Here is a 55819-nt window from a genome sequence, read left to right as displayed (position 1 = left end):
CGGATGGCCTCCAGCCAATCGCGGATCAACATCTCCGCGGCGCGATCGGAATAGACATAGGCATTGGCAGCCTCGCTCCAGACGAGCATGCCGAGCTGGTCGCACCAGTATAGAAAACGGGGATCCTCGATCTTCTGGTGAATGCGAACGCCGTTGAAGCCGAGCGATTGGGCCAGCTCCACCTCCCGCTTGAGGGCATCCGCGTCGGGAGCAGTGAGGAGGGAATCCGGCCAGTAGTTCTGCGCCAGCACAAGTCGCAGGAAGATCGGAATACCGTTGATAATGAAGCGTCCATCGCGGGCTTCGATCCGGCGTAGACCGAAATAGCTTTCGACACGGTCGACGACGGCACCACTCTCGTTGATCAGTTCGATCGTGGCCTCGATGAGATTGGGATGCTCCGGGGCCCAGAGCAGGGTGCGGCGACGCCGGATCGCCGCATCGTTGATGTCGAGGAGGAGATCCCGGCGGATCTCGCGGCCTGAGAGCAGGCAGGTGTCATCCGCGAGACAGTGTGTCGGGCGGTCGCCTCTCAACTGTACGCGCATGCGCCAGCCGTTGGGAGGCCTCCGATCCAGCCTGACGATCAGCCCCACACCGAAGCGATCGACGTCGGGAGTCCAGCGCAGTTCTGCAATCGCAACATCCGGAACCGGCTCGAGCCATACTGGCTGCCAGATGCCCGTGGAGCGGTGATACCAGATATAACCGGGATGCTCCTCCCAATATTGTTTGCCGCGCGGCTGCTGCAAATCTCTCGGCTCGTCCTCGGCACGCACGACGATCACCTGTGTCTCACCGGGAATGAGCAGCGGAGTGATATCTGCGGAGAACGGCGTCTGGCCGCCGACATGCTCGACCGCCATGCGGCCATTGACCCAGACGGAGGCCTTATAGTCGACGGCACCGAAATGGAGCAGAAGACGATTCCGGCGGTCGGCGTCATCAACACGGATCTCTCGACGATACCACACCACGGGGTGAAAGCCGGTCTCGTGAACGCCGGACTGCGCGCTCTCGGGCGGGAAGGGCACCACGATCTCGCGGTCGAAGGGCTCCGCATTGTCAAACCAGCGCTCTCCAAAGCCACGATTGCCATCGTCGAAGGCGAAGCCCCAGCTTCCGCATAGGTCGATCCAGCGCTCCCGACGCGATTGGGGGCGCGGGTGGAGGTCTGCCGGGGAGATCGTCTCAGTCATTGTTTCATCCACTCAGTAACGCCCGCTCTTGAGCCGGTGATCGGCAGGTAGCGTGACGAGTTCTAAGCTCTCTTTGCAGGGCTGCTCCTGCTGAGGGAGCTGATGGCGATGATCAGTGGGCTGATGCGGGAACGGCGCTCCTCCATGACCGATCGGCCTATTGCTCATTCTCTCAACCGGTTTGAACTTGGGACTGGCCTGCCGCTGACAATGGGTCGGGTATCTCGGGACTGGCATGGCCTTACCTCCCCTTGCAGGAAGCCCGATCGTTCTTGGCCGGTTAACGCACGAGGCCAATCTCCGTTCTTGAGAGACAGATTTTGATGAAACTTTCCTGCATGTGAGCCGTTTCCTAGCCTGGATCTCGTGCGGCCGAGGTTCGTCCGCGGCCCAACCGCTGTGCTGCAGTGGAAGCACTGACGCTCAAGGGACGGCCCCGGCATGACCCCAGCACTTCCGACCCGGTCTCAGCTCCAACGTTTGTCTGCGCCTGATGCATTCTGGTGGTCCACCGGCATCGAGGACACCTTCATCACGGCTCCGCATCCGGTGACCGGACGGACCCTGGACGAGTACGAACTGACGGGCCATTACGACCGATGGCGTGAGGATCTCGGACTGATCGCCGAACTTGGTGTGCCTTGCGCGCGCTATGGCGTGCCGTGGCATCACATCCAGCCCGAGCCGAACATCTGGGACTGGACCTTTCCCGACGAGACACTAGAGCGCCTGCTGGATCTGGGTGTCGACCCGCAGGTCGATCTCGTCCATTACGGGTTGCCGGCATGGATTGAAGGGGCGTTCCTTCACCCGGATTATCCAAAGCTCGTCGCAGAGTATGCCGGGCGTCTCGCCGAGCGCTTCAAGGGACGCATCACATGGTATACGCCTCTCAACGAGCCGCGCATCACAGGGTGGTATTGCGGGCGCCTCGGCTGGTGGCCGCCGTTCCGGCGTAGTTGGCCTGGTTTCGTCGCGCTGATGCTGGCTATCGCCAAGGGCATGGTCGAGACCGTCAAGGCGCTGGAAAGCGTCGATCCCGAGATCGTGCCCTATTTCGTCGATGCCACCGATCTCTTCGACACGGACGATCCCGCCTTCGACGATGAGGCACGGCGCCGGCAGGAGATCGTCTTCCTCGCGCTTGATCTCGTCGCGGGACGGATCGACGAGCGCCATCTGCTGTTACCATGGCTGTTGAAGAACGGTGCACGAGAGGCCGATCTCGTTTACTTCCTCGACAATGCCGTCGGAGTGCCGGTCATCGGCATGAATCTCTACCCGATGTTCACGCAGAAGAAGCTCCTGCGGGACGCCGGGGGCCGCTTTCGCATCCGCATGCCATATGCGGGAGGCGACCTTATCACCCGCCTCGGGCGGCTTTATTACGCACGCTATGGCGCGCCGCTGATGATTTCGGAGACGGCGTCCATGGGGTCTCTGCGCCGCCGGCTGGACTGGCTCGGCCGGTCGGTCGCAGCCACACGGCAATTGCGCACCGAGGGCATTCCGCTCGTCGGCTACACGTGGTGGCCGATGTTTTCTCTCGTCACCTGGGCCTATCGCCAGGGTCGCCGCCCAGTGACTGAGCATCTGGCCACAATGGGATTGTGGGACATCCTCCCGGACGAGGTGGATCCGTTGCGCCGGGTACGGACATCTGCGGTGGACGCCTATCAACAGCTTGTAAGAGGCGGAGCAGAGGCTGTCGGCCTGCTGTTGGGAGCTGCGCCTCCTGTAGCCGCAATAAGGTGAGCTTGAGGGGAGAAGGCCGCATGTTCCGAAGCTTCTTTCTGGCTGGGTTTGAAGGATCGACCGGGTACAACCGGCATGGCCATTGGTTCGACCAGGTTGTCGCGACGGGCCATGACAAAACCGTCGATGAGGATTACCGGCAGCTTGCGGACCTCGGTCTTCACGCAGCCCGCGAAACCATCCGTTGGCCGCTCGTAGATCTGGGGGGCGGGCGCTATGACTTTTCGACTGTCGAACCTTTCATGGAGGCTGCGCGCCGCCATGACGTGGAGGTGATCTGGGATCTTTTCCACTACGGCTACCCGCAAGAGGTTGATCTTTGGAGCGAGGAGTTCCCGAAGCGGTTTGCCGATTATTGCTATGCCGTCGGCCGCTACATCGCTGCACGGACTGACGGCACCTGCGCCTTCACGCCGGTGAATGAGCCTTCCTTCATGTCCTATGCGGGCGGCGAGAAGGGCCTGTTCGCCCCCCACGTGACAGGGCGCGGCTGGGATCTCAAGGTGACGCTCACACGAGCGGCTATCGTAGGCATCAATGCTCTGTGGGCCGCCTGTCCTGGGGCGCGCATGATCAATGCCGATCCCTTGTGTCGGGTCGCTTCTCCCGCTGATCGCCGGGATCTGGGAGAGGAGGCGCGTGACTTCAACGACCGTCTCGTCTTTCAGAGCTGGGACATGCTGTGCGGGCGCCTTCTGCCCGAGCTCGGCGGCAGCCGTGAGCATCTCGATGTGGTGGGCATCAACTACTACTGGACGAACCAGTGGGAATGGGGCGGAACCGCGCGAGAAGACGGGGTGATCCCGCCGCTCACCGACGACGATCCGCGCCGATGGTCCTTGAGCAATCTCGTTCGCTCGGTCTGGGAACGCTATGGTGGCGAAGTGATGATCACAGAGACTAGCCATATCGGCGATCATCGCAGCCGTTGGTTGCATGAGGTCGCGCAGGAGTCGGAACTTCTCCTGCGCGAAGGTGTCCCCCTGAGAGGTGTGTGCCTCTATCCGATTCTCGGCATGCCGGAATGGCACGATCCCGACATTTGGACACCGATGGGACTTTGGGATCCCGTCTGCTATCGCGATCCTTGCGGAAAGCGGCTGATCTGCGGGCCCATGCTCAAGGCTTTACGGTCCGTGCGACACGTGGACGAACTCCACCATCGCCTGCTCGCCGCTTCGAGCAGAGCAAACCCGATCAGCCAGCAGATGGCAGCCGAGTAAGCTGCCTGAACCTCAGCGACTTCCCCGGTGAGGGTCCTTTCCCGCAGCCTGACTGCTCTTTCCGGATTGACTGGTTGAATCCCTCATGTGTTCGCCGGCGCGATTCCCGCCATGCTTGGCTTTCTGCGAGTCCTCAGGGCCACGGCCCTGTTTTGCCATGTCTGATCGTTTCATCGCTCGGCCTCCATTGGCTTCGCTCATAGAGCATTGATCGACGGCAAGCCAACGGAGCGCATGATAGGATGTTCCCGCCAGCACCTACTCGGCCGCTTGTCTCAATGGTAGGAAGCCGATCGCTTGTCGTTGCGGGCCTTCCTGCTTCAAGGTGCGGACCATGTCTTCGTATTCCCGCTCCATTTCCGGCGTGACCGAGGGCCGCGTTTCCCGAAGAGCCTGCTCGAAGTGGGCCATAGTCACATTCTGTGCTTCCAGGGACTCTCGCAGGGCAAGTAATCCGGCCCTGCGGGTAAGGTCCTCAAGATCCGCACCTGTGAAGCGGCTGGTTCGTTCAGCCACCATGTCGAGATCCACATCGGGGCCCAAAGGCATCGATTTCGTGTGGATCCCGAGGATGTGCCGTCGTCCCTGTGCATCGGGGACCGGCACGTAGATCAACTCATCGAAGCGGCCCGGACGGAGGAGGGCAGGGTCGATCAGGTTGGGCCGGTTCGTGGCAGCCATCACGACGACGCCTTGCAATTCCTCGAGCCCATCCATTTCGGCCAGGATCGTGTTGACCACGCGCTCCGTCACGGCGGGCTCACCCAGTCCTCCGCCGCGGACAGGCGCCAGCGAGTCGATTTCGTCGATGAAGACGACGGTGGGAGCAACCTGCCTGGCGCGGGCAAAGAGCCGGGACACCTGCTGCTCCGACTCTCCATACCATTTCGAGAGAAGGTCCGACGACTTCGTGGCGACGAAGTTCGCCTGCGCCTCGCGGGCGACCGCTTTCGCGAGAAGGGTCTTGCCGGTCCCGGGAGGGCCGAAGAGCAGGAAGCCTTTGGCGGGGCGTATTCCCAGACGGCGGAACGATTCCGGGCTCTTGAGCGGAAGCTCCACGCCTTCGCGCAGGCGAGTTCGTGCTTCCTCGACGCCACCGATGTCGTCCCAAGACACATTGGGCACCTGGATCATGATCTCGCGCAGCGCGGAGGGCTGAATGCGCTTTAGAGCATTCTGGAAATCCTGTCTGGTGACGCGCAGGTTCTCCAGCACGGCAGCGGGAATGCCGTCCTTAAGATTGATGTTCGGCAGGATGCGTCTAAGCGAGTCCATCGCCGCCTCGCGGGCAAGGGCGGAAAGATCCGCGCCGACGAAACCATAGGTAGTTCGCGCGAGCTCATCGAGGTTCACGTCTTCGCCAAGCGGCATACCGCGCGTGTGGATCGCCAGAACCTCGCGGCGACCGGATTCATTCGGAACGCCGATCACGATCTCGCGGTCGAAGCGCCCGGGTCTGCGCAGGGCTTCGTCGATGGCTTCACGACGGTTCGTCGCGCCGATGACGACGATGTTCTGACGCGGCTCCAGTCCATCCATGAGGGTCAGCAACTGTGCCACGATGCGCCGTTCCACCTCGCCCGTGACCTCTTCGCGCTTTGGCGCGATGCTGTCGATCTCGTCGATGAAGATGATGGCAGGAGCGTTCTGCTGCGCCTCCTGGAAAACCTGTCTCAAGTGTTGCTCGGACTCGCCATAGTGACGGCCCATGATCTCCGGGCCAGCAATATGGAAGAACTGCGCCTCGGTCTCGTTGGCGACGGCGCGGGCGAGCAAGGTCTTTCCGGTGCCCGGAGGGCCATAGAGCAGAACACCCTTCGGCGGGTCGATGCCGAGGCGCTGGAAGAGCTCGGGATGGCGGAGAGGAAGCTCCACCATTTCGCGCACTTGGTCGACGGTGTTTCCAAGGCCGCCGATGTCGTCATAGGTCACGTCCGCGCGGCGTGCTTCCTTCGGTTCCTCGAATTGAGGACGAAGATCGACCTCGGTTTCAGCCGTCACCTGAACGATGCCGCGGGGCTGCGTTGAGACGACGACGAGGCGGATCTCCTGTAACCCGTAAGCCGGGATGTTCAGCAGCCCGCGCAACTCCTCGGGAAACCTGGGGTCGGCCGCATTGGGTGAGTAGACGGAGGTCGAGATGACGTCTCCTGCTGTGAGCGGACGCTGATAGAAAGTCCGCCGCAAGGCGTCGCCGGAGCCCTGCAGGCGCAGCCCCTTTTGAGCCGGAGCCAGCACGATGCGGGTGGCAGGGTGAACTTCGGCTTTCTTGACCTCCACATAATCGCCACTGCCGACACCGGCATTGACGCGTTGCAAACCGTCAAGGCGAACGATGTTCAGGCCCTCATCCTCGGCGTAGGGCATAACGGCGATTGCGGTCGTGTGCCTCTTGCCGATGATCTCGATGGCTTGGCCTTCCTGAAGGCCGATCTCTGCAAGGCATTGGCGGCTCATGCGGGCAATGCCGCGGCCAGCATCGCCCGGGCGGGCATTCGCGACTTGGAGGCGGATCTGCCCATCGTCTGTCATAGCTTCAGTCCTGTCATCCGAGTGGCCGGTCAAGCGGGAGTTTGTGCAACCAAGTTGCGTGAACAACGGATCTTGGCCGCCGCGAGTTCAGAAGATTCCAGAGTGGCTTTGTCGATGAATCCGCAGGTCAAACGCCACATCGCTGGATTTGTTGCGGGCATCGCCGATAGGGAGGCGCAGGGAGGTCTCAGGCTATGAGCGCGCGGAGAAATAATCGTGCCGGGCAGCGCTTGATCCGGGCGCGCTTCATCATGAGCACATGGCGGGAACCAGGAATTGCGTCGCCCGTTTCCAGCCTATGAAGCCGCGCCGCGAGATCCTGAACCGGCCTGTCGTTCTCTTGGTGGAGGACGAGCTTCTCGTGCGCCTGACGCAGGTGGAAATCCTGCGCGATGCCGAGTTCTGGGTCGTTGAGGCGCAGGATGCGGACGAGGCCTTTGATCTCCTCAAAAAACGCCCGGACATCAATGTCGTGCTCACCGATGTGAACATGCCGGGTTCCATTGATGGATTTGAGTTCGCCCGCCTCGTTCGGCAGGGATGGCCGGACGTGGGTGTTCTTGTGATTTCCGGCAAAGTTGCGCCGAAGCCCGGCGATCTGCCGGACGGCACACACTTCCTGCAAAAACCGATCCGCCCCGAGGCCCTCGTTGAGGCCTTGAAGGAAGCCATGGTCCCGAGGACCCTGGAAGCGTGAAAGCTCGATTTGACTCAAGCAATTTTCATCTCTTGATCGCTTCATGAGAGAGGAGGGCTGTGCATGACCAAGCCGCGGGTTGCTTTCGGTGGGCGTCATGTTGCCCTGCCGCGATCGAAGGCCCTCAGGATCAGTCTCGGCGTTGCGTTGATATTGGGTGGAGTTGTCGGATTTTTACCCGTGCTTGGCTTCTGGATGGTCCCGCTAGGGATCATCGTGCTGTCCGTCGACCTTCCGGTTGCACGCAGGCTGCGCCGCCGCGCCGTTGTCTGGTGGGAGCGCCGCCAGCGTGCAAGACAGGGAAGGCTTTAGGTCGGGATGCGCCCTTCCGGCGTGTACTGATCGACTGCTTGGGGCAGATCGCGCGACAGGCGCGCCAGAATCTCTTCACGCGAAAGTCCGGTCTGCTGCGTCAGCGTCGCCAGAACATCAGGCCCGATGGCCTGCTCAAGCTGCTGCGGCGCGATTTCCTTGTTCGGGCCCGTGCTGACCCATGAATCGGCGACATCGCCTTGGCCGTTCTGACGGAATTGGTCGACGAGTTCGCCGAGGCCGCCATTCAGCAGGCCGCCTGCGCCGGCACCCCCGAGGCCGCCCAGCAACCCGCCGAGACCTCCAAGACCACCGAGGCCACCCGCTTGCTGACCAGGCAGTTGGCTCGGTTGCCCAGGCGTGCCGGGCTGCTGCCCACCACGTAACATCTCCGCAATTTTGTCCCGATTCTGGTAACCGGCGATGGCAAGAAGACCCAGAAGGGCGGTCATGGAAGGAAAGCCACGGCTGCTCATGTTATTGCTCCTGATGATCGAACATGAACAATGCAAACAGGAAAAGGGTTCCGGCCGAGATTGCTCAATGGATTCGTCGGAGCCAGTCTCGAACTTGCGTCACGACGCAAAAAATTCATCGATCGAATTGTCGCTCGGATATTTAAATACGCCGAGGCCGCCCCAGATAGTCGGGCATGCCCGATAAGACCGATACTTTTTCTCAGAACACCCCTTCGGCCGCCTCCGGTGCGGCCCTGAGCGCGGCTGTGCGACTCCATCTCGGCAAGCAGCTCCGTGCGCTTTATGGCGACCCGGCTGAGGATAAGCTGCCGCGCGATCTGGCCAAGCTTGCCGAGCGCGTCGCGCAGGTCATCCGCGCACATACGGAGCCCGTGGATCAGGCTTTCGTCGATGGTGTCATGGAGGCTTTGCCGAATCTCCGCGCCTTCGCGTTGTCGCTCACCGGCAAGCTCGATCAGGCTGAAGATCTGGTTCAGGATACCGTGCTCAAGGCGCTGACGAAGCAGGAGACATTCGAGGCCGGCACGAATCTTCAGGCTTGGCTTTTCACGATTCTGCGTAACGGCTTCTACTCGACCCATCGCAAGACCAGCCGCGAGGTCGAAGATGGAGATGGAGCGCATGCCGCGAGCATGATTGCGATCCCAGATCAAGAGGACAAGCTCGCGCTGCAGGATCTGTCTACCGCCCTTGAAAAGCTGCCGCAGGAACAGCGGGAGGCGATCATCCTGATCGGTGCGGAAGGCATGTCCTACGAGGATGCGGCGGAAGCTCTCGGCGTGAAGGTCGGCACCATCAAGAGCCGCGTGAACCGCGCTCGGAACCGCCTCGCTGAGTTGATGGGGGTCGCAGGCGATCGGCTTCATGGCCACACTGTCGACGCTTGATCTTAGCAGTTTCAAAGATGCTCCGCGCATCGGCATAGGGAGCACTCTCATGCCTGCGCGGGGCATCTGTCTTGGCTGCCCAAAATATCAGCGACTAGAGCGGTTGTGCTCCTGAACTTTTCCTAAGGTTTCATGGTTGAGCTGACAGCTGGTGGGTGCTCGCAAACGCTTCTCTGCCAAGGAGGGGAGCATGGAACACAGACCTCTGTCTGAACTCGGTCATGTTGCCGATCTGAAACCCTCGGAAGTTCCTGTTCTGTCGAAACGAGAACGCTTGGATCGCTGGGCGGAACTCCTCGAACGGGAGCCCGATCGCCTCCTCAGGACTCTTGACGAAATCGAGTGGAAGCCGAAGGCGGTCCGCCTTGCCATGCGCGCCGACAATTCCGCTCTGACGGTCGCTTTCAACGATCCGGTGCTGCGGACGGCAGGCCTGCTGAGCGACCGGTTCGGCGATGCGGTGAACTTCTTCCAGATCTCCGAACATGATGCGCATATCGTGCTCTGCTCGTGCCATGGGGGGCAGTTCATGCGAGCCGAAGAGGCAGCGCGTCGGGTGCGCGGGATCCGCTCTCCGAGCCTGTGGTCACTCTACTTCGGCTGGCTTAGATAAGGGCAAGGCCTCGGCGCGGTTTCAATCCTTGTAGGGATCGAACTCGCCGGGGCCCGCCATGGCTACAGCGAAGGGGCGCAAGGTGTGCTCGATCTCGATCGTGTTGCCGTGATAGGCGAGCACGTCTTCAAGACGACGGTAGACCATGGGGCTTTCGTCCACGTCGCCGCCGCGCAACAGTACGCCTTTTTCTCGCAGCCACGAATCCATCTCCTCGCGGGTGAAGCGGGGAGGGCGAACCCATTCGCCTTTCTTGTTCTTCTTGCCCTTCGCCTCCATGCGCCCGAAGAGACGGCCTGCACCGTGCACGGTGGAATAGAGGCTATCGGCACCCTGCTCGTTTTCCACGCCATGCAGGATTACCGCATTGTCACCCATGGAGCCGCCGACGAACCCGCGCTGTCCGGGAAAAGCCGGCGTCGCGCCTTTGCGCACGACCCAGTAATCGCGTCCGCCATGGTTCTCCCGCCAGACGAAGTTGTGGTGGTTGTGGACTGAATCCACGACCGTGCCGCCGATGATCTGGCGCACGCGCTCGACCACCCATTCACGTCCGGCATAGGCATAGAGACCGCCGAGTGTCACACCTGCGAGATAGCTACGCCCGATCTCGCTGTTCTGGTGAACGAGGGCAGGGGCGACCTCCATGCCGTCCTTCGCGCCGGCAAGCGCCAAGTGCTTGGTGGTGATCTTGTGCCCGAGGCCTCTGGAGCCGAAATGCACGCCGATCCAGACGAAGCCCTTCTCATCCTCGAACAGATCGACATAGTGGTTGCCCGAGCCGACCGTGCCCAATTGCTGGGACGCCATCTTCTTCAAGTCGCGGACACCCGCCTTGTCCCAGAGGGGTGAATCGAACAGTTCGTGATCGACCGCGACAGCATTCTTCTGCCCGATGCCGAAGCTGATGGTCTTTCCGATATCGCTCAGGATTCTCGCGGCTTCTCTGGCAATGTCATCATATCGGGTGTCGAGGCGCACGGCCATGTTGCCGCACGCGATGTCGAAACCCACGCCGCTGATGGAGATGTGTTCCTCATAGGCCACCACTCCGCCGATAGGATGCGCATAGCCCAGATGCCCATCTGCGCAGAGCACGCCCTTGGCCGCGCTCCCAACCCGCATGCAGCGGTTCAGTTGCTGGATCGTCCTTTCATCATGTTCGCCATAGATGCGGGTGTTCATGTGTGCTCTCAGGTGCGTCTCTGGTGTCAAACTGAATAGTGCAGGACACGTTCCTGCGAGAATTCTGCCTCTGATCCTGGCAGGCTGAGGTATTAGCTTGGCATTTTAGTGAGGCGTCGAGAGCAGTAAATTTCACAGCGTAAGCTATTAAGCTAAGGCGTCGCACAAATTTGCTTAAACACCTGAATTAAATTCTAGAGAAAATTCGCTTCTACCACTTATGAGGTATCAATCTGAACTCCAAGCCATGCTCTAAAAACAAAGGTTTCTTTGAGGATTTCTTTAAGGATAAGCATGGCAGCTACAATTTCAGTCGCGCCGACAGGCAATCAGGATATTGATGGCGTTCTTTGGAGTTCGCGCTGGAGTGATTTGAATCTCACCTACAGTTTCCCGACCAGGGCATCATATTACGGCGAGGATTACAGGTTCGGGGAGCCGCAGGACAATTTTGCCGCCTTGAGCGAGGACCAGCGTGATGCTGCACGCCAAGTCTTCGCGATGATCGCCGCGGTCACCAACCTGACCTTCACCGAGGTGACGGAAACATCCACAACTCACGCAACGTTACGGCTTGCCAGCTCGGATGCGCCGTCGACGGGTTGGTCATATCTTCCGGAACCAGCCGACGAAGGCGGAGATACCTGGTTCGGCCGCTCCAACGGCTTGTTCGATGATCCGGTTCTGGGAAGCTACGCTTATTTTGGCTTCATCCATGAAATCCTTCATTCCGTGGGACTGAAGCACGGACACGAAACTGAGGTCTTTGGGGCCATGACGTCTGCCCATGACTCCATGGAGTTCTCAGCGACCACCTACAGATCGTACGTTGACGCAGGCGTCGAGTATGTGGAGAACGAGCCCTGGGGCTATGCCCAATCTCTCATGATGTACGACATCGCCGCCCTTCAATACTTGTATGGGGCGGACTTCACCAGCAATGCCGGCAACACGGTCTATCGCTGGAGCCCGACAACCGGGCAGGAATTCATCAATGGCATCGGACAGGAGACCCCAGGCGAAAACCGCATCTTCATGACTGTTTGGGATGGCGGTGGAAACGACACCTACGATTTCTCGAAGTATGTCACGAACCTCAAAGTGGATCTGCGTCCCGGTGAGTGGTCCCGTCTCTCGACCGGACAAATCGCTCAGCTAGGCGAGGGGCATGATGCGCGCGGCAACATCGCGAACGCCCTGACTTATCGAGGCGACCCCCGATCGTTGATCGAAAACGCTTACGGTGGCGTGGGTAATGACGTGATCACGGGAAACGCCGCAGCCAACAGCCTCAAAGGGGGGAATGGCGCCGACCTTCTTTATGGGCGTGAGGGCAACGATATGCTCTGGGGCGGTGCGGGGAAGGACATCTTCTTCTTCAATACCAAACCGAGCAGCAGCTCTAACCGCGATCAGCTTGTCGATTTCTCCGTCGCAGACGATACGATCCATCTGGAAAACGCGGTGTTCACGAATTTGGGGAGTGCCGGAAAGCTCTCGGCCGCAGCCTTCTGGAAAGGCGCTAAGGCCCATGACTCAACGGACCGCATCGTCTACGATGCTGCTCAAGGCGGGCTCTATTACGATGCAGACGGAACAGGGAAGGCCTCATCCGTCCAGTTCGCCCAAGTCTCAAAGGAACTGATGATGACCTCTGCCGATTTTGCGATCGTGTAGGGTCCTCCTGGGATGTGAGCTTTTATGCCTGTTGGAGGACCGGACCGGCGACACGGGTCCTGATCGGGTGGCTTCCCAAGGGGCTTAGGATCGAGGCCGGAGATTTCTGGATCGCCTGGGGAGGGGCCTCCCCAGGCACCTTCCGCGTGCCGCTACCATCCGTCAATTTGACTTCCCGCCAGGTTTGGGGGACATCAGCGCCCTTGTGGGATAATCCCGCCCGGTTTCCTGTCGGCAAAGGCTTGTCCGCCCCTGGAGTTATTGATGGACGGTTCCGTCGCCCAGCAGAATCTATCCTTGCGCCGTTTCTCGGCGGAGCAACTCACCAGGTTCGTGGAGCGCAGCCATGCCAGGCTTTGCGCCGTGCTCGTGCTGCTGGCGCTGGCCTGCTTCCTGCCAGGCTTCACCACCCTCCAGCCTATGGACCGGGATGAGCCGCGCTACGCCCAGGCCTCCAAGCAGATGCTGGAGACTCACGACTTCGTCGATGTCCGCTTCCAGGACGAGGCGCGTTACAAGAAGCCGGTGGGCATCTACTGGATGCAGAGTGCTACCGTTGCCATCGGTGAGGCCCTCGGCATCCCTGAAGCGCGCACTACGATTGCGCTCTATCGCCTGCCGTCTCTCTTCGGTGCCATCGCGACGGTTCTGCTGACCTACTGGGCCGCTTTGGCCTTCTTCGGGAGACGAGGGGCGTTCCTGACGGCCGCTCTGATGGCCACTTGCGTCATCCTCATGGTCGAGGCGCGCCTCGCCAAGACGGATGCCATGTTGGCAGCCTGCTCGGTCGCCGTCATGGGCGGCTTGGCGCGGGCTTATTTGAGCCGGGGTGCCGGGGTTCTGCCGAGGCGGGCCCTGCTGATCTTCTGGACCGGATTTGCCCTTGGAGTCCTGATCAAGGGGCCGCTGGTCCTGATGTTCGCCGGCCTCGCGGCGGCCGTTCTCTCCTATCAGGAGCGCTCGACCCGCTGGCTGCTCACCTTAAGACCCTGGCTCGGCCTCGCCTTCACCCTGGCTATTGTAATGCCTTGGTTCGTCGCCATCGCCATCAGGAGCGGCACCGCCTTCTACTCGCAGGCGGTGGGGCACGACATGCTGGGCAAGGTCGGCACGGCCCAGAAATACCATTGGGCTCCTCCCGGCTTCTATCTGCTCTCCTTCTTCGCCACCTTCTGGCCCGGCGCGATCCTTGCCGCCATCGCGGTGCCCTTCGCCTGGATCCACCGTAAGGAGGAGCCGGTCGCCTTCGCGCTCGCCTGGATCGTTCCCTCTTGGCTCGTCTTCGAGGCGGTTCCGACGAAGTTGCCGCATTATACCCTGCCGCTGCTTCCGGCGGTGGCGATCGTGACCGTCATGGCGATCTCCCGCCACTTCGTCGGGCCGCACCGGCCCGCCGCGAAATTGGCGACGGTCCTTATCCCTTTCATTCCGGTGGGTCTGACCATTGGCCTGTCGGCGGCGAACTGGTCCTTCGACGGAACGCTGCCTTATCGTGGCCTTCCGTTCATGACGGTCGCCTCGGTGATTGCGCTTTATGCGTGGTGGCTCTTCATCAGGAACCGCATGCTGAGCTGCCTCTGGGCAGGCTTCCTGGCGGCAATCTGCTTGTCGATCGGTGTGTTTGGCTTCGCTCAGCTCGACCTGCGCTCTCTCAAGATTTCGCCGACGCTCGCCGAGGCGGTGCAGGGGCTCCCCTCCGGCAAAGTCCGTGTTGCCACCCTGGGCTACCGCGAACCAAGTCTCGTATTCTTGGTCGGCACGAAGCTGGAGATGGTGGACAACGGGGCTGAAGCTTCCGCTTTCCTGAAGCAGAGCGACTGCTCCATCGTCTTCGTGGACAAGCGCTTCGAAGTCGATTTCCGAGCCGAGAATGAGCGGAACGGCATCATTCCTGCGCTCTCGACCCGCGTTTCCGGTTTCAATATCAACAGTGGGAAGCGTGTCGATATCGCCATCTATTCCGTCGATTCCGGCTGCCCATGATTTCTTCTCTCAAGAGGGGGCCCCGAGCGGCCCTTGATCGATGAACGACTTTAATACGGTTCCGCGACTGAGCGTCGTGGTGCCCGTCAAGAACGAAGCCTTGAACATCCTGCCCCTCGTGGAGGAGATCGAGCGCGCCTGCGCCCCCCTTTCCCCCTTCGAGGTGATCTACATCGATGACGGCTCGACCGATGACACCGCGAACCAGGTGCTGGCCGCTCGTGCCACAAGGCCATGGCTGCGCCTCGTTCGCCACGAGGTCAGCTGCGGGCAGAGCGCTGCGGTGCGCACCGGTGTCCACGCGGCGCGCGCGCCGATCATCGCGACCCTCGATGGCGACGGTCAGAACGATCCGGCCTTCATTCCCCGGATGGCCGCCGTTCTTGAAGACACGACTATCGGTCTGGTCGCCGGTCAGCGCGTCGGACGCAAAGGCGCCGCCAAGCGCTGGCAGTCGCGAATTGCCAACGGTGTGCGTGGTCGCATTCTGAGGGATGGAACCCGTGATACCGGCTGCGGACTCAAGGTCTTTCGCCGGGACGTCTATCTGCGCCTGCCTTATTTCGATGCTCTTCACCGCTTCATGCCCGCCCTGGTTAAGCGGGAGGGCTATCGGATCGCCCATGTGGATGTGGTCGACCGGCCCCGTCATGCGGGCCAGTCCAATTATGGCCTCTTCGACCGCCTGTGGGTCGGTATCCTCGATCTCGCCGGCGTGTGGTGGCTGATCCGGCGTCGTCGCCGTGTGCCCGTTGCCCAGGAAGTTCTCTGATGCTGATGCGTCTGTCCCACGATATCGGATTGTACTTCTACGACATCGTCATCGCCCGTTTCGACCTCTGGGCCGCCTTCGGCGTACTTGCGCAGTTCGTCTTCGGCGCCCGCTTCATCGTGCAGTGGATCGCGAGCGAGAAGGCGGAAAAGAGCGTCATCCCGATGGGCTTCTGGTTCCTGTCCATCGCGGGCGGGTTGATGACGCTCATATACGGATTCGTCCGCCGCGACATCGTCATCATCTCAGGCCAAGCCCTCTCGGTCTTCATCTATGTCCGCAATCTCATGCTGATTGCGAGGGAGGCACGGAAGAAGGCCGAAACCGAGGTGGAACTGCCGACTTAATCCGTTTCCCGCAGACGGGCGAAGCCCGCATCGAGATCGCGCTTGAGGTCCTCGAGATCCTCGAGGCCGATATGAAAACGCAGCGCGTGGCCGCTCGGCTCCCATTTCGTCGCGGTGCGGTAGCTGGCACAGTTGAACGGGATCACGAGGCTCTCGAATCCGCCCCAGGAGTAGCCCATACCGAAGAGGGCAAGCCCGTCGAGCATCGCCGCCAGCGCCTTGTCCGAACATGGCTTGAGGATGACGGAGAAGAGGCCGGACGAGCCTTTGAAATCTCGCTTCCAAATCTCGTGGCCCTGGTAGGTTTCGAGCGCCGGGTGCAGTACCTGCGCCACCTCGGGGCGGGCGGCGAGCCAACGCGCCATCTCGAGGGCCTGCTTCTCATGCTCGCGCAGACGAAGCGCCATGGTGCGAAGGCCGCGAAGCCCCAAGAATACATCCTCCGGCCCCGGGCACATGGCGAAGGCGTCGTAGGCCGCCCGCAGGTCCTTGAAGCAGCGCTCATTGGCCGAGACCATGCCGAGCAGAAGGTCCGAGCCGCCACTGAGATACTTCGTGCCCGCCTCGATGGCGAGGTCGACGCCTCGCTCATGGGGCGGGAAGAGCAGGGGGGTCGCCCAGGTATTGTCCATGAGAACGACTGCCCCGTGACGGTGCGCGACCTCGGCGATGGAGGGGATGTCCTGCATCTCGAAGGATTGGGAGCCGGGTGCTTCCGTAAAGACAGCTGCCGTGTTCGGGCGCATCAGAGCTTCGATTCCGGCGCCGATCGACGGATCGAAATAGGTGGTTTCCACACCAAATTTTTTGAGCATCCCGTTACAGAACTGCCGCGTCGGCAGGTAGACGGAATCGGTGATCAGCAAGTGGTCGCCGGCCTTGAGGCACGACATGAGGGCAACTGTGACGGCAGCAAGCCCCGATGGGGCTAGCACCGTGCCGGCCGCACCGGTAATTTCCGTCCAGGCCTTTTCGAGCGCCTCGGTGGTTGGAGTCCCCTTCGTTCCATAGGAATAACGGCCCCGCCGATGCAACAGATCGTCTGTCGTAGGGTAGAGAACCGTGGAACCGCGATAGATCGGCGTGTTCACGAAACCATGTTGCTCGAAGGGCTCTCGGCCCGCGTAAACGAGGCGGGTGCGTTCTGCGAGGTCGGCGGGCTTGGAAGGAAGTTTGGACATCGGCTCAAGGGCTTGCTGAAGGGGGCTTGATCTGAGGCCGAGCGCGGCTTGGCGTCAACCCTCTGAAGAAAAAGCGTTCCATCAAGACTTGACCGGTGATCAATCATGGAATGTGATGGATCCGATGCCGCCTCGATCGATGCGGCGTGGAACGGTCTGACCGTGGCTCGGCTGGGGGAATAAAAGAACAGGCGAGCCGAATGGAACTATTGGGAGAATATACCAGCATGAAAAAGGCTCTCATCTCGATTGCCTTCGGCCTGACGGCGAGCCTGCTCGCGACGGGTGCTTCCGCGCAGGCAACCCTGAACAGCGTAAAGCAGAAGGGCTTCCTGACCTGCGGCTCGAACACCGGTCTCGCCGGCTTCGGCCTGCCGGATGCCCAGGGCAACTGGACGGGTCTCGACGTGGACCTCTGCCGCGCTATCGCCGCAGCGATCTTCGACGATCCGAGCAAGGTGCGCTACATCCCGCTCGCCGCTAAGGACCGCTTCACCGCGCTCCAGTCGGGCGAAGTGGACGTGCTGTCCCGCAACTCGACCATGACGATGTCGCGCGATACGCAGCTCGGCCTCGACTTCCCGGCCATCAACTACTTCGACGGCCAAGGCTTCATGGTCCGCAAGAAGCTCGGCGTCTCCTCCGCCAAGGAGCTGAACGGCGCTTCGATCTGCACCCAGCAGGGCACCACCACCGAGCTCAACCTCGCCGACTACTTCCGTGCCAACAACATGAAGTACGAAGTCGTGGCCTTCGCCACCTCGGACGAGACCTTCAAGGCCTATGACGCCGGCCGCTGCGACGCGTTCACCACCGACGCTTCGGGCCTCTACGCCGAGCGTCTGCGCGCTTCGGCTCCGGACGATCATATCGTTCTGCCCGAGATCATCTCGAAGGAGCCTCTCGGCCCGGCAGTCCGTCACGGCGACAACCAGTGGGGCGATATCGTCCGCTGGGCGCATAATGCTATGCTGAACGCCGAAGAGCTCGGCGTGACCAAGGCGAACGTCGACCAGATGAAGGGCTCCGACAACCCGGAGATCAAGCGCCTCCTCGGCACCGAGGGCAAGTTCGGTGAGGCTGTCGGTCTGACCAACGACTGGGCCTACCGAATCATCAAGCACGTGGGCAACTACGCCGAAGTGTTCGAGAAGAACGTCGGCGAAGGCTCCAAGCTGAAGATCAAGCGCGGCCAGAACGCTCTCTGGACGAAGGGTGGCCTGCAGTACGGCATGCCGATCCGCTAACCGGATCTTCTTGAGAATGGGGGCGTCCGGATTCCCGGGCGCTCCCTAATAACAAAAACTGCCGCTCGTTCATGGCAGCGACAATTGCATGAACATGGGGGGACGGCCAATGAAGCCTGCCGTCAGAGGATAGAGTTCAGTGCAGACCGTTGTCAGCCAGACATCGCCACCTAAAAAATCAATTCTCTACGACCCGAAGGTCCGTGGAGTGTTTTATCAGGTCCTTCTCGTCGCCATCGTCGGCTATCTGTTCTGGATAGCGGCCACCAATGCCATCGAGAACCTGCAGCGGGCGAAGATCGCCTCCGGGTTCGGCTTCCTCAACAACACCGCCGGTTTCGACATTAGCCAGACGCTGATTCAGTTCAGCGCGGCGGGCTCCGATTATGGCGATGCCTTCGTCGTCGGCCTGCTCAACACGCTGATCGTGTCGGCCATTGGCATCTTCTTCACCACGATCCTCGGCTTCCTGATCGGCATTGCCCGCCTGTCCAGGAACTGGATGGTGGCGAAGGTCGCCATGGTCTACGTGGAGACGCTGCGCAACATCCCGCTGCTGGTGCAACTGCTGTTCTGGTACATCGCTGTGCTCGGACCGCTGCCGCAGCCGCGCAACTCCATCGAGATGGGAGCCGGCTTCTTCCTGAACTCGCGCGGCCTGTTCATGGCGCGCCCGGTCTATACGGCGGATGCGTGGGCAATTCCGGCGGCGCTGGTGATCGGCCTCGTTGGCAGCTTCATTTACCGCCGCTGGGCCAAGGCACAGCAGGAGAGAACCGGGCGTCAATCTCCTGTCGGTCTCGTGACCCTGGGGCTTGTCCTTGGCCTTCCGATCCTCACCTGGATCGTGCTCGCGATTATGGGCGCCAACCCAATCAGCTTCGAGCTACCGCGGAAGGGTACCTTCAACCTGACGGGCGGCATGCAGATCCTTCCCGAGTTCGTGGCGCTCCTGCTCGGCCTCACCACCTATACGGCGGCCTTTATCGCCGAGGTGGTGCGCGCCGGCATCCTGGCCGTCTCGAAGGGACAAACGGAGGCTGCGGGCTCGCTTGGCCTGAAGCCCGGACAGACGCTGCGCCTCGTGGTCATCCCGCAGGCAATGCGTGTCATCATTCCGCCGCTGACGAGCCAATACCTCAACCTGACGAAGAACTCGTCGCTGGCGGTTGCGATCGGTTATCCCGATCTCGTGCAGGTCTTCATGGGCACCGTGCTCAACCAGACGGGTCAGGCTATCGAAGTCGTCGTCATCACCATGGGCGTGTATCTCACGATCAGCCTCGTGACCTCGGCCCTGATGAACATCTACAACCGCCGTGTGGCGATCGTCGAACGGTAAGGACATCCGATGAGCACGACCGTCGATATTCCTCGTTTCGTCCGCGCCAAGCAGGTGGAGGCACTGCCTCCGCCCAACCTCGCGCGCGGTCCCATTGCCTGGGTTCGTGAGAACCTGTTCTCCGGCCCCTTCAATACCTTGCTGACTCTGGTGGTGTTTTACCTCCTCTATGTCAGCGTTCCGCCCCTGGTGAAGTTTCTCTTCATTGATGCGGTCTGGAGCGGCACCGACCGTGCCGCCTGCCGCGCCGATATGGGTGGTAGCGAGACGGGGGCCTGCTGGGCCTTCATCCGCGAGAAGCTGGGTTACTTCACATATGGCTCCTACACCGTGTCGGAGCGCTGGAGGGTCGATATCTTCTTCGCACTGCTGGCCATTGGCGTGGGCTGGCTTCTGTGGCTGAAGGCTCCGCGGCGTGATCTGGGCGCAGTCTATTTCTTCTGGCTGTTCCCGATCCTCTCCTACATCCTTCTGACGGGCGGCAATTCGGATTTCAGCGGCCGTTTCTGGATCGGCTTCCTGATCTTCGGAGTTCTGCTGATTGCGCTCTTTGCTTTCGTGGCAGCGATCCTCAAGACGTCGCTCCGGCCTGCGCTCATCATCGCAGGGGGCATCGTCGCCGTGATCGGCATCACGCTCGCGCTGATGGATATCGATTTCGGTCTGCGTCATGTGCCGACCTCCCTGTGGGGCGGCATTCTCGTGACGCTGCTGGTGGCTACCGTGGGCATCGTGTTCTCGCTGCCCTTCGGCATTCTCCTGGCCCTCGGTCGGCGCTCGAAGCTGCCGATCGTGCGCATGGCTTCGGTGATCTTCATCGAGTTCGTGCGTGGCGTGCCGCTGATCACCGTGCTCATCATGGCCAACACCATGCTGCCGCTCTTCCTGCCGGGCGACATGACGGTGGACCGCCTGCTGCGCCCCCTCATCGGTACGGCGCTCTTCGCCTCCGCCTACATGGCCGAGGTGGTGCGCGGCGGCCTTCAGGCCATGCCAAAGGGCCAGTACGAGGGCGCGATGTCTTTGGGCCTTAACTACCCGCAGATGATGATCCTCATCATCCTGCCGCAAGCCCTGCGCATCGTGATCCCAGGCATCGTGAATACCTTCATCGGCCTGTTCAAGGATACGTCCCTTGTAGCGATCGTCGGCATCTTCGATGTGGTCAAGACGATCGAGGCCTCGCGCATCGATCCGAACTGGGCCGCACCCACCATCGGTCTGACGGGCTACGCTTTCGCAGCCCTGTTCTATTTCATTTTCTGCTTCGGCATGTCGCGCTACTCGCTCGGTGTCGAGCGGCGCCTCGCAGCAGGTCAGAAACGGTAATTTCATGGCAACGACAATGACATCCCAAGCAGTTCAGACCTCCGCAATCGATCCGAAGGCCGAGGCCGCAGTGCAGATGATAGACGTGCATAAATGGTATGGTGAATTCCACGTGCTGCGTGACATCAATCTCAGTGTGCGTCGCGGCGAGCGCATCGTGATCTGCGGGCCTTCGGGCTCGGGCAAGTCCACCATGATCCGCTGCATCAACCGTCTGGAAGAGCACCAGAAGGGCCGCATCATCGTCGATGGCACCGAGCTGACGAACGACCTCAAGCGCATCGATGAGGTGCGCCGCGACGTCGGCATGGTGTTCCAGCACTTCAATCTCTTCCCGCACCTGACGATCCTCGAGAACTGCACGCTCGCGCCGATCTGGGTGAAGAAGATGCCCAAGAAGGACGCGGAAGAGATCGCCATGCACTACCTGAAGCGGGTGAAGATCCCCGAGCAGGCGAACAAGTATCCGGGCCAGCTCTCGGGCGGCCAACAGCAACGCGTGGCGATTGCCCGCTCGCTCTGCATGAGTCCCAAGATCATGCTGTTCGATGAGCCCACCTCCGCGCTCGACCCTGAGATGGTGAAGGAAGTGCTCGACACCATGGTGGGGCTGGCGGAAGAGGGCATGACCATGCTCTGCGTCACCCACGAAATGGGCTTCGCCCGCCAGGTGGCTGACCGCGTGATCTTCATGGATTACGGGCAGATCGTCGAAATGAACACGCCCGACGAGTTCTTCAAGAACCCGCAGCACGAGCGTACCAAGCTCTTCCTGTCCCAGATCCTGCACTAAGCGGATCGGTGAAATGCAAAAGGCCCCGGAGTTTCTCGGGGCCTTTTTCTTTTGTTGTGTTCGGATATCAGTTTTTCTTCGCGGGTCCCGTTCCTAGCGGCAAATCCTCCCGCGCCCCCCATTCGGCCCAGGCGCCATCATAGATCGCCTTCATTGGATGGCCTGCCGCCTCGAGGGCGACACCAACAATGGCCGCCGAGACGCCGGAACCGCAGGTGGTGATCACCGGCTTTTCGGGATCGATGCCGGCCTCTTTCAAGGCCTGCTCGATTCCCGCCTTGTCCTTCAGCTTGCCGTTTTCGACGATTCGGCCGAAGGGCAGGTTGAGGCTTCCCGGAATGTGACCTGAGCGAAGACCCGGGCGGGGCTCGGGCGCTTCGCCGCGGAAACGCTCGGCCGGGCGTGCATCGACCACTTGCGCAGCGTGTGTCCGAAGAGCCTCCTGAACGGCAGAGACATCCGCCACGGCCGCGGTGTTGAAGGACGGCTTGAAGATCTTCGGTTCGCGTTTCCTCTCGGGCCCGGTCTCGACAGGGCGGCCTTCCGCCTTCCAGGCCGGGAAGCCGCCTTCGAGAATCGAGACGCTGCGAGCGCCGAAGACCTGAAAGGTCCAGCGGACGCGCGGAGCGGAGAAAAGACCAGCGCCATCATAGACGACGATGATCGTGTTCTCATCGATGCCCATATCGCCGACCGTTTTCGCAAACACCTCCGGCGAGGGCAGCATGTGAGGCAGGGAGGACGAGGTGTCCTTGACCGTATCGATATCGAAGCGCAGTGCGCCTGGGATGTGGCCCGCCAGGAACTCGGCGTCAGGGTCGCGGTTCTGCGTCGGCAGGTACCAGGAACCGTCGATGATCACGACACTCGGATCGTCCAGATGCTCCTGCAACCGTGCGGGTGAAACGAAGAGCTGGGACATGGCGATGCTCCTGATGATCGGTTTCTTGGAGAGATAGGGTCTTCAATCGATGAGGGACAGGCGAACGCGGCGGTTCTGCTTGCCCTTCTTTTCGATGTCGGTAATCACAGCCTGGCCGATCTCGCCCGTGCGGCGCACATGGGTACCGCCGCAGGGCTGAAGGTCAATGCCCTCGATCTCCACCAGGCGAACCCGGCCCGATCCGCGCGGCGGTTTCACCGACATGGTTTTCACCAGCCCCGGATTGGCATCGAGCTCCTCATCGGTGATCCAGCGGTCGGTGACGGGCGCGTCCTGTGCGATCAGCGCATTCAGCTTGTCGGTCAGGTCTGCCTTGTCAAGCCCGGCGTCGGGAATGTCGAAATCGAGTCGTCCATCGCCATCGCCAATCGCGCCGCCGGTAACCGGGTAAGGCAGGACGACGCTCAGGAGATGAAGCGCGGTGTGGACGCGCATGCGCTTGAAGCGGCGCTCCCAATCGAGCTGCAGCTCGATATTTTCGCCCGGGGCAAAGCGGGAGGCTGCTTCCGAGCCGACGAGATGCATGATCTGCGAGCGATCGGAGCCGTAAACCGTGTTCATGACATCGACCGTCTCGGCGTTCGAACGCAGGATCACACCCACATCGCCTGGCTGGCCGCCGCCTTGGGCGTAGAACACGGTGCGGTCGAGAATGACGCCGCCTTCGGGCGTCACGCCGAGCACGGTCGCCGTGCAGGAGCGGGCATAGGCATCGTCGCGAAACAGAAGAGAAGTGGCTGTCATGGTCATTCCGAAAGGCGGAAGCAGGAGCGTTCCTGCATGAGGGCACCGATGCTGACGGCAAGCAGCCTGATGGGTCAAGACGCTTCCGTGGTCTCATGGTCGAGAGCATGCAGGCTGCACCCATCCCGGCATCCAGCATCGGATAGCCCGTCCGGCCGCTCCGCCGAGCTTTCAGGTTTCGCGGATCGTTCTCCCACGGAAATTTTTCGAAACGCGGCGTGTGCGATTTTCCGGCAGGTGTGGATAAGTATGCAGAAGCTGATGGTTGAAATCGCGCCAGACACCTCACTCGAAAATTTTTGCGCGTCCTGAGGCTGCTCAGGGCGTTCGGCAACGAGATTCTGTGGCGTTTCACATCTGGCGCGGACGGATCTCCTGGAATGTCGGGCGGGGCAGGGCGAGGGACTTCGACAGACCGCGCCAGGACGGCCCTGATATAAGGCGTGAAGACCTGGAAGGGCTTTCCTGACCGATTCACAGAAAAACAGCTTGGCTCTGGTGGTGGAGATCGCCGTCTCCGTAGCCTGCAGGGCAGGCTTCCGCATCATGGGAAGGCGTGAGCCTGCCAGCTGCAGCGAATCGTCGAGAGCCGTGGGTGAACCATCGAGCTACCAGCGGGCCGCACCTCCCAAGGGTCGCAGGCCATCAGCGGGTTCTCCCATGATCGCGAGGCGCAGAACCGGTGTGCCCGTCTCCAGAGCGACTGAGAGAGCTGAATTGCCGCCCAGGCGGTGATCGTCACGAAACCAGACAAGGACAGGAAGACGACGGCATTTCTCCAAGGCGCACATTGAAGGAGAACCTACTGCTGCGCTTTGAAAAGCTATGCGACACGAAAGCGCGCGAGCTCCAAGCGGGCGGCACTGCCGATGGTAGAAAATGCCTGATTACCGGGGAGGGGAAGAAGTTGGCTCCGGCGGTAGGATTCGAACCTACGACCAACGGATTAACAGTCCGCTGCGCTACCGCTGCGCCACGCCGGAATAAGCCATACCTTCAGGAGACTTTCGCCTCTTCTCGCCGAGCCTGCCGGAGCAGCTCTCGTCGGCGACGGTGCGTGGCATATAACACGAGTTTGGCGGGGTGCAAGCCCCTTTCGTGAGCTATCTCGCAAAACGGGCTGTTGCTCTTTGGAATGGCCCTTGCTATGAGGCTCCCGCCGCGTTCGCGGTACGCCCCGGATGGCCTCGTGGCGGAGTGGTTACGCAGAGGACTGCAAATCCTTGCACCCCGGTTCGATTCCGGGCGAGGCCTCCAAGTCGAATTTCTGAGGCAATCTCCATGGTCGATTTCTCGCAAGCGCGCCGGATGATGGTTGATAGCCAGCTGCGCACTTTCGACGTGAACGACATTCCGCTGCTCGATGCCATGGACAGCGTTCCGCGCGAGAAGTTCGTTCTCCCCGGCCGTGAGGAGCTTGCCTATATCGATCAGGACATTCTGGTCAGCGACAGTACGACCAGCCGCTACATGCTATCTCCCATGAACCTGGGCCGTATGATCCAGGCTCTTGGAGTCGAGGCCGGCGAGAGGGCACTCGATGTGGCCTGCGGTCGCGGCTATGCCGCTGCCGTGTTCGACAAACTCGGCGCTCAGGTGACGGCTCTGGAATCGGACGAGGCTCTCGCTCACGCCGCCAGGAAGAGCCTTGTGGCGGCGGGTGCAGGAGGGGTCGAGGTGGTGACCGGTCCACTCGACCATGGCTATGCCAAGAATGCTCCCTACGACGTCATTCTCATCAACGGCGCTGTTGATCTGCGTCCCGAAGCGCTTCTGCAGCAGCTGGCCGAAGGCGGCAGGCTGGTCTGCGTGAAGGGCCGCGGCCGCGCGGCCCGGGCGACCCTCTATGTGCGCTCTAGCGATGCTTTCGGTGAGCGCGCCCTCTTCGATGCTGCGGCTCCCGTTCTGGCGCCCTTCGTCCAAGAGCCCGGCTTCACGTTCTAGATCCTTACTAAATTCCTAATTCCACTCACAAATAGTGTCGCTTTTTTGCGCCACCCCCACACTAAAATTCATCACGGTGAAGGGGGGCTGTTGCCGACTCAAACGCCATAGTTATTGTTGCGCTTTGAATGATCCGAGTTTTGTGAATCGGTTTCGATCCCGATTGTGCGTATTGAAATCGTTAGGCAGGTGGGCGTGAACGGGAAGCAATCCAGCAACAAGTATCGTATGCTCCTTGGAGTCATGGCCTCCGCATTCGTGCTGGCGGGCGCGAACAATGTTTCGGCCGAGACGCTGGAAAGCGCTTTGGCCAAGGCCTATGGGAACAACCCGAACCTGAATGCCCAGCGCGCCGGCGTTCGTGCAGCCGATGAAGACGTCGCTCAGGCGAAGTCCGGGTATCGCCCGCGTATCAATGCCAATGCGGAGATCTCGCGCACCTACTCGAAATATGACCCGAGGACACCGCGCACGATCTTTGGCGGCGGCGAGCAAACTGAGTGGCTGACGCCCCGTGGATACGGCGTTGAACTCACCCAGCCTATCTTTGACGGCTTTCAGACCGACAACAGGGTTCGGCAGGCGGAATCCGGCGTTCTCCGCTCGCGAGAAGACCTGACCAACGTCGAGCAGGATATGCTGTTCAGCGCTGCCAGCGCCTACATGAACGTGCTGCGCGACACGGCCATTCTCGATCTCCAGCGCAACAACGTCGAGGTGATCGACGAGCAACTGCGCCAGACACGGGACCGCTTCAACGTCGGTGAGGTCACTCGTACGGACGTGGCTCAGGCCGAGTCGCGCTTGGCCGCGGCGCGCTCCCAGGCAAGCGCGGCCGAGGCCAATTTGCGGACCAGCATCGCGCAGTACCGTCAGTTTGTCGGTGTCGAGCCGCGGCAGCTGGCACCTGGCCGTCCGCTCGACAGGCTGACGCCCCGGACTGTGGATGCGGCTCTCAAAATTGCACTTGGAGAGCATCCGGCCATCAAGGCTGCCCAGCATGCCGTCGATGTCGCCGAGCTTGCCGTGAAGGTTGCTCAGGGGGCACTCGCTCCGCAGCTGGGGGTGAGCGCCTCCGTGACCCAGTCCTATGATGTGCAGACTTCCGGGGACGAGAGGTTGGCCGCCTCGGCTGTCGCAAGGCTGACTGTTCCGATCTATGAAGGCGGGCAGGTCTATGCCGAGGTCCGGCAGGCTAAGGAGCAGGCCGGCCAGGCTCAGCTCCAGGCAGACTGGGTTCGCGATCAGGTGCGCGCCGCAGTCCTGTCGTCCTGGGGTGATCTCGAGGCCGCTCGCGCGCAGATCCAGGCTGCCCAGGCCCAGATCGATGCGGCCGAGACGGCTCTCAGCGGTGTACGCGAGGAGGCCCGTGTCGGCCAGCGCACGACCCTCGACGTGCTGAACGCTCAGCAGGAACTGCTCACGGCCCGGGTGAATCTGATCCAGGCGCAGCGTGATCGGGTGGTGGCGTCCTACCAGCTCGTTCAGTCCATGGGACGCCTCAACTCCCGCGCTCTGGGGCTCGCTGTGAATCACTACAGCCCAAGGATTCACTACGATCAGGTCAAAGATCTCTGGATCGGAACGACCACGCCTGATGGTCGTTGATAAGTATCGGGGCCAGGGCAATTTAGTTCTGGCCCCGCTTGTTTTCTGTAAGCCTGCGTAAAATACTTAAAAACATTCTCAAGAATGAGATTCTAAAACTCTATTTTATTGGGTGGGGCTATGGGTTCGATGAACCTGAAGGTCAATGAACCATCGATGGAAGATATTTTAGCTTCCATCCGTCGCATTATTTCCGAGGATCATGAGCCGGCGCCTGAGCCGACAATCCGGGAGCCCGAACCGACGCCCCTGAAGACCGTCCTGGACATCACCGAGCAGCATGTGTCTTCTGGGCTTTATACCCAGCCTCCGCCTTCTGCCGTCGAGGAGAAGCCTTTCATCCAAGACGGTCCGTTCCAGGAGGAGCGCTCCGTCGCCCGTCTCGCGGAGACCTACGAGGCGGAACGGTCTGTTCCTCCGGCGGCTGTGGCAATGGTGCGGGCTCCTCAGGCCTTTGCTCAGCCCTGCGAACGGAACCCCGGCGAATCCCTCTTGTCCCGGATGACGGAAGCCTCCGTTTCCGAGGCCTTCGGGCGGCTGAGTGCGGTTCGCGCGCCGAGCCAGCCTCAGACCGTCGAGGACCTGATGAAGGAGATGCTGCGGCCCATGCTCAAGGTATGGCTCGACGAGAATCTTCCGGCCCTCGTGGAACGGCTGGTGAAGGCCGAAATCGAGCGCGTGACTCGCGGATAAATCCCAAGTTTTCCGTCCATCGGTTGACTTCGTCCCATCCGTCCGGTTTGTAGCCGTCTTGCCCGCGCGTTTGGCGCGCCAACTGGCCGGTATCGCATCATGATGGACAAGACGTTCGACCCTGCTTCCGTCGAAGCACGCATCGCCACCCGCTGGGAGGAGGCCGAGGCCTTCAAGGCCGGACGGCCGGATCGCAAGGGCGCGGACCCCTATACCATCGTCATCCCGCCGCCGAACGTGACGGGCTCGCTCCACATGGGGCATGCCCTCAACAACACGATCCAGGACATCCTCTGCCGCTTCGAGCGCATGCGCGGCAAGGACGTGCTCTGGCAGCCAGGCACCGATCATGCGGGCATCGCCACCCAGATGGTGGTCGAGCGCAAGCTCATGGAGAAACAGATCCATCGCCGCGAGCTCGGCCGTGAGGAATTCGTCAAGCGCGTGTGGGAGTGGAAGGAGGAGTCCGGCGGCACGATCGTGCGTCAGCTCAAGCGCCTTGGCGCCTCCTGCGACTGGTCGCGCGAGCGCTTCACCATGGACGAGGGCCTGTCCAAGGCTGTGCTGAAGGTTTTCGTGGATCTTTATAAGCAGGGCCTGATCTACAAGGACAAGCGCCTCGTGAACTGGGATCCCAAGTTCCAGACCGCGATCTCCGATCTCGAGGTAGTCCAGGTGGAGGTGAAGGGCAATCTTTGGCACATCCGCTACGCCATCGAGGGCATGCCCGAGCGCGCCATCACCGTTGCCACCACGCGTCCCGAGACGATGCTGGGCGACGTGGCGGTTGCCGTGCATCCCGAGGACGAGCGCTACAAGGATCTCATCGGCAAGTTCGCCATCCTGCCGCTGGTGGGCCGACGCATTCCGATCGTGGCGGACGAATATTCCGACCCTGAGAAGGGCACGGGCGCGGTGAAGATCACGCCAGCGCACGACTTCAACGATTTCGAGGTCGGCAAGCGCCACAAGCTGCCGCTCATCAACATCTTCGGTACGGAAGCGCAGCTCGCGCTCTCCGGCAACGAGGGCTTCCTCGAAAGCCTTCGGCAGACGGACGACCTCAAGGCCGTGATGGCTCTCGACGGGCTCGACCGCTTCGAGGCGCGCAAGCGCATCGTCGCGATGCTCGAGGAGCGCGAGGTTCTCGTTCAGATAGAACCGAACACGCATGTGGTCCCGCATGGCGACCGTTCGAACGTGGTGATCGAGCCTTATCTCACCGATCAGTGGTATGTGAACGTGAAGCCGCTGGCGGATCGTGCGCTCGATGCCGTGCGCAAGGGCCAGACCAAGTTCGTGCCGGAAAATTGGGAGAAGACCTACTTCCAGTGGCTCGAAAACATCGAGCCGTGGTGCATCTCGCGCCAGCTCTGGTGGGGCCATCAGATCCCGGCCTGGTATGACGATCAGGGCAACGTGTTCGTCGCACATTCTGAGGAGGATGCGAAGGCCGAAGCGCGCGCCAAGCACGGCAAGGACGTGGCGTTGAAACGCGACGAGGACGTGCTCGACACCTGGTTCTCCTCCGCGCTCTGGCCGTTCTCGACGCTGGGCTGGCCGGACGAGACGCCGGAACTCAAGCGCTATTACCCGACCAACACGCTGGTCACGGGTTTCGATATCATCTTCTTCTGGGTCGCCCGCATGATGATGATGGGCCTCCACTTCATGGACGAAGTGCCCTTCGATACAGTCTACATTCACGCACTCGTCCGTGACGAGAAGGGTGCGAAGATGTCGAAGTCGAAAGGCAACGTCATCGATCCGCTCGACGTGATCGAGCAGTATGGTGCGGATGCGCTGCGCATGACGCTCACCTCGATGGCCGCGCAGGGGCGCGACATCAAGCTGTCGGTTCAGCGCGTCGAGAATTACCGCAACTTCGCGACCAAGATCTGGAACGCGGCCCGCTTCGCCGAGATGAACGAGTGCAAGCGCATCGCGGGATTCGATCCGAAGTCGGTGAAGGAGACCCTCAACAAGTGGGCGCTCAGCGAGTGCGCGAAGGCAATCAACGAAGTCGCGGCCGGAATCCAGGCCTACAAGTTCAACGAGGCGGCGGGTGCTGCCTATCGCTTCGTGTGGAACGTGTTCTGCGACTGGACGCTGGAGCTCGCCAAGCCCGTGCTGCAGGGGGCGGATTCTCCTGCGAAGGATGAGACCCGCGCCACCATCGCGTTCATCCTTGATGAAATCTGCAAGCTCCTGCATCCCATCATGCCCTTCCTCACGGAAGAGCTGTGGGAAGCGAAGGGGCAGGAGGGGCCGAAGCGCGAGACGATCCTCGCGCTGGCTCCCTGGTCCAACCTCGATCACCTCATCGACCCGCAGGCCGAGGCCGAGATCGGCTGGGTGGTGGACCTCGTCACCGAGATCCGCTCCGCCCGTTCCGAGACGAACGTGCCCGCCGGTGCCCAGATACCGCTCGTACTCGTCGCGTCTTCCGCCGACGTGAAGGCTCGTGCGTATCGCTGGGGCGATATCGTGAGGCGCCTCGCGCGCCTCTCCGATATTTCCTTCGCGGATGCCGCGCCGAAGAGTTCGATCCAACTCCTCATCCGCGGCGAAGTGGCGGCCCTTCCGCTCGAAGGCGTGATCGATCTCGATGCCGAGCGCGCACGCCTCGCCAAGGAAATCCAGAAGCTCGATACGGAAATCGGCAAGATTGACGCAAAGCTCGGGAACGCGGATTTCATCAAGCGCGCACCGGAAGAGGTCGTCGAGGAACAGCGCGAGCGCCGTGAGGAGGCTCTCGCCCGCAAGACGAAGATGGAGGAGGCGCTGGGCCGTCTGAAGGACGCGTAGCTATCCTTCTAAGGCACTCCGTCATGCCCGGCACAAGGCCGGGCATCCACGTCTTTGAATCGCGGTGCCCAAAGACGTGGATGGCCGCAACAAGTGCGGCCATGACGCTGAGTTTAACCCGTCACGAAGTCCACAAGCAGCTTCACGTTCAGCACCACGATCACTGCCGCGATGACACCGGCGATGGCGGTGAGCCAGCGCGGTGTGACGAGTTCACCCATCTTCCGCTTGGAGGCTGTCATTGCCACGAGCGGGACGACCGCAAAGGGCAGTTGAAGGCTCAAGATCACTTGGCTGAGGATCAACAGTTTCGCGGTGCCGCTCTCGCCATAGGCGATGGTGACGGCAGCTGCCGGGATAATGGCGATGCCACGGGTGATCAGGCGGCGCATCCAGGGCGCTATCCTGAAATTGATGAAACCTTCCATGACGATTTGCCCTGCCATGGTGGCGGTCACCGTGGAGTTGAGACCGCAGCAGAGCAGCGACAGGCCGAACAGCATCGGCGCGATGGCGCTCCCTAAGATCGGCTGCAGCAGGGTATGCGCTTCTCCGAGTTCCGCGATCTCCGTGCGTCCCGTGCTGTAGAAGGCTGCCGCCGCGAGGATCAGCAGAGAGGCGTTGATGGTGAGCGCGAACATCAGCGCGATGGTGGAATCGAGCGTTGCGAAGCGCATCGCCTCGCGTTTTTCCGGCAAAGTCTCGCCATAGGCTCGTGTCTGCACGATGCCGGAATGCAGATAGAGGTTATGTGGCATCACCGTCGCGCCAAGAATGCCGAGCGCGAGATAGAGCATGTCCGGATTGGTGACGATCTCGGTGGTGGGCGCAAAGCCGGTGATCACTGCCCCCCAATCCGGATCAGCCATGGCGATCTGGGTGCCGAAGCAGATGGCGATCACGCCGAGCAGGGTAATGATGAAGGCCTCGACCCAGCGGAAGCCGAGATTCTGCAGATAGAGGATCAGGAACACGTCCAGCGCCGTGATGATGACGCCGATCTCCAGCGGAATGCCAAAGAGAAGATTGAGACCAATCGCCGTTCCGATCACCTCGGCAAGATCCGTGGCACAGATGGCGAGTTCTGCCAAAAGCCATAAGCCCCAGGCGACGGGCCTCGGGTAGGCATCCCGGCAGGCCTGTGCGAGGTCGCGGCCGGTGGCCACCGCAAGGCGGGCGCAGAGCGATTGCAGGATGATCGCCATGATGTTCGAGATCAGGGCCACCGAGAGCAGGGCATAGCCGTATTTCGAGCCGCCCGCGATGGAGGTCGCCCAGTTGCCTGGGTCCATGTAGCCCACGGCCACGAGATAGCCCGGCCCCATGAAGGCAGCCGCCCGCCGCCAAGCGGAGCCGGGACGCACCTTGATCGAGCGATTCACTTCCGGAAGGGAGGGCAGGCTCACGTCCTGACGCCAGGCCGCTTTGCGCACGAGGGAAACAGGGGCTGACTGATCCATGGGCTCTTTCTGCAGTTGCAAATCATTTGCAAGTAAAAGGTAGCGTGAGTTTCGCAAGTAGGCAAGGGGCTGCCTCCAAAGGGATCCTGCAAGGGATTTTGCAGAGGGCCTTTGTAGAGGACCTGGCCGACCTGCCGGACGAAAGTCGGAACCGGGATGCGGGCAGGCCGCGGCTCTCCGTCTCGCCTGTTAGGGACGGTTCGGAATAAGCTGTTCCCGCGTGACAAGCGGCCTAGGTTTTGCTGTAGATTCTGACAAAACCGAACCAGAATTCGGACTTATAAGGGATGGCTATGCTCGAGAGTGTCCTCATCGCCAATCGCGGCGAGATTGCCTGCCGGATCATTCGCACCGCCAAGCGGCTGGGGATGCGCACCATCGCGGTCTATTCGGAGGCGGATGCGAATGCGCTCTTTGTGCAGATGGCGGATGAGGCGCACCTGATCGGTCCCGCGCCCGCCCGCGAAAGTTATCTAAAGATCGACAAGATCATCGAGGTCGCCAAGCGCACGAAGGCTGCCTCCATCCATCCCGGCTATGGTTTCCTCTCCGAGCGCGCTGAATTCGCCGAGGCCTGTGCCGCTAATGGCGTCGTGTTCGTCGGCCCGCCGGCCTCCGCCATCAAGGCCATGGGCCTGAAGGATGCGGCAAAAGCGCTCGTGCAGCAGGCAAACGTGCCCGTGGTGCCTGGCTATCACGGCTCGAAGCAGGATCCGGATTTCCTGCGCCAGAAGGCTTACGAGATCGGCTATCCCGTGCTCATCAAGGCTGTCGCGGGCGGCGGCGGCAAGGGGATGAAGCGCGTCGAGAAGGCAGCTGATTTCGATGCTGCTCTCGAGAGTGCCCAACGCGAGGCCTCGAGCGCCTTCGGCGATCCGCGTGTGCTGGTGGAAAAATACATTCTCTCGCCGCGCCACATCGAGATCCAGGTGTTCGCGGATGCGCACGGCAATGTGGTGCATCTCTTCGAGCGCGATTGCTCGCTCCAGCGCCGCCATCAGAAGGTGATCGAAGAAGCGCCGGCTCCCGGCATGACGCCGGAGATGCGCCAAGCCATGGGACAGGCGGCCGTCGAAGCCGCACGCGCTGTGGGTTATGTAGGCGCAGGCACGGTTGAGTTCATCGCCGACGGACGCGAGGGCCTTCGCGCCGACCGCTTCTATTTCATGGAAATGAACACGCGCCTGCAGGTGGAGCATCCGGTGACGGAAGCGATCACCGGGCTCGATCTCGTGGAACTGCAGTTTCGCGCAGCCTCCGGCGAGAAGCTGCCGTTCACTCAAGGCGATCTGACGATCAACGGCCATGCGGTCGAGGCGCGCCTTTATGCCGAAGACCCGGAGAAGGAATTCCTGCCGTCGACAGGAAAGCTCTGGGCGCTCGATTTTCCGGAGGGTGAAGGCATTCGCATCGATACCGGTGTCGAGGCCGGAGCCGAGGTGACGCCTTACTACGATCCGATGATCGCGAAGGTGATTGCGCATGGCGGAACGCGCGAAGAGGCTTTGTCGATGCTTGCGGAAGCACTCGGCCAGACGATCGTCGCAGGTCCGAAGACCAATGTCGCGTTCCTGAAGAAGCTGTGCGAAGCGCGCAAGTTCAGGGCAGGGCAGTTCGATACCGGATTTATCGATCGCAATCTGGACAGCCTCGGCGTTGTGCCGCAGCCTCTGGACGAGATTGCCGTTTCCTTCGGTGCAGCAGCCTTGGTCTCGCGGGAGATCGACCGGCTACGGATGACAGAGCATCTGAGAAATGACGAGCCTTTATCTCCCTGGTCGGAGCCGGATGGTTTCCAACTGCTCGGAACGCGCAGCGTCGGCATGCCGTTGCGTGTTGATGGTGAACGTGTCGATGCGCGTGAGATATTCAGTCCCGAACATCCTGGTGTCAGCACCGTGGCGGTGGGCGAGAGCGATCCATGGGTTGATGAGCAAGTCGACCGAGAGGTCGATGCACCGCATGGAGTCTACATCTTCAGGAAGGGTCGTCAGACACTCGTGCAGCCTTATGATCCATTCGATATCGATCTCGAACACATGGATGAGGGTGGCTCGGTGAAGGCGCCGATGCATGGCAAGCTGGTTGCCGTGTTCGTGCAACCAGGAGAGAAAGTCGAGAAGGGGCAGCGCCTTGCCATCGTCGAGGCGATGAAGATGGAGCACGTGCTCGTCGCACCCTCGGATGGCGAGGTGGCGGAGATTGCCGCCGAGCCCGGTGCGCAGGTGGCGGAAGGCGCGCGCCTCATTGTGCTGAAGGCTGAAGAGGAATAGAAGTGCGGCGCATCGCCGGATTTGCGATGCGCCGCGCGCATGGTTCAACGCTGACATGGCCCTTCATCTGATCAAACTCTGCGTAGGCTGCGAATCCATTACCGATCTCGAGGAATGGATCGAGGAGAACCGCGCGCATCATCAGCGGCTCGGTCGTGACTACGAGCAGACGCACACCACCCGTATGGTGCCTAAGCGCGTGGAAGAGCTCTTGGATGGCGGCTCTCTCTATTGGGTGATCAAGGGCCAGGTCGCTGCGCGCCAGAAACTCCTGGATGTGCGCCCCTTCACGGATGCGGACGGTATCGGGCGCTGCCGACTTGTGCTGGAGCCGAAGGTGATCCCCGTGGAGCCGCGCCCCTACAGGCCTTTCCAGGGCTGGCGCTATCTCGTCGTGAAGGATGCGCCACGCGATATCGACGGGAAAGCAGGCGATCTTGCCAAGATGCCCGAGGACATGCGACGAGAGCTGGCCGAACTCGGCTTGCTTTAACTTATGTGAATCTGGAGCGGGTTATGACGCGCCTGACCATTCTGGCAACTTCCCTGTTCGTATTGGTGGGGCCAGCCCTTGCGAAAGAGTGCCGCATCCCTGATCCGAAGCCAGGCCAGGTGATCGAGGTGCCGGAGGCATGCAAGGACGTCGTTCGCGCAAAAGGCCAGCAGGCTGATGCTCTGAAGAACGATAAAGGTGCCATCGATCTGGGTCACGGCACGACGCTGCGCATCGGCGGGCGTATAAGAGCCGAAACGAGCTGGCGACATTAGACTTTTTTGCTGGGGAACATCTTGGAACCCCGCTGCCTGGATTCGCATTGGCCTTTCAGTTCAGTTGAGTGGAGGTTCCGATGCTCCTGTCTGCATCCGAAGGCCGGCACTGGCGTTATGAAGTCTGTGAGCACGAGGACGGATATCTCGTCCAGATGCGCGATCTGATGACGGGAGAGTTGGACGACGATTTCTCCACCATCTTTCGCACTCTGCCGGTTGCTTTCGCCTATGCCGAGATGTCGGCCGCTTACGAACGTTACGCAGCTTGCGAGCTCGAGCAGATCGAGGACGAGCAGATCGAGATCGACGTGGAGGCGACCGAACGGCACTTCATCGATTTGAGCGACCGCCTGCACGATTCCGGAATCAATGGTATCGTCATCCAGGCCTGGGAGCGGGAAAGCCAGCGCGGTGCCGCGCGCCTCCTCCACTAAGCCATCGACACGAGATTTTTCAGGCCTAGGAAGCCGGTCCCTCGCAAGAAGGGCCGGCTTTCGCGTGAAATGGACCCCCGGTAATTTACAAGCGCCTTATCCCGGCCCACATCTTGGGGTGGGGATGAACACATGATGCTGCTTTATGGAATTGCGGCTGCTGCTCTTATCTGGTGGCTGCTGAAAGTCTTTTCCCGATCCGACACGGCCGCCGTGGCCAAGGCCGTGAAGATTGTCGGCGGGATTGCCGCCCTCGGCGCGGCTGTGGTGCTGGGCGCCAAGGGGCAGATTGCCACAGCCCTTTTTGTGGGTGGTCTGGGCGCTTGGCTCTTGGGCTGGGGTGGGCTTCCGCTCCCCGGATCCTGGGGGCGTTTTCAGAAAGTGTCGGGTCGCTTTTCCCGGATTCGATCCGCCATGATCGAAATGGAAATCGACCATGCCACAGGGGGAGTGGAAGGCAGTGTCCTGGCGGGTACCTTTACAGGCCGTCGCCTGTCGAGCCTTAATCCAGAGAGCCTACGCGGCCTTTACGACGAGTGCAGCGCTCTCGATCCAGAGGGCGTGCCTCTTCTAGAGGCTTATCTTGATCGCCGGTTTTCCGGCTGGCGTGAAGACGCTCAGGGCGATCGAGACACGCGGACGCGCACTCATGCGCAGTCGGGCATAATGACGAAAGATGAAGCCTACCAGATCCTGGGGCTTAAGCCGGGAGCGAGCCTCGATGAGATCAGACATGCGCATCGCACGCTGATCAAGAAACTCCATCCCGATCAGGGAGGGACGGCGTACCTCGCTGCTCGCGTAAATCAGGCGAGAGAAGTCCTGCTGGGCCGACATCGCTGATACTCCACGCGCGATCCGGTTTTGAACTGCGACGGTACAAACACACTGTACCGTCGCTGACAGTAAAACTGCGAGAGATTAAAACTTCGTCAGCCGCGAGAGGCGAAGCAGCTCATGCCGCCCTTCTTCAGCTGCTTGCAGGCCTTCTCGGCATCGCCGGATTCCTGGAAGCCGGAGAAGCGGGCACGATAGAGGGTGCCACCGTTGGAAGTCACCTTCTCGGTGAAGGGAGAGGCCTTGCCCAACACCTTGCTGAAGCGGCTGCGGGCGGAGTCCAGAATATCCTTCGCTTTCTCTTCGTCATCCGTCGCGCCGAGCTGGATCACCCAGCCTGTGACGGTCTTCTTGGCCTCAGGAGCCAGAGCCCTGGGAGCCTCCATCTTGAGGGACGCAATCTTTGTCGGCTCGGCTTGGGCCGGAGTGGCGGTCTTGGTCTCGATCTTTGCCTGCAGGGCGGCCTTTTGCGTGTCGGTGATCTGAGACGGAGCTGCTTGAGGCTGAAGGGCGGCATAAGCCTGGGCATTCAGCGGCAGCGGTTCCTGCCCCTTCTGCCAGCGGATGGAGGAGGCCGAGGATGGGGTCGTGGTGGAGCTGGCGCCTGCCGCGGAAGCTACGACGGGGCGCAGAGCGTTCAGGTCAAGCGGCTTGCGCTCGGGAGCGGCGGTGGGCACGGGAGCTGTCGTAGCCGCCGCCTGAGCGACAGGAGCCTGCGGTGTGGCAGAAGCCACCTTCACAGGAGCTGGTTCCGGAGCTTCGGCGACCTGCGTCGTCTGCGCGCCGCGCTCGACGACCGGCGGAGCAATGCGAGCACCCGCATAGGCGCGCGGCAGGTGAGCATCGATCAGGCCGGCCATCTTCTGATCGCGGGATGCGCCGGAACGGCCGCCCAGAACCACGGCGACGATGCTGCGGGTATCCGTGTTGACCGATGTCAGCAGGTTGAAGCCGGAGAGGCGGGTATAGCCGGTCTTGATGCCGTCCACGCCGGGCACCTTGCCGAGAAGCCGGTTGTGGCCGCGAATGGTGCGCTTGCCATACTGGAAGGAGCGGGTGTCGAAATAGGCGAAATATTTCGGGAAGCGGTCCTGGATCGCACGGCCCAGGATCGAGAGGTCCCGCGCCGTGGTGATGTTCGGCGGGGAATGCGGCAGGCCATGGGGATTGTGGAACTCTGAGGAATTCATGCCGAGTTCCCGGGCCCTGCGCGTCATCATGCTCGCGAACGCGTCCTCGGAGCCGGCGATGTTCTCGGCCACCACGACGGAGACGTCGTTGGCGGAGAGGGTCACCATGGCCTTGATGGCGTCTTCGACCTCGATGGTCGAGCCAGGGCGCAGGCCCAGCTTCGTCGGGGGCTGGCTTGAGGCGTATTCCGACACAGTGAGCGGAGTGTTCAGGGTCATGCGCCCGCGCTCAAGCTGTTCGAACAGCAGGTAGAGGCTCATCACTTTGGTGATAGAGGCAGGAATGCGGGGCTCGTCGATGTTTTCGCCCTGCAGGATCTTGCCGGTCTTGGCGTCCACGACGATCGAGGCCGTGGGAGGGCTGTAGCCACCCCCTCTGGAGCTCACCTTGCGGCGCGCCGCTTCAGCGGGAGCAGAAAAGGCAATGGCGGCAGAAGTGACAATACCAATAAAAGTCCAAGCAGTTCGGCGTCCTACCCAAACCGAAGTCATGCTGAAAAATCCCTGTTGAGTTTGGTCTCAAGCCTCTGCGACCGGTTCTCCAAACGGAGATTGTTGCCGGCGCAACACATCCTTTGACCGTAAGAGGATGCGGTTACGGGGGCGTTAACAGGGGGTGACTTAACGGCATGTCTTATTGTGCGCTGCACAATATCGCTTGACAATTTTTGTGCAGTGCACATAATAGGTTCCGTCACTATTCTCCGGCACTTGGTGCCATTAAACGCCTTATTGTCGAGGTTCACAATGCTTCAGCCGTATACAAACCTGCAAAAGCTTGGCCAGGAAAATCTGGAAGCTGCAATCAAGGCCGCGGGCGCCTTCTCTACGAATGCCCAGGCTATCGCCAATGAAACCGCCGAGTTCGCTCGCAAGTCCTTCGAGCACAACTCTGCCACCTTTGAGAAGCTGATCGGCGCCCAGAGCCTTGAGAAGGCGATCGAGGTGCAGACCTCCTACGCCAAGGGCGCTTACGAGAGCCTTGTCGCTCAGTCCAGCAAGATGGGTGCCCTCTACACGGCGCTCGCCACCGACACGTTCAAGCCTTTCGAGGGCCTTCTGTCCAAGACCATGAAGGCTTGAGCCCAAGCCTGACTGTCTTTCCCGGTTTTGAATGGAACGCCCGGCCGCAATGCCGGGCGTTTCGCGTTTTAAGCCTCCGAGGCTTGGCCTTGGCCGACCTCACGAGAGAGTGACGAAGATGTCGCGCTTCTCATGGCTGATATGAGCACCCATCTGGTTGATCTAGCGAACCGAATGGAGCGACTATACATTTGACTCTGGTGCTGGGGCCTGAGCGGAAAGGCGGGCTGCAGGGCAGGGGCCAATAAGAAGGGGTCGGTCGAAATATCATGCTGCGGTTAGCTCAGGACACTTTGATCCGGACGAAGCGGTTTCCACTTTCCGCTGCCGGCGGGTCACAGCCCCCTGGTGGCGACGATGATGGCCGCTCGAACACCGCCATCGTCACGAAAGTCAAACCGCGCACGAAACGGCCGAACCTTTACCGCGTTCTTCTTTTGAACGACGATTATACCCCGATGGAGTTCGTGGTGCATGTGCTGGAGCGCTTCTTCAATAAGAATCGTGAGGATGCGACCCGGATCATGCTTCATGTGCACCAGAACGGCGTCGGGGAGTGTGGAGTTTTTACCTACGAGGTTGCGGAGACCAAGGTGACCCAGGTGATGGATTTTGCCCGTAAGCACCAGCACCCTCTGCAATGCGTGATGGAAAAGAATTAGCCGAGAGACCCGTCTCATAAAGGACAAGCCGTTGCCGAGCTTTTCTCGCAGTCTTGAACAAGCCCTTCACCGAGCCCTCGCTCTCGCGGGCGAGCGCCGCCACGAATATGCAACCCTCGAACACCTCCTCCTCGCACTGATCGACGACCAGGATGCGGCCGCCGTGATGCGGGCCTGCAATGTCGATCTCGATGTCCTTCGCCGGAACCTGGTCGATTACGTTGACAGCGAGCTCGCCAACCTTGTTGCCGATGGACGCCAGGATTCCAAGCCGACGGCCGGTTTCCAGCGCGTGATCCAGCGCGCTGTGATCCATGTCCAGTCCTCGGGCCGCGACGAGGTGACCGGTGCCAACGTGCTCGTCGCGATCTTCGCCGAGCGCGAGAGCCATGCCGCCTATTTCCTGCAAGAGCAGGACATGACCCGCTACGACGCCGTGAACTATATCAGCCACGGCATCGCCAAGCGCCCGGGCCTCACCGAGAGCCGCTCGCCGCGTGGCACGGAGGAGGAATCCTCCAATGAGCGTCCGACCCAGGACGAGTCCGATACGCGCGGCAAGAAGAAGGGCGATGCGCTCGAGGCTTACTGCGTCAATCTGAACAAGAAGGCCAAGGAAGGTAAGATCGATCCGTTGATCGGCCGCGAGGCCGAGGTGCAGCGCACGATCCAAGTTCTCTGCCGCCGTCAGAAGAACAACCCGCTCCTCGTCGGCGATCCCGGCGTCGGCAAGACCGCCATCGCGGAAGGCCTTGCCCGCAAGATTGTGCAGGGCGAGGTGCCGGAAGTTCTCCAGGGCGCCACGGTCTTCGCCCTCGACATGGGCACTCTGCTCGCCGGCACCCGCTATCGCGGTGACTTCGAGGAGCGCCTGAAGCAGGTGATGAAGGAGATCGAGTCACACCCAAACGCGATCATGTTCATCGACGAGATCCACACCGTCATCGGTGCCGGTGCGACCTCCGGCGGCGCGATGGATGCCTCGAACCTGCTCAAGCCCGCGCTCGCTCAGGGCACGCTGCGCTGCATCGGCTCCACGACCTACAAGGAATACCGCCAGTATTTCGAGAAGGACCGCGCTCTCGTTCGTCGCTTCCAGAAGATCGACGTGAACGAGCCGTCGCTGCCGGATGCCATCGAGATCGTGAAGGGCCTGAAGCCGTACTTCGAGAATTTCCACAAGCTTAAGTATACCAACGAGGCCGTCAAGGCGGCGGTGGAGCTCTCCGCCCGCTACATCAACGACCGCAAGCTGCCGGACAAGGCGATCGACGTGATCGACGAGACCGGCGCGTCGCAGATGCTCCTGCCCGAAGGCCGTCGCAAGAAGACCATCGGCATCAAGGAGATCGAGGCCACCATCGCCACCATGGCGCGCATCCCGCCCAAGACCGTGTCGAAGGACGATGCGGAGGTGCTCGAGCACCTGCAGGAGACCCTGAAGCGGGTGGTCTATGGTCAGGACAAGGCCATCGAGGCCCTGTCCTCCGCCATCAAGCTCGCCCGTGCGGGCCTGCGTGATGCGGAGAAGCCCATCGGTTCCTACCTCTTCGCGGGCCCTACGGGTGTCGGCAAGACGGAGGTAGCCAAGCAGCTCGCGGCCTCGCTCGGTGTTGAGCTCCTGCGCTTCGATATGTCGGAGTACATGGAGCGACACACGGTCAGCCGGCTGATCGGCGCGCCTCCCGGCTATGTGGGCTTCGATCAGGGCGGTCTCCTGACCGATGGCGTGGACCAGCATCCGCATTGCGTGCTTCTGCTCGACGAGATCGAGAAGGCGCATCCGGATCTGTTCAACATCCTGCTCCAGGTCATGGACCACGGAAAGCTGACGGATCATAACGGCAAGCAGGTCGATTTCCGCAACGTGATCATCATCATGACCACGAATGCGGGCGCCGCCGACATGGCCCGTCCGGCCTATGGCTTCACCCGCACCAAGCGTGAGGGCGAGGACACGGAGGCGATCAACAAGCTGTTCACACCGGAATTCCGCAACCGTCTCGACGCGGTCATTTCCTTCGGCCACCTGCCGAAGGAGGTGGTGCAGAAGGTGGTCGACAAGTTCGTCATGCAGCTTGATGCGCAGCTCGCGGACCGCAACGTGTCCATCGAGCTCACCGACGAGGCCCGCGACTGGCTGGTCGAGCACGGATACGACGAGGCCATGGGCGCTCGCCCAATGGGCCGCCTGATCCAGTCCACCATCAAGACGCCGCTGGCGGATGAGGTGCTGTTCGGACGCCTGAAGAACGGCGGCGCGGTCAAGGTCGTGGTCAACACGGACGAGATCGGCCTGCAGAGCCTCGGCTTCGAGTACCTCGAGGGCCCGGTCAAGCCGAAGCCTGAAAAGGTCGTGGTGGCCGCCAAGAAGAAGCCGCGGGCGAAGTCGGCTTCCTCCAAGACGAAAAAGTCCGTGAAACCGAAGGGATCAGGTGGTAATGGGGGCGGAGGTATCCGTACTGTTCCCAAGGTTCCATTGGTTAGAGCATGACGACTGAGTTGCATGAGGCCCCGATCGAGGCCACCCGGATCATCGAGCCTCCGCCGAAGCTGTCCTGGCGCGAAAAGCGCGAGCAGCGCCGGCGGCGGCGGGTGTGGTTCGAGGAAGTCCTCGGCTGGATCCTCGTGCCCGCCATCATTTTCGGCTGCTACTGGCTGCTGAATGTGGGGCTCGCCGCGCTCGGAACGTCTCCGGCGGCCCTGATGGACGGTCTCAAGACCATCACCGATGCTCTTTAACGAGAGCAGATCTCCGGGACCTGACTTTCGAAAAGCCGCATCGGCCAAGAAGCCGGTGCGGCTTTTGCCTTTTCAAGCGCCACATCCTGCTTAGGAAAGAGCATCCACTTTCCCGCAGGGTACGTTAACCTGTGATAAGCCCCTGATGGAACACGAGGTCAACGTGACGAAGCTGATCGGCCTTTCTGGAAGCCTGCGCCAAGCCTCATACAACTCGGCACTGCTGCGGAGCGCAGCGGGGCTGATGCCGGAGGATTCTGAACTCGTCATCGAGACCATCCGCGGCATTCCGCTGTACGACGGCGACGTGGAGGCGGCCGAGGGAGTTCCAGAGCAGGTTTCTGCCCTAAAGGGAGCAATCGCGGCTGCGGACGGGCTGCTTCTGGTGACGCCGGAATACAACAACTCGATCCCTGGCGTGTTCAAGAATGCCATCGATTGGCTCTCCCGCCCACCGGCCGATATCCCACGTGTTTTCGGCGGTAAGCCCGTTGCGCTGATCGGCGCTTCTCCTGGCGGTTTCGGAACCATCCTGTCCCAGAATGCCTGGCTTCCGGTCCTGCGCACCTTGGGGGCGGAGCTCTGGTCGGGGAAACGCTTGATGGTGTCCCGGGCCCAGACTGTGTTCAACCAGGATGGAACATTCGCAGATCAGAAGATCGAGGAGCAGCTTCGGGCATACCTGAAGGGCTTCGTCGCTTTTGCCCGTTCGGCGCAGCAAAAGACGCTGGATTCCTAGTCCTGGTTTTCATTCCGGTACTTGAAAGGCGTGGCCTCCGCCAGTTCCTTGGCGGCCTCGGACACGTAGGCACGCTCCTGCTGGAGATAGGCCTGCACCGCCCGGCGTAACGCCGGGTCGGCGATGTCATGGGCCGATGAGGTGATCACCGGTTGATAACCCCGCGCGAGTTTATGCTCGCCCTGGGCGCCCGCTTCCACCCGGTCGAGACCGCGTGCGATGGCGAACTCGATGGCCTGATAATAGCAGACCTCGAAATGCAGGAAGGGATGATCCTCGATGCAGCCCCAGTTGCGTCCATAAAGCCGCGTGTCGCCCATGAAATTGATGGCGCCCGCGATATGGCGCCCCTCGCGTTTGGCCATGACGAGCAGCACCCGGTCGGCCATGCGCTCGCCGATGAGCGAAAAGAAGCGGCGGTTGAGATAAGGCCGCCCCCATTTGCGCGAACCCGTATCCATGTAGAAGGCGAAGAACGCATCCCAATGGGCTTCCGTGATCTCAGGCCCTGTCACCCATTCGATCGAGATGTCGTTCGCGAGGGCATCCCGCCGCTCGCGCTTGATAGCCTTGCGCTTGCGGGAGGTGAGGGCGCTCATGAAATCATCGAAGCTGCTGTAGCCTTCATTGAGCCAGTGAAACTGCTGGTCGTCGCGCCGCAGGAAATCGTGGTCCGTGAACGCCTCAAGATCGTCCTGCTGGAGGAAGGTGGCATGAATCGAGGAGGCTCCGATCTGATCCCGTAACGCGCGCAGGCCCGCGATCAGATGAGCCCGCACATTCCCGGCCTGCGGCCCATTCGGCACGAGAAGGCGAGGGCCGGTGACGGGCGTGAAGGGGACGGAGACCTGAAGCTTGGGGTAATAGCGCCCGCCCGCTCGCTCATAGGCATCCGCCCACGAATGGTCGAACACGTACTCACCCTGAGAGTGAGATTTCACATAGCAGGGGGCCGCGCCGAGCAAGGCTCCGCCCTCGTCCTCGACCAGCACATGCACGGGGGCCCAACCGGTCTTCGCACCAACGCAGCCGGAATCCTCCAGCGCGGACAGAAAGGCATAGGAAACGAAGGGGTTGAACGGATCGTCATCGCCCGAGCCTGTTTTCAGGGCACAGGCATCCCAGGCGGCGGCAGAGACCGCTTTCAGGCCTTGGGCGATTTTGACTTGGAATGTCACTGAGTGGAAGGATCCCGCCGTTCAAGCCTAGAGCTAATCACTCGGCGGGATCCTTGCAACGGTTAGGGCAGGAAGCCCTCAAACACCATCTGGTCCGCATGCTTCTCGGCGCGGGCGCGGTCTTCCGGATTGCGCACGGTCCAGGTCATGACGGGCAGGTGGCCCAGAAGCCTGCTGAGGTAGGTCGACGCACAGGGCAGGTCCTTCACGCGCCAGGACAGGAAGTGCGGCTGCGTCTCTTCGAAATGCAGTAGGTTCGCGAACCGGTGCTTCTGCTCAGGGCTGAGGAAGCTGTCGGACTTCGAGGCATATTCCAGCTCGCCGATGAAGCCGCGCGTGATGTTTGGCGCATAGTGGCGCAAGTAGGCAACGATGTCCGGATCGAAGGACTTCACCACGAAGGGACCGCTATAGTCGTTCAGGATCTCGATCACGCGCTTGGTCAGACGCATATCGCCGTTGAACTTGCTCTTGATCTCGATGACCAGCGGGGTGCGCCCGGCGATCCTGGCAAGATAGTCCTTGAACGCGGGAATATTATCCCCGCCCATGGTTCCGGAAATTCCGATCCCCGTGAGAGCAGAGAGGTTGCGTTCGGCGACCAGGCCGGTCTCGCCGGTAAGGCGATCCAGCTCGAAATCGTGGAACACGATGGCCTCATTGTCGGCGGTCAGCTGAACATCGAGCTCGATGGGGAAGCCGCGCGCGATGGCGGCTTCCGCAGCCGAGAGGGTGTTCTCGATGACGCCGTTTGCCTTGTTATGGAGGCCGCGATGAGCGATCGGCTTCGCGACAAGCCAGCTGGGCGTGCTCATTTGACTTCGAACATTCCTTCGACTTCGACACAGGCATCGAGCGGCAGCTCGGCGACGCCGATGGTGGAGCGGGCGTGACGGCCCGCATCGCCGAGCACCTCGACCATGAGGTCCGACGCACCGTTCATGACAGGCGCAAGCGCGGCGAAGGTGGGCACGGCGTTGATGAATCCGCCGAGACGCACGCAGCGCGTGACGTTGTCGAGATCGCCGACAGCCGCTTTGAGCTGAGCGAGCAGATTGATCGCGCAAAGCCGCGCAGCCTGCTGGCCGACCTCCGGAGAGATCTCTGCACCGAGCTTGCCCTTGTGGGCATCGGCGAGCTTGCCGTCCAGGCCGAGGCAGAGCTGGCCTGAGATGATGACCAGGTTGCCGGTGCGCACGAACGGGACGTAATTGGCGACGGGGGCTGCCGGAGTCGGCAGGGTGATTCCCAGCTCCTGAAGTTTCTTGTCGACTGCGCTCATGGGGTTCCCTCTGCGTGTAACAGTGTGGGGGATTTGTGGCGGATGGCGCGTTAGGACGCAAGGCGGAACATTGCCCTGTCCTCAAGGTGCTCCTATTTTCGCTTGGCGCATCATGCGGAAAAGTGGATCCGGTTTTCCGCTTTCAACGATACGCCGCTAAACAAGGGAGCATCGGATTGAATCCCAAAAGTGCATTCCACTTTTCTCGTCCGATGCTCAAGGCGAAACCTGGAGATGTCATGCGTTCCCTTATCGTGGCCACCGGCCTGACCTTCGCCATTCTCAGCCCCGCTTGGGCGGAAGCCGCCAGGACACCCGTTGTCCTTGTGCCGCACAGGGCCGTGTATGATTTGTCGCTCCTGCGCTCGGGTGGCACCAAGGGCGTCGAGGCGGCAAAAGGGCGCATCGCCATGGAATTCGCCGGCGATGCCTGCGACGGCTACACGCTGAACTACCGCCAGGTCACTGTGCTCGACGGCGGCGACTCCGGCTCGCGCACCCTCGATACGCAGACTACCACCTTTGAGTCGGGCGATGGCCTGTCGATGCGTTTCAAGAGTTCATCGACCACACAGGGGCTTGTGCGGGACGGCGTCGACGGCGATGCTCAGTTGCGGCCCGATGGCTCGCTTGATGTCCGCTTCAAGCAGCCCCGCAATGAGACCTTCGCGGCCGCGGGGCAGCCGACTTTTCCGACCGAGCACATGAGGCGCCTGATCGAAATGGCCCGGAAGGGGGAAACCACCTATTCGGTTCGGGTCTATGACGGCTCGGATGACGGCAAGAAGATTTATGAGACCCTGAGCCTGATCGGCCGCAAGATCGAGCCGGGAGCAGGGGGCAACCTAGAGGGACCGGTACATCAGGAAGTCTTGGCGAAGACGCCGCGCTGGCCCGTGACCATCAGCTATTATGAAGAGGGCAGTGCCGACCGGGAGCCGGTCTATAAGATTTCACTGGAGCTTTACGAGAACGGCATCGCCCGCGCTCTGAAGATCGATTACGGCGACTTCGCCTTGAAGGGCGACCTCAAGAGCCTGGAGGTTCCGGCCGTCACGAGCACCTGTCAGCGCTGAGGCTTGTTGCGCAGCGCGATGCCCTTCTGAAGGGCTGCGGCTCCGAACTTGTCGCGGATTTTGTCGATGGCGGATTCCATCTGAGCCTGCTTGATCACGCTCTGATCCGCCAGATCGCCTTTATCTGCCTCGCCACCATCGCACAGATCCGCAGCGCCAATGCCGATCAGGCGATAGGCCGTACCGTCGCATGAGGCTTTCAGGAGTTGCCTTGCAGGCTCGAATAAACGCGCGGCAAGCTGCGTGGGGGCGAGGCCTGAACGGGTACGGGTGAGAAGCCGGAAGTCCTTGTCCTTCAGCTTCAAGGTTACGCTCCGCCCGGCAAGTTCCGCCGCCTTCAGACGTCGTGAGACCTTTTCCGAGAGGCGCCAGAGGATCGGCTCCAGATCGTCGAAGGATTTCAGATCCATGTCGAACGTGGTCTCCGCCGAGATGCTCTTGGTCTCCCGTTCCGGTGTCACGCGCCGCGTGTCCTCGGCCCAGGCGAGGCGTGAAAGCCGCTGGGCGTCCCTGCCCAAGGCTTCGAACAGAATCTTAAGGGGAACGTCGCGCAGATGCGCGATCTGCGTGACGCCCACCTTCGCAAGCCGTGCTTGAGCGGAGGCTCCGATGCCGGGGATGATGCCGACGGGCTTGTCCGCCAGGAAGGCGGGAGCCTCCTCCCGTCCGATGATCGAGAACCCGCGCGGCTTCTGGAAATCCGAGGCGATCTTGGCGAGGAACTTGTTATAGGAGAGCCCAACCGAGATCGTGATCCCGATCTCCTCCTCCACCTTGTGGGCGAAGCGGGCGAGCGTCAAAGCCGGGCTGCCGTGATGGAGCCGCTCGGTTCCCGTGAGGTCGAGAAAGGCCTCATCGATGGAAACCGGCTCCACGAGCGGCGTCAATTCCAGCATCAGTTCGCGCACCTCGTGTCCCGCCTTGCGGTATTTCTCGCCGTTCGGCGGGATCACCACCGCGTGAGGGCATAGCTTCAAGGCCTGGAACATGGGCATGGCCGAGCGCACGCCGTAGGTGCGAGCCACGTAGCAGGCGGTCGACACCACCCCACGCTTGCCACCGCCGATGATCACCGGTTTGTTGGCGAGACTCGCGTCGTCTCGCTTCTCCACCGCCGCAAAGAAGGCATCGCAATCCACATGGGCGATGGAGAGAGTGTCGCGCTCCTTGTGCCGCAGCAGGCGCGGCGACCCGCAGGCGGCACACCGCTCCGCCAGGGGCGAGGCTGCGAGGTTGAGGCAATCGCGGCAGAAGGGAGCGCTGCTCATGGCGTGAGGGCGGTTAGTCGAACTCGGAGGGCGAGAGGGTCCAATGGGCTGCCATGATGTGCTCCGGCTTGGTGTTCATTTCCTTCGCCAGGGCAATCAGAAGAGGCTCGTCGGCGGCGATGTAATCGAGGATTCCGGCGAAAAAGCCGGGTTCCGAGGCCGCCGAGCGGATCGTATCGGGCCTTAGCCCCGAAACTGCCAGAAAGCGACCCATACGTTCCTCATCGCTCGTGATGAACGCGAAGGCGCTCAGAGCAATGGTCTCGGCCTCGTCCCGGTTCATCCTTTTTAAGGGAGTGTTCATGCTGTCGGTTTGCACTTCATCAATAGGTTATGCCCTAACTATATCATCTGAAGACAGAATGGGCCGGTGAAATACTAACTTGGCCCCGGGACAGCGCCAATGAAGAAGACCGTGCTCATCGTTGAGGACAACGAACTCAACATGAAGCTCTTCAACGATCTCCTCGAGGCCCATGGCTATGCCACGCTGAAGACCAGCCACGGCATCGAAGCCATGGAGCTGGCGCGCGCTCATAAGCCGGATCTGATCCTCATGGATATCCAGCTGCCCGAGGTCTCGGGCCTTGAGGTAACCCGCTGGCTCAAGGCGGACGAGGAACTGAAGTCGATTCCCGTGATCGCCATCACGGCCTTCGCCATGAAGGGCGACGAGGAGCGTATCCGCGAGGGCGGCTGCGAGGCCTATATGTCCAAGCCGATTTCCGTGGCCAAGTTCATTGCTACTGTGAAAACATACCTGGAAGCGGATCGAGCTTCACCTTAACTGTCAAGTTCCGTTAGGGCAGTTTTTCGTAGAATAAAGCCGTCCTATTAACTTTTCTGGGAAAATGCAGCTTTTCAGGCACATAGGCGCTTGCATCTGCCCATGTTTTCAATATGTTCAAGCCAACATTCCGCAGCCGCGGAAGAAATGCCCTACGGATGCTCAGGTCCGCCGCATCTCCTGGGACTTCGTGGGCTCGGCCAGGCTGGGGGCGGATCGTTGCCTCCTCAACACCGCTTCCCAGCTGGCCACCTCCAATTGCCGAAAGCAGCGCCGCAAGGCGCTTTTTTATTGCCTGATCGCCGTGCGCCGGCCTGTCGCAAACCTTTTGAGGCCTTGAGGGGAGCGCATCGTTCGGGGCGGAAAGCCGGGTCCACTTTTCCGCACGATGCGCTAGCTTCCTTTTCATCTCCCTTCGTGCCCAAGCCTATCGTCGGTGCATGAATCGAGAATAGTCACGGTGCTTTCTTGCAGCGTAAGCTTGGCCGTGACTATTAATCCAGATTGGCCGATGCCGTTGGGAACTCCTCGCAGAGCATCAGCCTCGCGAAAAGGGGACCGGACCATGGATCAACGCACGCCTTCACTGCCCCCGAGATCGGCCCTGACGCGGTTTTCAGTGGCGCCTCTTTCGACCATGACCCGGCGGCTTGCGGACGTTGCCTCGGGCCGCGCTCCGGCAGACCTGGTGATCACCGGCGCGCGGGTGCTCTCAACCTATAGCGAGCGCATCGCGCCCGCGCGGGAAGTGTGGATCTCAGGTGGGCGCATTGCCGCCGTGAAGCCGGCTGGCGCCTACCGCCAAGTGAACGGCACGCCGGGTCGCTTCTATGACGCCCGGGGCGGCATCATCGCGCCGGGGCTTGTCGATCCGCACATCCATATCGAGAGCAGCATGGTCACAGCATGCGCTTACGCTGAAGCGGCGCTTCTTAACGGCACGACGACGATCTTCTGCGACAGCCACGAGATCGGCAACGTAATGGATGCAGCCGGTATCGAGATGATGCTGGAAGATGCGCGCCATGCGCCGCTCTCCATCTTCCTCACCGTGCCGAGTACCGTGCCGGCAACGTCACCCGACCTCGAAACAGCAGGCGGCGATCTCACGCCTGAAAAGATCGCGGCGCTCTTCGACCGTTGGCCCGAGGCAGCAGCGCTCGGCGAGAAGATGGATTTCGTACCCGTCACCATGGGTGACGAGCGAAGCCACGCGATCCTCGCCGCAGCTCTCGAACGCGGCAGGCCGGTTTCGGGCCACATTTATGGACGCGAATTCGTAGCAGCTTATGCGGCGAGCGGCGTAACGGATACGCACGAAGCCATCGACCGCGACATCGCCGACGATCTTCTCGATGCAGGTGTGTGGATATTCCTGCGCGGCGGCCCGCCAACCACGCCTTGGCATTCGCTGCCGGAAGCCATCAAAACCATCACGGAGCTCGGATCCTCGCACAAGCGCGTCTGTGTCTGCACGGATGATCGCGATGCAGACGATCTCATGATGTTCGGCATGGATTGGGTCACGCGTGAAGCGCGCAGCGCGGGTATGGGCCGCGAGCAGGCCTGGAGCATGGGCTCGCTGCATCCGGCCACGCGCTTTGGCATGGAAGGCGAGATCGGGGGCTTAGGCGGCGGACGCCGTGCCGATGTCGTGTTGCTCGACGATGACCTGAAGGTGCAGAACACTTGGTATGGCGGCGAACTCGTTGTCGAGAACGCAAAGATCACGCCCGTGCTCGACCAGGCGCTCTCCAACCGCTACCGCTATCCAGAGGAAGCCTATCGCACGGTGCACATCCCGAGCATTCCAAAGCTGATCCCGGAGCTTCCGACAGAGGCCTGCACCGCCAACGTGATCCGTGTGGCGCTGCCGGGCATCGTGCTGTTCCACGACAAGGTGAGGTTGGAGAAGGAGGAGAACTGGGACGTACTTCTTACCAAGAACGATCTCACCTTCGTAACCGTCATCGAACGTCACGGACGCTCCGGCGGCGAGGGCGTGGCGCATGGACTGCTCAAGGATTTCGGCCTCAAGAGTGGCGCGGTGGCGAGCAGTGTGGGTCATGACTCCCACAACCTCATCGTCGCGGGCACCAACGAGGCCGACATGGGAGTCGCGCTCGATGCTCTCATCCAATCCCAAGGTGGGGTCTGCGTGGTGGATCAAGGCAAGATCATCGCCATGGTGCCGCTGCCGATTGCGGGGCTTCTCTCCGACAAGCGCGTGATGGAGGTGGCGGAGGAAACGCGGGCGCTGAAGGCCGTGTGGGAGAAGGCAGGCTGCAAGATCGCGTATATGGGCTTCAACCTGATCCCGCTCTCCGTGATCCCGGAAATCCGCATCACCGACAAGGGCCTGGTGCTCGTGCCAGAGATGGAACTGGTGCCGCTGTACGAAGGATAAGAGCTATTGAGGCGCGGCATCCTCGATCAGCGCCACAGCCTCACGCATGGCGGCTGCGAAAGCCGGGAGATTGTAGAGATCGTTATGCCCGGCTTCCGCAATGGTGCGGTCGAGAACCAGATTGGGAATCGCACCTCGCAACGGCTCGCTCCGACGTGCCGGAACAATCGTATCGCGTCCGGCCGCAATCAAGGCGGTGGGTGTCGGTCGATCACGGACAAAGTCGATCGTCGGCATGTGATGGCGCAGAAGCAGGCCCGTTGGAGCCCATGCGAAGTGCTCGCGGGCCAGAGCTCTCAATGAATCGAAGGGCGTAACCAGGATCAATCCGGCAAGTGTGCGATGATGGGAGAGATAGGCCGCCACGCCGCTGCCGACGCTGAAACCAACCGCAACGACCTTGCGTGATTGGGTTTGTTGCCAATGATCGAAGATCGTCAGTGAGTCGCTGAGCAAGGCCTTTGCGCTGGGCGCGCCACTACTCGGCGGATAGCCGCGGTAGTGAAATGCGATCACCTCGTGGTCGGGAAAAAGACCATGCAGATAAAGCGCCATGGCTTCCGCATTCCAGGCGTTGCCGCCGAATCCCAAGAGGAGAGCCTTCACATCGGATGGGGTGCCGAGCCGCACGCCAATCAGCCTCTCGCCGTCCGGTGTCGTCAGTTCAAGCCGTTCGGCGGAGCGGGGCAGGGCAGGCTTGTTGGCTGCTGCCATTTGGGTGGGAAACAGCAGTTTCGTCTGGGACAGCGCCGCAACTGATACCAAGCTCGCATAAAGAAGGGCGATGCCAAGGAGGAGGTAGAGCAACCACATGCGGTTTGACCTGGGATGATCGAGAGTGCTCACGATCAACTCTCGGCTGTCTCGTGAGAGCGATGTGCCGCCAGTTCCTCGGAGCGGGCCATGAGATCTTCCAGGTCTTTCCGGAACTGCTCGAAGGCAAAGCTGAGGGCAAAGACCTGACCGAAGCTGCCATAAGGCAAATCGTGAGAAAGGGCGTGGGAGCGCAGGGCTTCCGTCTCGCTTACGAAGGTGTGGAGCGCTTCTTCGAAGCCCGTCGAATCCGGAGGCAGCCTGCGGGTCCTCAAAGCCTTGGCTAGCCCAAGAAGCAGCGTGCAGGTTTCATCGCGCAACCTCAGAAGAGAAGGCCCGAGCTTGTCGAGCACGCGTTCCGGCAGAGGATTGGCGGCGGCGCGGCCGATCATCACAAGGTCGTGGCGCACACGGTAAAGCGTGCGGATGAGCGGCTCCGGGTCGGCGGCATCGGTGAGATGGCTTTTGCGCTCACGCACTGCTTCATCCGCCGCTGCTTCCGCTTTCTTGAGAGCCGCGCGGATCTGCGGATGAATCGTCTGAAGAGCGCTTCTTCCTTTCGGGTCTGCGGCGAGTTCGCCGACGAGAACCTCGATCAGGTTGGCATTGAGAGACACGACCTTGGCGGCGGCTTCCACCATCAGTGTATGCGCGCGTGCCGGCAACACGAACAGGGACACGACGACGCCCACGATGTTGCCGAGGGTGATCTCCGCCACCCGATCGATGGCGGCGGCGAGGGGGCCGATGGCTTGGCCTGTCGGGGGCAAGAGCATGATGAGCGACGTGACGGGCGCAACCCGAAAGCTCGGCTTGACGGCAGCCAGAAGCGCCAGAGGAAACAGGGCAGCCGCAATGGCGCCGGCAAGGCCCAAGGGAGAGCCGTGCGGCAGGAGAGCGGCAACCGCTCCGCCATAGATCGCGCCTGCGAGCGTTCCCATGAAGCGCTCGACGGCTGCCTTCAGCGAGCCGCCGACGCTGGCCTGCATGATCACGACGGCCGTGATCGCCGCCCAGTAACCCTGCGGGAGATTGAAGACTTTCGTGATGGCAAAGGCGAGTGTGCCGGCAATGGTCACGCGCAGGGCGAGCTTCAGCTCCGCCTGCCGTGCTCCGATCCTGCCGATTACCTGTTCGATCCACCCTGACGATGCCATGCGATTCTCCGAACGCACAGCATAGAGAGTGGTTCGCAACCGATACTACGCGTATTCCGCTTTAAGCGAATCGCGCATTGCTACCCAGCACCTGCAGGCTGGAGCCGCATTCGGCGCAGGTGCCAAGTTCCGGCGATGCGATCATCTGCATCGTGCGGCATTTCGGGCAGCCTTTCATCGCCATCCGAAGTGTGCCCTGCATCTGGCTTGCACCTTGGCGGTGCGCCTCGCTGACCTGAACGGCTTGTTCGAACATGGTCGCCTCCCTTGAGGGAAAGCGATGCTGCGCTCACTTGAGTGCCCCGGCAAGAGCGAATTGGAGGGAGTTATACCGGTTCACGATGGCCAGTCGCCAACGGGACTTCCATGCGGGTGACGAGGCTTGCCACAACAGAGAACAGGCCAAAGAGAAGATGGGGCAGGTAGACCTGATCCGAAAAGCCGAGCAGGAAAGGCGAGGCCGCCAGCAATGCGCCTGCCATGCCGTCCAGGATCAGATGCAGGGACATCGGCAGGATGCGTAGCACGCCGAATTCATAGGCTGTGAACATGGAGTAGAGGATGGCGCTAACACCGAAAACCACTGCGACCCATTTCGCCGCCGGCACATCTCCAAAGCCGAGTACCCACGGGGAGGCGAACAGGGAGAGACCCCACAGATAGTCGATGACGCCGTGAATGCTGGTCGGGAGAAAGCGCATGCCAGGTCTCTTTCTAAACCTCTTGCGGCCAACGTGGCGACCTGCGGCCTGTTCCCCGAGCAGCGCTGCGCTAGATCGCGTGGATGAGCAGAATTCAGTGGCAGCAGGACAGGGTGGCCGGCGTGCCGCTCAACCGTCACTTAGGCTTCGTTGGCCCTGTCGAGGTGGGCCATGTGGCCTATGATGGCAGCAACAGGTTCTGGATCTGGGCGACGCCCCTTCAAGAAGACGCTTGGGGTTATGGGCCCACGGAACAGGCTGCCAAGGCAGCCCTTGAACACTGGCTTGCCGCTTGGCTGGAGAATTTCCGACCCTTCTTTCAAGCTGACGCGTGAGCGCCAGCTTGATCGGGAGCGTAAGGACAGGCTGTCAGGCTAGACCCGCGTGCTGCGGTTGCGGCCCAGGAAGTAGAAGAGCAACCCCGCGACCACCACAACGGCGATCACGATCCAAAGCCAGTTGGTCCCGTCGTCACCAACGGCGCCTGCAGTCCCGGGAGATGTTGTTGTCGGAGAGGATGTGCCGGTCCCCGGCGTGCCAGGGGTCCCGCCCGGTGAGGTTTGCGCCATGGCAATGGCGCTCCAGGCCGTCAGCATCATCGTCAGCAGTGATACTTTGATAGTCTTGATCATTCCATCGTCCTCCCAGGTGATGAGCACCCCCGCGGATCAACGTTGCCTGCGACAACCTGTTCCTGAGCGAAAGCCAGACAGTTCAGAACGGGGAACAACGCCCTCAGGGCTTCAGTTGTCACATAAGGGGCTCCTTAGGGCTCCTTGCTGAAGGGTTCCTTGCTGAGAAAGCCGCAGAGGCCCTTGCGATGGAGCAGCCGATGACCCTGACTGATCAGGGAGCGAGTCACGGGAAGAGGCGTTTCGACCAAGAGCGGGATCCTGGCTCTCCTGCAGGCTCGGTCTGCATAGCCCCGAGGCGCTACTTTATTGCCGACATCGTCTCCATACGTCGTGTTGCTGCATCCTTGAAGCGGCGGATGGGGGCGGCCTGATGAACCACGTGGTTCTGCTCGGCGACAGCGTATTCGACAACGGAGCCTATGTGCGACCAGGAGAGCCGGATGTGCTGGCTCTGGTCCAGGCCAAACTCCCAAAAGGGTGGCGCGCCACGATGCGTGCCGTGGACGGAGCCGTCACCGCAGGGATTGAGCGCCAACTCGCCCGCCTGCCGGAGGATGCAAGCCACCTTATCCTGAGCGTCGGCGGCAACGATGCTCTGGGCAACAGCGGCATCCTGCGCGAGAGCGCCCGTTCCGTCGCCGAAGTGATGACCCGGATTGCCGACGTGCGGGATTCCTTCGCCCTGAGCTATCGCAAGATGCTCGATTTGTTGGTGGGCTATCGTTTGCCGACGGCGCTATGCACGATCTACGATGCGCGCTTTCCCGACCCTCAGGAGCAACGCCAAGCGGTGGCCGCTCTGTCCGTCTTCAACGATGTGATTACCCGCGAAGCCTTCTCCCGTCGCCTAGCCCTTATCGATCTGCGCCTGCTCTGCAACGAGCCTGATGACTATGCCAACCCGATCGAGCCCTCGGCCAAGGGGGGAGACAAGATTGCAAGCGCAATCGCACAGGTGGTAGCCGGGAACACGATCTTCCCACGCTCGCAGGTTTATGCGGAGTAGAGGAATGTCGCTTTCAGCTGCAGCAGGCTGAACATTCGGAAGCATCAAAGCTCAGCGAATACTAATCGAGAGAAGAAAGCGTTCTCTTCCCGCAAGCAGACTCCTCGGCAATACATGTGTTACTTTGATGCAATATGAACAGAAGATAAATATTCGCGTAAATTAAGTCTTAGAATCAGCCCAGCTTTGAACCTTTTTTCATCTTCGAAATTAGTTTTGCACAAATGGTGCGCGCCATTTTGGAAGAGGTTGGTTATGAAAAAGGTGATCCTGCTCTCAAGTGCCGCTCTGCTAACCTTTGGCAGCATCGGCTCGGCTCATGCTCAAAGATATTATCGCGGTGATGGCTGGCGTGGCGGCTACTATCATCACCACCATCGAGGCAGTGGCGGTGCCCTTGCCGCAGGCCTAGTCGGTGGTGCCCTGCTGGGCGGCCTCATCACCGCAGCTGCTACTCCAGCCTATGCCTATCCTGGCTATGGGTATCCCGCTTACGGGTATCCGTCCTATGGGTACAGCTATCCGGCTTATGGGTACAGCTATCCGGCTTACGGCTACCGTTATGGCTATAACTATCCCGCCTATGGCTACGGCTATAATCCTTACGGGTACGGCTATGCGGCACCTGTCACCACGCGTGTGGTCTATGCGCCGGCCCCGGTCTACCGCACCCGCGTCGTCTACCGCCAGCCCGCCTATCGCACCCGTGTCGTGTATCGCGAACCGCGCTATCGCGTCCGGACCGTCTATCGGCGTGATGGCGAGCGCGCCCGCATGGTTCGCGCTGTCCGCCGCGGCGATGTGGTCACGACCGGTTCCATCCGCGAGCGCCGCATCATCAGGAGAATGGATTACTGAAGTCGAGTCCTGTTCTCCAAACGAAAAACCGCCTCCTCACGGGGCGGTTTTTTAATTCTGAACGTCTCGGAAGTAAGGCTTTGGTCTGCTCGTGGGGCCTGAGCAGACATTTGTGGAGGGTAGGGAGTTCCTCGTTTGACCCGTTTGTATGGACCGGCCGTGCGTCG

53 protein-coding genes and 2 tRNA genes (1 of these 55 cut by a window edge) are annotated in these 55819 nt (G+C 61.2%); 35 read left to right on the top strand and 20 right to left on the bottom strand.

Annotated features, from left to right (window positions below; translation table 11 throughout):
• Positions 1-1199, bottom strand: partial view of a glycoside hydrolase family 2 protein gene (locus tag AA309_RS07925; RefSeq protein ID WP_047188468.1) — the 5' portion only. Its footprint begins 676 nt before the window's first position; the window shows 1199 of its 1875 coding nt (coding positions 1-1199); its start codon is at positions 1197-1199; its stop codon lies beyond the left edge, outside the window.
• Between the two features lie 441 nt (positions 1200-1640).
• On the opposite strand from AA309_RS07925, the gene AA309_RS07920 reads away from it, so the two are divergent.
• Together AA309_RS07920 and AA309_RS07915 are read left to right on the top strand one after the other, a co-directional pair.
• Complete coding sequence (locus AA309_RS07920; RefSeq protein ID WP_052954542.1) at positions 1641-2954, top strand: family 1 glycosylhydrolase; 1314 nt, start codon at positions 1641-1643, stop codon at positions 2952-2954.
• A gap of 20 nt (positions 2955-2974) precedes the next feature.
• The gene (locus AA309_RS07915) at positions 2975-4177 is read left to right on the top strand and encodes a glycoside hydrolase family 1 protein (protein WP_047188467.1); all 1203 of its coding nucleotides are present in this window, start codon (positions 2975-2977) and stop codon (positions 4175-4177) included.
• A 258-nt stretch (positions 4178-4435) separates the two neighbouring features.
• On the opposite strand, the gene AA309_RS07910 is transcribed toward AA309_RS07915, so the two are convergent.
• Positions 4436-6709, bottom strand: a complete 2274-nt coding sequence (locus AA309_RS07910; protein ID WP_047188466.1) for a CDC48 family AAA ATPase — start codon at positions 6707-6709, stop codon at positions 4436-4438.
• 259 nt (positions 6710-6968) lie between these two features.
• Here AA309_RS07910 and AA309_RS07905 point away from each other — a divergent pair, with 259 nt between their 5' ends.
• Both AA309_RS07905 and AA309_RS07900 read left to right on the top strand, forming a co-directional pair.
• On the top strand, positions 6969-7406 hold the full coding sequence (locus AA309_RS07905) for a response regulator (protein ID WP_425286857.1): 438 nt from the start codon (positions 6969-6971) through the stop codon (positions 7404-7406).
• Between the two features lie 63 nt (positions 7407-7469).
• Complete coding sequence (locus AA309_RS07900) at positions 7470-7718, top strand: hypothetical protein (RefSeq protein ID WP_047188464.1); 249 nt, start codon at positions 7470-7472, stop codon at positions 7716-7718.
• Here AA309_RS07900 and AA309_RS07895 read toward each other — a convergent pair.
• The gene (locus tag AA309_RS07895) at positions 7715-8194 is read right to left on the bottom strand and encodes a YidB family protein (protein WP_047188463.1); all 480 of its coding nucleotides are present in this window, start codon (positions 8192-8194) and stop codon (positions 7715-7717) included. The two genes, AA309_RS07900 and AA309_RS07895, sit on opposite strands and share 4 nt — an antisense overlap.
• A 176-nt stretch (positions 8195-8370) precedes the next feature.
• Between AA309_RS07895 and AA309_RS07890 the strand changes: the two genes are divergently transcribed.
• Positions 8371-9084 (top strand): sigma-70 family RNA polymerase sigma factor, encoded by a 714-nt coding sequence (locus AA309_RS07890; RefSeq protein ID WP_047188462.1) that lies wholly within the window; start codon positions 8371-8373, stop codon positions 9082-9084.
• Between the two features lie 190 nt (positions 9085-9274).
• Positions 9275-9697 (top strand): hypothetical protein, encoded by a 423-nt coding sequence (locus tag AA309_RS07885; protein ID WP_047188461.1) that lies wholly within the window; start codon positions 9275-9277, stop codon positions 9695-9697.
• 21 nt (positions 9698-9718) lie between these two features.
• On the opposite strand, the gene AA309_RS07880 is transcribed toward AA309_RS07885, so the two are convergent.
• A complete protein-coding gene (locus tag AA309_RS07880; RefSeq protein WP_047188460.1) occupies positions 9719-10882 on the bottom strand; it encodes an RtcB family protein in 1164 nt (387 codons plus the stop codon).
• Positions 10883-11176: 294 nt separating this feature from the next.
• Between AA309_RS07880 and AA309_RS07875 the strand changes: the two genes are divergently transcribed.
• From AA309_RS07875 to AA309_RS07860, 4 genes are all read left to right on the top strand, one after another.
• Positions 11177-12559 (top strand): M10 family metallopeptidase, encoded by a 1383-nt coding sequence (locus tag AA309_RS07875; protein WP_052954541.1) that lies wholly within the window; start codon positions 11177-11179, stop codon positions 12557-12559.
• A 264-nt stretch (positions 12560-12823) separates the two neighbouring features.
• Entirely contained in the window at positions 12824-14542 is a 1719-nt protein-coding gene (locus tag AA309_RS07870) for an ArnT family glycosyltransferase (RefSeq protein ID WP_052954540.1), read from the top strand.
• A gap of 40 nt (positions 14543-14582) precedes the next feature.
• Entirely contained in the window at positions 14583-15314 is a 732-nt protein-coding gene (locus AA309_RS07865; RefSeq protein WP_047188459.1) for a glycosyltransferase family 2 protein, read from the top strand.
• Positions 15314-15661, top strand: coding sequence for a lipid-A-disaccharide synthase N-terminal domain-containing protein (locus AA309_RS07860; protein ID WP_047188458.1), 348 nt, complete (start codon positions 15314-15316; stop codon positions 15659-15661). Before AA309_RS07865 ends, AA309_RS07860 begins: the two co-directional genes overlap by 1 nt.
• Here the strand turns inward: AA309_RS07860 and metC are convergent.
• Positions 15658-16842 carry a cystathionine beta-lyase gene (gene metC / locus AA309_RS07855; RefSeq protein ID WP_047188457.1) on the bottom strand — a complete coding sequence of 395 codons (1185 nt, stop codon included), beginning with the start codon at positions 16840-16842 and terminating at the stop codon, positions 15658-15660. The two genes, AA309_RS07860 and metC, sit on opposite strands and share 4 nt — an antisense overlap.
• Positions 16843-17069: 227 nt before the next feature.
• On the opposite strand from metC, the gene AA309_RS07850 reads away from it, so the two are divergent.
• The 4 genes from AA309_RS07850 to AA309_RS07835 all read left to right on the top strand — a co-directional run bounded on the left by AA309_RS07850 (position 17070) and on the right by AA309_RS07835 (position 21553).
• The gene (locus tag AA309_RS07850; RefSeq protein ID WP_047188456.1) at positions 17070-18089 is read left to right on the top strand and encodes an amino acid ABC transporter substrate-binding protein; all 1020 of its coding nucleotides are present in this window, start codon (positions 17070-17072) and stop codon (positions 18087-18089) included.
• A 139-nt stretch (positions 18090-18228) separates the two neighbouring features.
• Complete coding sequence (locus AA309_RS07845) at positions 18229-19431, top strand: amino acid ABC transporter permease (RefSeq protein ID WP_047188455.1); 1203 nt, start codon at positions 18229-18231, stop codon at positions 19429-19431.
• Positions 19432-19440: 9 nt separating this feature from the next.
• Positions 19441-20760, top strand: coding sequence for an amino acid ABC transporter permease (locus AA309_RS07840; RefSeq protein ID WP_047188454.1), 1320 nt, complete (start codon positions 19441-19443; stop codon positions 20758-20760).
• A 76-nt stretch (positions 20761-20836) separates the two neighbouring features.
• Entirely contained in the window at positions 20837-21553 is a 717-nt protein-coding gene (locus tag AA309_RS07835; RefSeq protein WP_425286859.1) for an amino acid ABC transporter ATP-binding protein, read from the top strand.
• A 67-nt stretch (positions 21554-21620) separates the two neighbouring features.
• Here the strand turns inward: AA309_RS07835 and sseA are convergent, their stop codons facing one another.
• The 3 genes from sseA to AA309_RS07820 form a co-directional block, all read right to left on the bottom strand.
• Positions 21621-22475 (bottom strand): 3-mercaptopyruvate sulfurtransferase, encoded by an 855-nt coding sequence (gene sseA / locus AA309_RS07830; protein WP_047188452.1) that lies wholly within the window; start codon positions 22473-22475, stop codon positions 21621-21623.
• A gap of 42 nt (positions 22476-22517) precedes the next feature.
• On the bottom strand, positions 22518-23240 hold the full coding sequence (locus tag AA309_RS07825; protein WP_047188532.1) for an alanyl-tRNA editing protein: 723 nt from the start codon (positions 23238-23240) through the stop codon (positions 22518-22520).
• 908 nt (positions 23241-24148) lie between these two features.
• A tRNA-Asn gene (locus AA309_RS07820) sits at positions 24149-24223 on the bottom strand.
• A gap of 200 nt (positions 24224-24423) precedes the next feature.
• On the opposite strand from AA309_RS07820, the gene AA309_RS07815 reads away from it, so the two are divergent.
• The 5 genes from AA309_RS07815 (at position 24424) to AA309_RS07795 (ending at position 30293) form a co-directional block, all read left to right on the top strand.
• Positions 24424-24497: transfer RNA gene (locus AA309_RS07815), tRNA-Cys, on the top strand.
• Positions 24498-24521: 24 nt separating this feature from the next.
• Complete coding sequence (locus AA309_RS07810; protein ID WP_047188451.1) at positions 24522-25184, top strand: protein-L-isoaspartate O-methyltransferase family protein; 663 nt, start codon at positions 24522-24524, stop codon at positions 25182-25184.
• Between the two features lie 228 nt (positions 25185-25412).
• Positions 25413-26792: a TolC family outer membrane protein gene (locus AA309_RS07805; protein WP_047188531.1), complete on the top strand. Its 1380-nt coding sequence runs from the start codon at positions 25413-25415 to the stop codon at positions 26790-26792.
• 156 nt (positions 26793-26948) lie between these two features.
• Positions 26949-27485, top strand: a complete 537-nt coding sequence (locus AA309_RS07800) for a PopZ family protein (RefSeq protein ID WP_047188530.1) — start codon at positions 26949-26951, stop codon at positions 27483-27485.
• Between the two features lie 99 nt (positions 27486-27584).
• Entirely contained in the window at positions 27585-30293 is a 2709-nt protein-coding gene (locus tag AA309_RS07795) for a valine--tRNA ligase (RefSeq protein WP_047188450.1), read from the top strand.
• Between the two features lie 113 nt (positions 30294-30406).
• Here AA309_RS07795 and AA309_RS07790 read toward each other — a convergent pair whose 3' ends face one another.
• The gene (locus AA309_RS07790; RefSeq protein ID WP_047188449.1) at positions 30407-31753 is read right to left on the bottom strand and encodes an Nramp family divalent metal transporter; all 1347 of its coding nucleotides are present in this window, start codon (positions 31751-31753) and stop codon (positions 30407-30409) included.
• A 293-nt stretch (positions 31754-32046) separates the two neighbouring features.
• Between AA309_RS07790 and AA309_RS07785 the strand changes: the two genes are divergently transcribed.
• From AA309_RS07785 to AA309_RS07765, 5 genes are all read left to right on the top strand, one after another.
• Complete coding sequence (locus AA309_RS07785; RefSeq protein ID WP_047188448.1) at positions 32047-34026, top strand: acetyl/propionyl/methylcrotonyl-CoA carboxylase subunit alpha; 1980 nt, start codon at positions 32047-32049, stop codon at positions 34024-34026.
• Between the two features lie 55 nt (positions 34027-34081).
• Positions 34082-34519, top strand: a complete 438-nt coding sequence (locus AA309_RS07780; protein WP_047188447.1) for a DUF1489 family protein — start codon at positions 34082-34084, stop codon at positions 34517-34519.
• A 23-nt stretch (positions 34520-34542) separates the two neighbouring features.
• Entirely contained in the window at positions 34543-34794 is a 252-nt protein-coding gene (locus tag AA309_RS07775; RefSeq protein ID WP_047188446.1) for a hypothetical protein, read from the top strand.
• An 80-nt stretch (positions 34795-34874) separates the two neighbouring features.
• The gene (locus AA309_RS07770) at positions 34875-35231 is read left to right on the top strand and encodes a hypothetical protein (protein ID WP_047188445.1); all 357 of its coding nucleotides are present in this window, start codon (positions 34875-34877) and stop codon (positions 35229-35231) included.
• Positions 35232-35363: 132 nt separating this feature from the next.
• Entirely contained in the window at positions 35364-36074 is a 711-nt protein-coding gene (locus AA309_RS07765) for a DnaJ domain-containing protein (protein WP_084730968.1), read from the top strand.
• An 89-nt stretch (positions 36075-36163) separates the two neighbouring features.
• Here AA309_RS07765 and AA309_RS07760 read toward each other — a convergent pair whose 3' ends face one another.
• Positions 36164-37750: a D-alanyl-D-alanine carboxypeptidase gene (locus AA309_RS07760; protein ID WP_047188443.1), complete on the bottom strand. Its 1587-nt coding sequence runs from the start codon at positions 37748-37750 to the stop codon at positions 36164-36166.
• A 255-nt stretch (positions 37751-38005) separates the two neighbouring features.
• Between AA309_RS07760 and AA309_RS07755 the strand changes: the two genes are divergently transcribed.
• The 5 genes from AA309_RS07755 (at position 38006) to AA309_RS07735 (ending at position 42484) form a co-directional block, all read left to right on the top strand.
• Entirely contained in the window at positions 38006-38341 is a 336-nt protein-coding gene (locus tag AA309_RS07755; protein ID WP_047188442.1) for a phasin family protein, read from the top strand.
• Between the two features lie 269 nt (positions 38342-38610).
• A complete protein-coding gene (clpS, locus tag AA309_RS07750; RefSeq protein ID WP_047188441.1) occupies positions 38611-39003 on the top strand; it encodes an ATP-dependent Clp protease adapter ClpS in 393 nt (130 codons plus the stop codon).
• Positions 39004-39034: 31 nt separating this feature from the next.
• On the top strand, positions 39035-41497 hold the full coding sequence (clpA, locus tag AA309_RS07745; protein ID WP_047188440.1) for an ATP-dependent Clp protease ATP-binding subunit ClpA: 2463 nt from the start codon (positions 39035-39037) through the stop codon (positions 41495-41497).
• The gene (locus AA309_RS07740; RefSeq protein ID WP_047188439.1) at positions 41494-41745 is read left to right on the top strand and encodes a hypothetical protein; all 252 of its coding nucleotides are present in this window, start codon (positions 41494-41496) and stop codon (positions 41743-41745) included. Before clpA ends, AA309_RS07740 begins: the two co-directional genes overlap by 4 nt.
• Positions 41746-41908: 163 nt before the next feature.
• Positions 41909-42484: an NADPH-dependent FMN reductase gene (locus tag AA309_RS07735; protein WP_150117438.1), complete on the top strand. Its 576-nt coding sequence runs from the start codon at positions 41909-41911 to the stop codon at positions 42482-42484.
• Here AA309_RS07735 and AA309_RS07730 read toward each other — a convergent pair.
• The 3 genes from AA309_RS07730 to AA309_RS07720 form a co-directional block, all read right to left on the bottom strand.
• Positions 42481-43662: a GNAT family N-acetyltransferase gene (locus AA309_RS07730; protein WP_047188437.1), complete on the bottom strand. Its 1182-nt coding sequence runs from the start codon at positions 43660-43662 to the stop codon at positions 42481-42483. The genes AA309_RS07735 and AA309_RS07730 overlap by 4 nt on opposite strands.
• A 62-nt stretch (positions 43663-43724) precedes the next feature.
• Positions 43725-44477 carry a glycerophosphodiester phosphodiesterase family protein gene (locus AA309_RS07725; protein WP_047188436.1) on the bottom strand — a complete coding sequence of 251 codons (753 nt, stop codon included), beginning with the start codon at positions 44475-44477 and terminating at the stop codon, positions 43725-43727.
• Positions 44474-44944 (bottom strand): RidA family protein, encoded by a 471-nt coding sequence (locus tag AA309_RS07720; protein WP_047188435.1) that lies wholly within the window; start codon positions 44942-44944, stop codon positions 44474-44476. Before AA309_RS07720 ends, AA309_RS07725 begins: the two co-directional genes overlap by 4 nt.
• A 239-nt stretch (positions 44945-45183) precedes the next feature.
• Between AA309_RS07720 and AA309_RS07715 the strand changes: the two genes are divergently transcribed.
• Entirely contained in the window at positions 45184-46020 is an 837-nt protein-coding gene (locus tag AA309_RS07715; RefSeq protein ID WP_047188434.1) for a cell envelope integrity EipB family protein, read from the top strand.
• Here AA309_RS07715 and AA309_RS07710 read toward each other — a convergent pair.
• Positions 46011-47288, bottom strand: a complete 1278-nt coding sequence (locus AA309_RS07710; RefSeq protein WP_047188433.1) for a DNA polymerase IV — start codon at positions 47286-47288, stop codon at positions 46011-46013. The genes AA309_RS07715 and AA309_RS07710 overlap by 10 nt on opposite strands.
• A gap of 13 nt (positions 47289-47301) precedes the next feature.
• Positions 47302-47592 (bottom strand): DUF3572 domain-containing protein, encoded by a 291-nt coding sequence (locus AA309_RS07705; protein ID WP_047188432.1) that lies wholly within the window; start codon positions 47590-47592, stop codon positions 47302-47304.
• A gap of 99 nt (positions 47593-47691) precedes the next feature.
• Here AA309_RS07705 and AA309_RS07700 point away from each other — a divergent pair, with 99 nt between their 5' ends.
• A complete protein-coding gene (locus tag AA309_RS07700; RefSeq protein ID WP_047188431.1) occupies positions 47692-48075 on the top strand; it encodes a response regulator in 384 nt (127 codons plus the stop codon).
• Positions 48076-48640: 565 nt separating this feature from the next.
• The gene (locus AA309_RS07690) at positions 48641-50482 is read left to right on the top strand and encodes an adenine deaminase (RefSeq protein WP_047188429.1); all 1842 of its coding nucleotides are present in this window, start codon (positions 48641-48643) and stop codon (positions 50480-50482) included.
• 3 nt (positions 50483-50485) lie between these two features.
• Here the strand turns inward: AA309_RS07690 and AA309_RS31770 are convergent, their stop codons facing one another.
• From AA309_RS31770 to AA309_RS07670, 4 genes are all read right to left on the bottom strand, one after another.
• The gene (locus tag AA309_RS31770) at positions 50486-51328 is read right to left on the bottom strand and encodes an alpha/beta hydrolase (protein ID WP_150117435.1); all 843 of its coding nucleotides are present in this window, start codon (positions 51326-51328) and stop codon (positions 50486-50488) included.
• 2 nt (positions 51329-51330) lie between these two features.
• On the bottom strand, positions 51331-52452 hold the full coding sequence (locus tag AA309_RS07680; protein WP_047188428.1) for an FUSC family protein: 1122 nt from the start codon (positions 52450-52452) through the stop codon (positions 51331-51333).
• 61 nt (positions 52453-52513) lie between these two features.
• On the bottom strand, positions 52514-52708 hold the full coding sequence (locus tag AA309_RS07675; protein WP_047188427.1) for a hypothetical protein: 195 nt from the start codon (positions 52706-52708) through the stop codon (positions 52514-52516).
• Between the two features lie 70 nt (positions 52709-52778).
• Positions 52779-53153 carry an SPW repeat domain-containing protein gene (locus AA309_RS07670; RefSeq protein WP_047188426.1) on the bottom strand — a complete coding sequence of 125 codons (375 nt, stop codon included), beginning with the start codon at positions 53151-53153 and terminating at the stop codon, positions 52779-52781.
• Between the two features lie 83 nt (positions 53154-53236).
• On the opposite strand from AA309_RS07670, the gene AA309_RS07665 reads away from it, so the two are divergent.
• On the top strand, positions 53237-53488 hold the full coding sequence (locus AA309_RS07665) for a hypothetical protein (RefSeq protein WP_047188425.1): 252 nt from the start codon (positions 53237-53239) through the stop codon (positions 53486-53488).
• 39 nt (positions 53489-53527) lie between these two features.
• Here AA309_RS07665 and AA309_RS07660 read toward each other — a convergent pair whose 3' ends face one another.
• On the bottom strand, positions 53528-53785 hold the full coding sequence (locus tag AA309_RS07660) for a hypothetical protein (protein WP_150117434.1): 258 nt from the start codon (positions 53783-53785) through the stop codon (positions 53528-53530).
• Positions 53786-54158: 373 nt separating this feature from the next.
• Between AA309_RS07660 and AA309_RS07655 the strand changes: the two genes are divergently transcribed.
• Both AA309_RS07655 and AA309_RS35780 read left to right on the top strand, forming a co-directional pair.
• On the top strand, positions 54159-54794 hold the full coding sequence (locus AA309_RS07655) for an SGNH/GDSL hydrolase family protein (RefSeq protein WP_047188423.1): 636 nt from the start codon (positions 54159-54161) through the stop codon (positions 54792-54794).
• A 255-nt stretch (positions 54795-55049) separates the two neighbouring features.
• The gene (locus tag AA309_RS35780; RefSeq protein ID WP_052954535.1) at positions 55050-55652 is read left to right on the top strand and encodes a hypothetical protein; all 603 of its coding nucleotides are present in this window, start codon (positions 55050-55052) and stop codon (positions 55650-55652) included.
• Positions 55653-55819: the final 167 nt, after the last annotated feature.

Source organism: Microvirga vignae (genome assembly GCF_001017175.1).
Taxonomy (GTDB): domain Bacteria; phylum Pseudomonadota; class Alphaproteobacteria; order Rhizobiales; family Beijerinckiaceae; genus Microvirga; species Microvirga vignae.
The sequence above is the reverse complement of the archived record's forward strand: the minus strand, read 5'-3'. Positions and strand labels throughout refer to the sequence as shown.

Excerpts from the sequence above, each read along its gene's own strand:
- AA309_RS07920 (WP_052954542.1), top strand. The coding sequence starts at position 1,641 with ATGACCCCAGCACTTCCGACCCGGTCTCAGCTCCAACGTTTGTCTGCG.
- AA309_RS07915 (WP_047188467.1), top strand. The coding sequence starts at position 2,975 with ATGTTCCGAAGCTTCTTTCTGGCTGGGTTTGAAGGATCGACCGGGTAC.
- AA309_RS07910 (WP_047188466.1), bottom strand. The coding sequence starts at position 6,709 with ATGACAGACGATGGGCAGATCCGCCTCCAAGTCGCGAATGCCCGCCCG.
- AA309_RS07905 (WP_425286857.1), top strand. The coding sequence starts at position 6,969 with ATGGCGGGAACCAGGAATTGCGTCGCCCGTTTCCAGCCTATGAAGCCG.
- AA309_RS07900 (WP_047188464.1), top strand. The coding sequence starts at position 7,470 with ATGACCAAGCCGCGGGTTGCTTTCGGTGGGCGTCATGTTGCCCTGCCG.
- AA309_RS07895 (WP_047188463.1), bottom strand. The coding sequence starts at position 8,194 with ATGAGCAGCCGTGGCTTTCCTTCCATGACCGCCCTTCTGGGTCTTCTT.
- AA309_RS07890 (WP_047188462.1), top strand. The coding sequence starts at position 8,371 with ATGCCCGATAAGACCGATACTTTTTCTCAGAACACCCCTTCGGCCGCC.
- AA309_RS07885 (WP_047188461.1), top strand. The coding sequence starts at position 9,275 with ATGGAACACAGACCTCTGTCTGAACTCGGTCATGTTGCCGATCTGAAA.
- AA309_RS07880 (WP_047188460.1), bottom strand. The coding sequence starts at position 10,882 with ATGAACACCCGCATCTATGGCGAACATGATGAAAGGACGATCCAGCAA.
- AA309_RS07875 (WP_052954541.1), top strand. The coding sequence starts at position 11,177 with ATGGCAGCTACAATTTCAGTCGCGCCGACAGGCAATCAGGATATTGAT.
- AA309_RS07870 (WP_052954540.1), top strand. The coding sequence starts at position 12,824 with ATGGACGGTTCCGTCGCCCAGCAGAATCTATCCTTGCGCCGTTTCTCG.
- AA309_RS07865 (WP_047188459.1), top strand. The coding sequence starts at position 14,583 with ATGAACGACTTTAATACGGTTCCGCGACTGAGCGTCGTGGTGCCCGTC.
- AA309_RS07860 (WP_047188458.1), top strand. The coding sequence starts at position 15,314 with ATGCTGATGCGTCTGTCCCACGATATCGGATTGTACTTCTACGACATC.
- metC (WP_047188457.1), bottom strand. The coding sequence starts at position 16,842 with ATGTCCAAACTTCCTTCCAAGCCCGCCGACCTCGCAGAACGCACCCGC.
- AA309_RS07850 (WP_047188456.1), top strand. The coding sequence starts at position 17,070 with ATGAAAAAGGCTCTCATCTCGATTGCCTTCGGCCTGACGGCGAGCCTG.
- AA309_RS07840 (WP_047188454.1), top strand. The coding sequence starts at position 19,441 with ATGAGCACGACCGTCGATATTCCTCGTTTCGTCCGCGCCAAGCAGGTG.
- AA309_RS07835 (WP_425286859.1), top strand. The coding sequence starts at position 20,837 with ATGATAGACGTGCATAAATGGTATGGTGAATTCCACGTGCTGCGTGAC.
- sseA (WP_047188452.1), bottom strand. The coding sequence starts at position 22,475 with ATGTCCCAGCTCTTCGTTTCACCCGCACGGTTGCAGGAGCATCTGGAC.
- AA309_RS07825 (WP_047188532.1), bottom strand. The coding sequence starts at position 23,240 with ATGACAGCCACTTCTCTTCTGTTTCGCGACGATGCCTATGCCCGCTCC.
- AA309_RS07810 (WP_047188451.1), top strand. The coding sequence starts at position 24,522 with ATGGTCGATTTCTCGCAAGCGCGCCGGATGATGGTTGATAGCCAGCTG.
- AA309_RS07805 (WP_047188531.1), top strand. The coding sequence starts at position 25,413 with ATGCTCCTTGGAGTCATGGCCTCCGCATTCGTGCTGGCGGGCGCGAAC.
- AA309_RS07800 (WP_047188530.1), top strand. The coding sequence starts at position 26,949 with ATGGAAGATATTTTAGCTTCCATCCGTCGCATTATTTCCGAGGATCAT.
- AA309_RS07795 (WP_047188450.1), top strand. The coding sequence starts at position 27,585 with ATGATGGACAAGACGTTCGACCCTGCTTCCGTCGAAGCACGCATCGCC.
- AA309_RS07790 (WP_047188449.1), bottom strand. The coding sequence starts at position 31,753 with ATGGATCAGTCAGCCCCTGTTTCCCTCGTGCGCAAAGCGGCCTGGCGT.
- AA309_RS07785 (WP_047188448.1), top strand. The coding sequence starts at position 32,047 with ATGCTCGAGAGTGTCCTCATCGCCAATCGCGGCGAGATTGCCTGCCGG.
- AA309_RS07780 (WP_047188447.1), top strand. The coding sequence starts at position 34,082 with ATGGCCCTTCATCTGATCAAACTCTGCGTAGGCTGCGAATCCATTACC.
- AA309_RS07775 (WP_047188446.1), top strand. The coding sequence starts at position 34,543 with ATGACGCGCCTGACCATTCTGGCAACTTCCCTGTTCGTATTGGTGGGG.
- AA309_RS07770 (WP_047188445.1), top strand. The coding sequence starts at position 34,875 with ATGCTCCTGTCTGCATCCGAAGGCCGGCACTGGCGTTATGAAGTCTGT.
- AA309_RS07765 (WP_084730968.1), top strand. The coding sequence starts at position 35,364 with ATGATGCTGCTTTATGGAATTGCGGCTGCTGCTCTTATCTGGTGGCTG.
- AA309_RS07760 (WP_047188443.1), bottom strand. The coding sequence starts at position 37,750 with ATGACTTCGGTTTGGGTAGGACGCCGAACTGCTTGGACTTTTATTGGT.
- AA309_RS07755 (WP_047188442.1), top strand. The coding sequence starts at position 38,006 with ATGCTTCAGCCGTATACAAACCTGCAAAAGCTTGGCCAGGAAAATCTG.
- clpS (WP_047188441.1), top strand. The coding sequence starts at position 38,611 with ATGCTGCGGTTAGCTCAGGACACTTTGATCCGGACGAAGCGGTTTCCA.
- AA309_RS07740 (WP_047188439.1), top strand. The coding sequence starts at position 41,494 with ATGACGACTGAGTTGCATGAGGCCCCGATCGAGGCCACCCGGATCATC.
- AA309_RS07725 (WP_047188436.1), bottom strand. The coding sequence starts at position 44,477 with ATGAGCACGCCCAGCTGGCTTGTCGCGAAGCCGATCGCTCATCGCGGC.
- AA309_RS07720 (WP_047188435.1), bottom strand. The coding sequence starts at position 44,944 with ATGAGCGCAGTCGACAAGAAACTTCAGGAGCTGGGAATCACCCTGCCG.
- AA309_RS07715 (WP_047188434.1), top strand. The coding sequence starts at position 45,184 with ATGCGTTCCCTTATCGTGGCCACCGGCCTGACCTTCGCCATTCTCAGC.
- AA309_RS07710 (WP_047188433.1), bottom strand. The coding sequence starts at position 47,288 with ATGAGCAGCGCTCCCTTCTGCCGCGATTGCCTCAACCTCGCAGCCTCG.
- AA309_RS07705 (WP_047188432.1), bottom strand. The coding sequence starts at position 47,592 with ATGAACACTCCCTTAAAAAGGATGAACCGGGACGAGGCCGAGACCATT.
- AA309_RS07700 (WP_047188431.1), top strand. The coding sequence starts at position 47,692 with ATGAAGAAGACCGTGCTCATCGTTGAGGACAACGAACTCAACATGAAG.
- AA309_RS07690 (WP_047188429.1), top strand. The coding sequence starts at position 48,641 with ATGGATCAACGCACGCCTTCACTGCCCCCGAGATCGGCCCTGACGCGG.
- AA309_RS07680 (WP_047188428.1), bottom strand. The coding sequence starts at position 52,452 with ATGGCATCGTCAGGGTGGATCGAACAGGTAATCGGCAGGATCGGAGCA.
- AA309_RS07675 (WP_047188427.1), bottom strand. The coding sequence starts at position 52,708 with ATGTTCGAACAAGCCGTTCAGGTCAGCGAGGCGCACCGCCAAGGTGCA.
- AA309_RS07670 (WP_047188426.1), bottom strand. The coding sequence starts at position 53,153 with ATGCGCTTTCTCCCGACCAGCATTCACGGCGTCATCGACTATCTGTGG.
- AA309_RS07665 (WP_047188425.1), top strand. The coding sequence starts at position 53,237 with ATGAGCAGAATTCAGTGGCAGCAGGACAGGGTGGCCGGCGTGCCGCTC.
- AA309_RS07660 (WP_150117434.1), bottom strand. The coding sequence starts at position 53,785 with ATGATCAAGACTATCAAAGTATCACTGCTGACGATGATGCTGACGGCC.
- AA309_RS07655 (WP_047188423.1), top strand. The coding sequence starts at position 54,159 with ATGAACCACGTGGTTCTGCTCGGCGACAGCGTATTCGACAACGGAGCC.
- AA309_RS35780 (WP_052954535.1), top strand. The coding sequence starts at position 55,050 with ATGAAAAAGGTGATCCTGCTCTCAAGTGCCGCTCTGCTAACCTTTGGC.